Raw genomic sequence first — 57671 nt, 5'->3', positions numbered from 1 at the left:
ACGGATGTAGGATTTCTCAATAAAAGCATACTGGAGCCGCTGGGGAAAGCTCCAGTTTCCTGGTATAACGAGGCCAAATACTGGCCTGCGATTCTCCCGGTGGTGAATACCTGGAAATCTTTCGGTTTTCAGGCTATCATTTTCTATGCCAGTGTGATTTCCATCGATCAGTCCTATTATGAGGCGGCACAGCTGGACGGCGCGGGAAAGCTGCAGCAGATATTTTATATCACGCTGTCCTTTTTAAAACCGGTGGTTATTATGATGACATTGTTGGCGGTAGGAAAGATCTTTTATTCGGACTTCGGACTGTTTTACCAGGTCACCCAGAATTCCGGTGCGATTTTCAGTACTACCAATACGATTGATACCTATGTATACCGGGCTCTCACCCAGATGGGAGACGTCGGGATGGCAGCAGCGGCCGGCGTATACCAGTCAGCGGTCGGCTTTCTCCTGGTCCTTGCCGTAAACATGGCTGTGAGAAAGATAAGTCCGGAAAATGCATTATTCTGAAGGCGGTGAGATATGAAAAAAAGAAAAGGTAATATGCCCGCAGTGACGGCGCATGTATTGCTGATGATACTGGCTTTATTCTGTGTGCTGCCGATTGCGTTGCTGATGATATCGTCTCTGTCCGACAATGACACTGTGTTTCGCAGCGGATATTCCTTCCTGCCCGGAAAATGGAGTCTTGATGCATATAAATACCTGATTACCCAAGGGGAGACTATTTTCAGGGCCTATGGGATATCCATCTTTGTGACGGTAACCGGAACTGCGGCAGGACTTTTGTTTACAGCACTGTTCGGCTATGCCCTGTCACGGCGGGAGCTGCCCGGACGCCGGGTAATGAACTTTTTCGTGTTTTTTACCCTGCTCTTTAACGGCGGCATGGTTCCGACCTATTTGATGTATGTCAATACATTTCATATTAAAAACACGCTGTGGGCGCTGCTTATACCGACCAATATTCTGATCAATGGATTTAATATACTGCTGGCCAGGACATTCTTTGAAGCCAATGTGCCCAGGGAGTTGATTGAATCCGGTAAAATTGACGGCGCGGGGGAATTCCCGGTGTTTTTTCGGATTGTGATGCCGATCTCCAAACCGATTCTGGCAACGGTGGGGCTCCTGATCGGGATCGGTTACTGGAATGACTGGTACAACGGCCTGCTATACATCACACAGCCGAAACTGTTCAGCTTGCAGAATTATCTGAACCGGATACTGTTGGATATACAGTTTATGACACAGAGCATGTCGGGCAACGTGGACGCAGCCAGCGCCCTGGCCAAGATGCCGACTATCACCGTACGGATGGCTATAGCGGTGACGGGCATTGTGCCACTGATCGTTATTTTTCCGTTTTTTCAAAAATACTTTGCAAGAGGAATCACAGTGGGCGCGATAAAGGGTTAGGAGGAAAAGAACATGGATATGACACGATTGGAAGGCACAAATCTTAGGGTTACGGATATTGCTTTGGGAACCGGTGCCCTGGGCAGCCGCTTTGACGATAAGACGTCTCTGGATATATTGGACTGTTATATCGGCTGCGGCGGCAATTTTATCGATACGGCAAATGTGTATGGCAGGTGGAACCCGGGTAATAAGCCGCTTTCCGAGCAGCTTTTGGGCAGATGGATGCGTCTTCACCGCCTGCGGGATAAAATTGTGCTGGCTACGAAGGGATCCGCTGATGCCGTGGACGCGCCGGGAGTAAAGCGGCTGGCTCCGGAACAGATCAGAGGCGATCTGGAAGACAGCTTACTAAATCTTAAGACGGACTATATTGATCTTTATTATCTGCATCAGGATGATCCTTTAAGGGATGTGGGGGAGATTATAGAAACACTGAATGAGCTGGAGAGAGAAGGAAAGATCCGTTATTTCGCATGTTCGAACTGGACGGCCTCCAGGATGCGCGAGGCGGATGCCTACGCGAGGAAACATAAGCTTAAGACCTTTGCGGCTCACGAAATCATGTTTAATATGGCCAAGCCAAATGATGATGCGGTGGAAGCGGCTATCCAGAGCCATATGACCGATGATATTTTTACCTATCATGAAGAAACCGGCAGACCGGTGACCGCGTATACCTCCCAGGCGGCCGGATTTTTCGTCCTTTGCCATGAGCCCGGATTCGTAACAGATGAGAAATATGAATTTCCCAGAAGCATGTTTTACAATCAGGAATCTATAGAACGAGCCGGCCGGGTGGAAAAACTGTGCGCGCTATGCAATGCGTCTGCGCTGGAGCTGACACTGGCGTATCTCTATGCTCAGCCATTTCAGGTTATTCCCATTATAGGACCCTGGAATGTCGGAGAGCTCAAGGAGAGCCTGCATGCTTCACAAAAGAGGATCAACGCCCGTGAACTTAAGTTTTTACTGAATGCGGAGAGATATTAGATATGGTTGGATTACAGCAGGTACCTGTTACGAATGAGACGCTTCGGCAAAAGGATCTGGCACTGGTCCCGGCGGCCGTCAGAACTGCTGATCTTGGGAAATACCGGAGGAAGAACCGAAAATGGCAGGGAATTCCGTCAATTGCCATCACAGAATGTAAAATCTTCTATTGCGCCTTTTACAGCGGCGGGGAGGGAGAGGGTCCGGATAACTATGTGGTGGTGGAGAGGTCTGCAGACGGACAGCACTGGTCGGAACCGATTGCCGCTGTGGATCCGGAAGGGTATGTCCGGGCCTTTGACATGTGTCTGTGGACTGCGCCTGATGGACGGCTGATCCTGTTCTGGTCACAGAGTTTCGGCGGCTTTGACGGCAGAGCGGGAGTGTTTATGAGTATCTGCCATAATCCTGAAGAGGAACGGTTAAGATGGAGCCGGAGCGTACGGATAACGGACGGCGTCATGCTGAATAAGCCAATGATCGGGAAACAAGGTGAATGGCTGCTGGCCCTGTCTTTGTGGAACAATGTTCCATATGCATTTGACCAGGGTGATCTTGACAGACGGATCAAATTGTGTGAAGCCGACGGTTCAGGTAAACACGTAAAGGACATATCCTTCCATTTGCGGGGAGGATTCGATATCGAAGGCAGATACTATGATGAACCTATGGTGGTACAAAAAATTGATGGGAGTCTTTGGATGCTGCTGCGGCTGCCCGACGGGATTGGAGAGGCCTTTTCCTGCGATGAGGGTAGAAGCTGGAATAATATCAGGAGAGCCGGGATATGGGGACCGGATTCCAGATTTTATATCGGGAGGTTGAAATCAGGCCGGTTGCTGATGGTGAATCATCTGCCGGAAGATGGGAAGGCAAAGCGCAGCAATCTGACGGCCTGGCTTTCCCAGGACGATGGGATGAGCTGGAGCGGCAATCTAATACTGGATGAACGGGAAGATGTTTCCTACCCTGATGCCGCCGAAGACAAGGAAGGAAATATTTACATCATATACGACTATTCCCGATTTAATTGTAAGGAGATCCTGCTGTGCAGAATCTCCGAGGAGGAGATACTGGCAGGTAAAATATACCGTGATACCAGTTTTACAAAACAGGTGATAGACAAGGCGGGTGAATGATGGAATATCTATACTGCAGTACCTTTGGAGAGACGCCGGAGGACGGAATCAATCTGATAAAACTGGTCAATGCGTCAGAAACGGCATTGATTGAGGTAAAACAGGCTGCCATGCTGAAAAATCTGGAATACATGACAGGGACTAAGGACGGATATCTTTATGCCGCAGGAAGGTACGGACCGGACAGATCTTATATTCAATCCTTCCGAATTGACCGCGAAAACGGTTTGCTCGATTCAGTGGACTGCCGGACGTTCGACTGGAAGGGCATCAGCTATATGAGTGTCGACAGCAAAGAGGAACATCTGTTGGCCGCGGCCTATGGATCGGGCAGGATAACCGCTGTGGGCATATCCGGGGGTAAAATCGGATCACAGACTGCAGACATTGCGTTTGACGGCTGCGGTCCGGTAGAAACCCGGCAGGAACACTCGCATCCGCATTTCATTGAATGCACAGGCGGTATTTGTTATATGGCGGATCTGGGGGGAGATGCCTGGTATTACATTGAGGAGAATGGTCTTGCGGCAGATTCTGCCTGGCACAGGATGGAGGAAAGACCCGGATCCGGTCCGCGCAATATGGCCTTTCATCCGTCTAAGGAGATTCTCTATCTGCTGGCGGAACTGTCCAATGAACTCGTAGTATACGGGAAATCCGAGAACAATAGATGGAAAGCGATGCAGAGAATATGCCTGGATTGCGCAGGGGTTAAGGACAGCCTTGCCTCAGTCCTTCAAATTACACCGGATGGCGACAGGCTTTATGCAGGCGTGCGCGGGCTAAACCAGATAAAGGAATTTATTGTGGAGCCGGAAGGAACGCTTAGGGAAGCGCGCCTCTTCACTTCCTGCGGCTGGCCCCGCAGTTTTCTGTATCGGGAAGAGAATGCGCTGCTCATCGTCAATGAGGAATATGGAGATTCAAAGGGAGCACTGGAATTATGGGATTTAAAGACCGGTCATCGGTCAGGGTACAGGGCGTTATCCGGTGCAATGCAGATTTATCGAATTGTACTCCCATAGTCTCTTTGCACATGACTTTGCTGGATACCGGGCGTACATTGGAAGAATGGAGGAAATATAGGTGGATCAAGGTTTTTATTTTGACTGTTCACTGATACTGGACAGCGCAGACGGGTGGGGATACGCCAGAGAGCCGGTTCTGGCCGTGATGCCGGACGGATCACTCTTATGTACATTGTTAAGCGGCGGCCCTCTGGAGCCGGACAACCGTAATGTGACGCTGGCGGTGCGCAGTTTTGATGCGGGCAGAACTTGGACAGAGCCCGAGGTACTGTTCTACCACAGGAGCCGGGCCGCTTATACGACAGAAATATTTACAGGAGGAACGCTTCCGTTGTTATTTGTGCAGACGTACGCTGCGGAGTCCCGGTACCGGGAAATCTGCACGTTTATGTCCGTCACAAGAGACTGCGGACGCACCTGGAGCGAGCCTGTATCGGTTCCCGGTCCCTCTGCCCATGTAAATACCAGACACGGCATTATACTGTCCAACGGAGACTGGCTGTTTCCCGTTTACTGGCAGCAGACCGACCGGAAATGGGATTGGGAACAGATTCCCGTGGGTAATGATATCCATATGGATTGGCCGTCCTGCTGCGGGGCAATGATATCGTCGGATGGGGGAAGTTCTTTTCATACATACGGAGATTTAAAGGCACAGTATCCACTGATGGAGAATGCATGTGTGGAAGTGGAAGCGGGGCATGTGGTTATGCTGATGCGTGCGGAGAAAAGTGAATTTCTTTACCGTTCCGACAGCTATGATTATGGCCGCACGTGGTCGGAAGCGGCGGTGTGCGCCATTCCCAGTGCCAGCTCTAAAATTGTGCTGGAAAAGTACGAGGATAAAATACTGCTGGTCCATAATGATGTGAAAGGAAATCAAATGACGCAGCGAAAGAATTTAAGCATCTGGGTCAGCCGGGACGGAATGAAGACATGGGTGAGGAAGATACCTCTGACCGGAGAAGATACGGTGATGTTTTATCCTCATTTCGCGGCGGATAAAGCCGGCATGATCTATCTGGCCTGTGAGAATTCCAGGCAGAGCTACTGCCTGCGCATACATTTGGACCGGCTTTTGGAGGATGGACAGGATGGACGGATGGCTTAGATGCTATGTGGGGACGAATTCTCTTAGAGGATCAAAGGGAATCTATGTGGTAGACGTGGATCCGGCACAGGGAGATATGCAGATAATTTCTGTCTGTGAGGCAGAAAATTCTGCATATCTGTGCCTGTCACATGACGGCCGGTATCTGTATGCGGTGATGGAATCGTTGGAGTATGAAGGTACGCCGGGAGGAGGAATAGCGTCCTATAAAATCAACTGCGGCGTGCCGGAGCCAATCAACAGAAGATACGCTTATGGTGGATGGCCCTGCCACGTGGCAATGGATGAGATACGCCGCATGCTTTATGTTTCCGTATTCCGCAACGGCCTTTGGGCAGTCTATCCGCTGGAGAAAAATGGGGCCATCAGAGAGCCGGCTGCGGTAAAGCAGCATTCGGAACCCAATGGAACACCGTCTCATATCCATGCATCGGTGTTGACGCCGGACGGGAATTATGCTGTGGTGGCGGACTGCGGCCTGGACTGTATCTATCTCTATGACGCTGTGCGTTACCGGCGGATATATACCTGGCATGGACCGAAGGGAAGCGGACCGCGGCAGCTGGCTTTCAGTAAAGACGGAAAATATCTGTACATGGTTTCAGAATTAAGTTGCGAGGTTTTTGTCTTTGCGTACAGACCGGAAGATGCCTGTATGCTGCAGGAAATCCAAAGGCTTTCCACGAGAAGGCTGGACGGCTATGAAGGTCCTAATTATGCGTCTGCAATCCATATACACCCTTCCGGTAACTATGTGCTTGCAGGTAATCGGGGCCATAACTCTATTGCAGTCTATTCCCGGGATCCGATCACAGGTATGCTGAAACCGCCGTCACATGCGATGCTGGCAGGAGACCATTGCCGGGAATTCTGCTTTACTCCGGACGGAAAGCTGCTGGTGGTGGGAATCCAGCACACAGATGTTGTTCAGACGTTTTTCTTTAATGAAAAGACCGGCAGACTGTCATGGACGGGGCATGAATTGGAGATTCCATCCCCGTCCTGTGTAATTATGGGACTGCCGTGTTAATGTTATAAAAGGGGCTTTTGATGAGATGGCGGCGCATGCTATATCAACGCGGAGAGCAGGTTCGGAGCGGAGAATAAGGCACTTGCCAATTCAGAGAAAAAATGATAAGATAACCCACAAAAAAAGGCGGGCAGAAAGATGAATCCAAATCTGGCGGAGGCCAAGCGCCTCATGGAAAACGGCGGCTATACATGTGTATTATATAAAGACGGAATCACCCACACCAGCACGAAGCGGGGCGTTCTTCCCCTCAAAGAATGGCTGGAGAAAAAGACAGAGCTGAAGGGTTTTTCGGCGGCGGATAAAGTGGTGGGAAAGGCGGCAGCCTTCCTGTATGTCCTCATGGGTGTCCGGGAGGTATATGCCCGCGTGATGAGCGAGGGCGCGGTCCGGGTTTTAGAGGCTCACGGTATAGAAGCCTGCTGTGACAGCACGGCCGGCGGAATCATCAACCGTGCGGGAACAGGGCCGTGCCCGATGGAGCAGGCGGTAGCCGGCATCGAAGATCCGCAGGAGGCATATCAGGCTGTCTGTATCAGGCTTAGAGAGCTGGCCGGGGAGCGTTCGTAACCAGTCCCTATCCTCTTTGAGGCATGACAAAACCTGCCAGCGCCCTGTTTATAAAGGCGTTGAAAGGCTGCATGGCCTGAAACACCGCTTCGGCAAGTTTTATGAACTGACCGGAATCACACACCATCTGATCGCTTACCGGATATTCCAGATACCAGCTTTTATATTTCAGATACTCCGCCTGAGGGCTTTTTGGATCAAAGCCCTCAGGCACTTTTTTTAACGCCGTGCCCCGGACGGTAAAATACTTTTGAAATTGCGGATCGGAAAGGATGCGTTTCCATTCACCGGTATTGGCGGCAATATGGGATCGGACCATCGCCGTGGCGTCTTTAAACATGTCGGCAAACAAACCACCGCCCAGGAAGGATCGGCCGTCCGGCGCGAGCATAATGTAATAGCCTGCCGGTATGGGGAGCTTGCCGCACGGACCTATATGGGCGCGGAATGAGGGATTGTAAGGGGATTTGTCATGGCTGAAACGGGTGTCTCTCATCAGCTTAAAGGTGAGATCCTTCGGATCGTTGTGAAGTACGCTGCTGTCTGTCCTTCCGATTTGCAGAATCAGTTCCTTTAACAGTTTCTTAAATTCTTCGTTGGCATATTTAAATTCCTCTTTATGCGCATGATAGAACTCCCGGCTGTTATTGTTTTTTAATTCGGTGAGATATTGCAGTATGAGTTTAGTATCCATCAGTTCTCCTGTATAATATGAATTTGTGTAGATTTGAGAAAATCTTTTAAAAATTCCCGGGCAGTCTTTGGAGACCGGTAAGCTTTGCAGAACTGAAAACTGCCGGAGAGACCGTCAATCTCCTCCATAGCCTGTTTGACATCAAAAAGGGCTTGTGACGGGATTTCCGATGACGATGAGTAATCGAGCCTTTCCGGATTAAGGCGCCGGGTCTGTATGGCATAATTGATTCTGCGCTCACACCGGCATTTACCGCTTCCGTATTCGCCGCAGTAGTTTTCCAGAAAGTCAGCCATTTTTTTTCGTACCCTTGAAAGGCGCTTGCGGTAAGTTTCTGCTGAGATGCCCAGAATGTCACCGGCTATACGGCTGTCTGCTTTAAACATCGTTCCCAGGATGAAGATACAGCGGCTTTTTGCATCCAGGCACTGCAGCATGACATTGGTGCAGGACATCTTCAGCTCTTCCGCCAGAACGGCCTTTTCAACATCCTGAGTCAGATCCGGTATATCCTGTGCTTTTCCGTTCTCGATATCATATCCGTAGTACTCAAAACTTAACGGTTGATGAGCAAACATGCTTCTCCTGTAATTTTTCAGATGGTTTACCGCGATGCGAAACACCCATGTAGAAAAAGCGCTTTCCTTTTTAAAAGCCGATAAGTGTGTTATGACCTTCAGTAATATCTCCTGGGATGCATCCTCCGCATCGGGAAATGTACCCAACATCCGCAGAGAAAGGTTAAACACCAGATCCTGTACACTGCTAAGGAGTGTTTCAAGTGCTTTTTCATCCCCTGCGGTTGCCTGGTCAATGAGAATTGACAGGTCTTCAGTTATTTTATAATCCATAATTTTGTCCCTCCTGATTTATTAGACACGCCCCGACACCTTTTGTGACACTTTGCGGCATAATAATGCAAATTCTGTAACAGTTTTATTGCGTCGCCACCCCGTCCATTGGGATTGAAAAGGATATGCAGGTTCCCATCCCCCGATGGCTCTGGATATGCAGCGCGCTTTTCTCCCCATAACGCAGGATCAGCCGTCGGTTGACATTGGTCAGACCGATGTTTCTGCTGTTGCTGTCAAAGATCCGTTCATAAAGGGTGCGCACCTCTTCCCTGGACATGCCCACGCCGGTATCGATGACCACAAAGCAGATCTGTCCGTCCTTGCTGTATATTTTCAATTTGATGAAGCCAAGCCTCCGAAGCGGCCGTATACCGTGATCGATGCTGTTTTCAATCATGGGCTGTAGGATCAGGCGCATCACCTGCATCTGCTCCAATCCGGGTTCGATCTCATAGTATATGACAAACAGTTCGCCGAACCGGTAATTCTGGATGGAGATATATTTTTTCAGATAGGCGATCTCATCCTCCAGATTCACCATCTTTTTTGAATCGGCCAGAGAATATTTTAGGATGTCTGAAAGCTGTTCGATGATGCGGTTCACAGAGGTGGGTGATCCGCAGGAGAGCTTCAGTGATTCCATATTCAGCGTCTGCAGCGTGTTGAATAGAAAATGAGGATTGATCTGCAGCTGCAGCGCAGCCAGCTCTGCGGCTTCTTTTTTATATTTCTGTTCCTGCAGCTGGCTGTTTAAAAATGTGGTATTTAAAAACAGCGAGATCACGTTGTTCATGATGACCCCGAATTCATCGTTAAAAGGGACCTCGTGAGGACCGGGGTAGATGCCGTTTTCCGCGTTCTGCAGGGACTCGATGACATAGTTTATCTGAACAAAGCTCCTCTTGGTGGTCTCATAGGCCAGAAAGAAGATCAGAAGGCAGTTGAAAAAAAGCACTAGGATCAGCAGATAGGACAGCTCCAGCAGCTTGTCCAGCATTGCGCCGATGCCGATGGCGGAGATCAGATAGATGTTAAAATCGTCAAAGTGGCGCACCGTGATCATACATACGCCGTTTTCGGTGTTCATCCACTGATGATTGGGCAGTCCGTCCGGACCGGAATAGGCCTGAAAGACCGAGGAAAAGTCGATGGACAGGTCGCCCTCTCCCTGATGGCTGACCAGAACTTCCTGATTGCAGTTGAGCAGGTAAAAATTCTCATCCTGCTGCGTGATCATGGATGCCAGGATCTGTTTGAATTCTGCCGCGTCAATATTGACCACAATTACGCCCTTGTAATAAGTCATGCGCTGATAGACTGTAATGATATCCCTTGGAGGCGAGTAAGAAGATTCGATCAGCTGCCTGGCCTCGATCCACATATTCTCATCGTCAGACAGATTCTTATAGGTGCTGTACCAGGATGTGTCATAGTAATCCTCCAGATAGCAGACCCCCTTGCTGGAAGAGAAAAAATCCGTATAATGGTCCAGATAGAGATAAATGGAGGAAATATAGGGATGGGAGTTGGCGATGCTGGCCAATATCGCCTTCATGCTGTTTAAAAAGATATAATCGGAATAATCCATGGCAGAGAAAAGAAGGACCTTCTGCAGCGCCAGATTCAGCTGGGGGTTGTTGGTCATGAGGTCGTGTTGATACAGAGCGTTGTTGATGACAAGATTGATATTTTCCTGTACGCTGGAAAGGTTGTTGTCAGCGGTGGCACAGAGCGCCTGATTGCCCTGACGGATCGTGATCCCCATGGAGATACAGAACAGAATGACAGTGGGGATCAGCATCAGCAGAAAATAGTATTTCAAACGTTTGAGAAAGAATTTTTTCATCATCATACGGACTTACTCCTTCTTACGGCCGTTCAATATGCCCGGGTTATTGCGGTATTCCTGCGGCGTCACGCCGTAATAAGCCTTGAAGGCCCGGGAAAAATTCTTGGGATTGTCATATCCGATCCGGTACGCTATCTCATACTGCCGGTAGGAGATATCCTTCATCATCGCGAGAGCCTTCTCCATGCGGATCTGCAGCAGATGATCCGTGAAATGCCGGCCGGTTTTCTCCGTAAAAAGCCGGGAAAGATACGAAGGGCTTAGGGATACCAGCGCGGCCGCCTCCTCCAATGCCGCCTCCCTGTAGTTTTCCTTCAGATAGTCGGTGACGGTCCGAATGATGGCCTGATAGTAGGTTTCATCCGCCGCATTGTCCGGCGCCGGCTGTTCGGAAACAGAAGAGAAACGGCGCTCCCCGTCCAGCATTTTCTTGACCCTCTCGAAGCAGGAGACCAGCTCGTCATATTTGATTGGCTTGACCAGATAGTCCACCACCTGATTGCGCAGGGCGCTCTGGGCGTATTCGAAATTCTGATAGCTGCTGAAATAAACCACTTTGATGTTTTTCTCCATCAGAATGGAGGACAGGCAGATCCCATCCATGACCGGCATGCAGATATCGGTGAAGACCACATCCACAGGATGGGCAGCTATGTATTCCAGCGCATCCTCTCCGTTGGAATACTCCCCGGCTATTTCGAAACCGATGTTGTTCCAAGGGAACAGGTTGGCGATTCCTTCACGGATTTTTTCCTCATCATCAATAATAAGAAGCCTGTACATATGAATTCCCCCGTTTTCTGAATCGTAGAGATGCTGATAAAATCATATCATTTTTATTCCGAAAATAAAAGCGCACAAAGCGCCCGGAAACCGTTTGAAGGCAAAGAACACAAATAAAGAAGAAAAATGACAAAACCTGATACCCTCCGTTTGCGCAAACTGACAAAAATGGTATAGAAACCGTAACACAAATGCCTTTTGGAAAAGAATAATTTCCGGTAGAATGAAATCAGAAGAAACCGGAACAAAACCGGGAAAGGACAGGAGAGCGGAATATGGGAACGAATGAAGAGCTGTGGTATTGTACACCCGCAGGGGGATGGGATGAAGCTCTGCCCGTAGGCAACGGAAGGATCGGAGCGATGATCTACGGAGATCCGGAGCATGAGATCATGCAGTTAAATGAGGACAGCATCTGGTATGGCGGCCCCATGGATCGAATCAATCCGGACGCGCTGCCCAATCTTGAGAAGGTGCGCCGGCTGATCCTGGATCAGCGCATTCCGGAGGCGGAGGAACTGCTGAAATATGCTTTTTCCGGCACTCCTCAAAGTATGAGACCCTATCAGCCGCTGGGAAGGCTTCATCTTGATATGAGGACTCCGGGGGTGCTGTCTGCCGACCGATACCGACCTGACCGGTACCGCGTTCAGGAAAAGGCCTGTGAAGACAAGGGGGCGGAGACGGCAGTAACATCCTACCGGCGCTGGCTTTCCCTGGCGGAAGGCGTGCACAGTCTGACTTATACGCAATGCGGAATCACCTACCGGAGGGAGACGCTGGCCTCTTATCCGGATCAGGTTATCGCAGTTCATCTTACCGCTGACCGTGAGGGCGCGCTGTTTTTTTCCTGCTTGCTGGAGCGCGACCGCTTTCTGGACTGGTCGGGGAAGGCGGGCGAATCCTGTGTGATGCTGAAGGGATCAGGAGGTCTTGACGGAGTGCGCTTCTGCGGCGCGGTCAGCGTGCAGGCGGAAGGCGGCAGGGTTTCGGTGATTGGAGAGCATATAGTGGTGGACGGAGCGGATGCTGCGACGGTCTTGATCGGCGCCGGGACCAGCTATTACTGTGGGGAGGATTACGAGAAAACGGCGCTGCTGCAGCTTGAAAATGCCGCAAAGGCCGGTTTTGAAAACATCCGAAGGAACCATCTGAAGGATTATCGGGAGCTGTATAACCGGGTCTTTTTAAGCCTGGGCGAGGACATGCATGCAGGGGAATCCACCGGAGAGAGACTTAAACTGCTGAAAGAGCGCGGCAGGGACAACGGGCTCTTGGTCACCTATTTTAATTTCGGGCGCTATCTGCTGATCTCTTCCAGCAGGCCGGGAACGCTGCCTGCCAATCTCCAGGGCATATGGAACGATAAGATGAACCCGAAATGGGATTCCAAGTTCACGATCAATATCAATACGGAGATGAACTACTGGCCCGCCGAATGCTGCAATCTGCCGGAATGCCATATGCCTCTGTTTGATCTGCTGAAAAGGATGCAGAAAAGCGGGCATGAGGTTGCCATGAGGATGTATGGCTGCAGGGGATTTGCGGCCCACCACAACACCGATTTATGGGGGGACTGTGCCCCGCAGGACTTCTGGATTCCGGCCACCTACTGGGTGATGGGCGGCGCATGGCTGTGCCTGCATATCTGGAATCATTATCTGTATTGCCAGGATAAGGAGTGGCTCTCTTCCATGTATGGCATCCTGCGGGAGGCAGTGTTGTTTTATGAGGATTTTCTTGTGGAAGAGGCTGGAATGCTTTTAACCTGTCCCTCCTGTTCTCCGGAGAATACATATATCATGGCCGATGGCACGCAGGGCAGGGTGACGGCCGGCCCTGCTATGGACAATGAACTGCTTAGAGAGCTGATCGGTGACTATCTGAAGGCCTCAGAAATCCTGGGTATCCGGGATGAGGTTGTGGAGGCGGCTGAGAAGATTCCGGAAAAGCTTCCTCCTCTAAGGATCGGAAAACACGGACAGATCATGGAGTGGAGGGAGGACTATGATGAGATTGAGCCGGGCCACCGGCACATCTCCCAGCTCTATGCGCTGTATCCGGGGCATGAGATCACTGTGGACGGTACGCCGGAGCTGGCAGAGGCCGCTAAGCGTACGCTGAACAGACGGCTTCTGTGGGGCGGCGGCCATACGGGCTGGAGCTGCGCATGGGTGATTGGATTTTTTTCCGCCCTTCATATGGGTAACGAAGCCCATGAGCATCTGGTAAAGATGCTGAACAATTCCACCAACTGCAATCTGATGGACACGCATCCCTTAAATCCCACAGGCACCATATTCCAGATCGACGGAAATCTGGGCGCAGCTGCGGATATCATTCATATGCTGGTACAGGCGGATGAGAACCGGATCCGGCTGCTGCCGGCTTTGCCGGACACCTGGCCGGAGGGAAAGCTGGAGGGGGTGTGCGTACCCGGCAAAGCGGCGCTGTTTCTGGAGTGGAAGGAAGGACGGCTCATAAAGGCCGGCATCCGCGCAAAACAGGGCGGACACTTTTCTATCTGCTGGCAGGACCGGGAATGGATAATGGAACTCTCGTCCGGCGAGGAGCGGATGCTGGATCTTAAGGCCGGCGCAAAAAAAGAAGAAAAATAACAAAATCGGATACCTGCCGTCTAGGGAAGTCAGCAAAAAGAGGGGAGAAAACGCAATTCAAATATCTGTTTCGGAGACGGAATTTTCGCTATAATTTATCTATCAAAAGACGGCGGACAACGCTTTTAAGAAGAGGAGGAATATTGATATGAGAAAAATTTCACGGGTTTTGGCGCTTGTGATGTGTGTCATCCTGATGGCAGGCCTCTGTGCCTGCGGCTCCGATACAACCGGAACCACCACAGCTGCGGAGGCGGGAGGAACGGCGGCGGGAGAGACTTCTGCGGCATTGGATGAAAAGCATGATCCGGTCACGCTGCGCTTTATGTGGTGGGGCGGTGATGAGAGGGCGGAGGCAACCCTAAAGGCCATCGAGGCGTTTGAGGCCAAGTACGACTGGATCACGATTGAGCCAGAGTACGGCTCTTCCGACGGTTATCAGGAAAAGCTGACGACACAGTTGAGCTCGGGCAATGCGGCGGATATCATACAGATGGGTCCCGGTTGGCTGCCCGGCTATGTGAAATCCAATGACAACTATTTCATCGATTTCAACGACTATGCGGACAGGATTGATTTGACCACCTTTGAGAGCAGCTTCCTGGAACAGAACGGCAACATCGGTGGAAAGCAGTACGGGCTGCCCACCGGAATCTCCGGCTACTCCTTTATCTACAACAAGACTCTGGCGGATAAAGCCGGCATCCTGTTCCCCGACAGCAAGGAAGAGATGAACTGGGATACATTAATCGAGCTGGGCAAACAGCTTCAGGCGTACGATTCCTCCGCGTATCTGGTCGACATCGGGGACAGCGAGCTGGCTGCCTGTATCATGAGACCCTATCTGCTGCAGCTGACAGGCAGCACCATGGTGGTGGATGCCACCGCAGAGCTGGGATTTACTGAGGAAGAGCTGGTGCAGTGTCTGACCTATATCAAAGATCTGTACGATAACAAGGTGATTCCTCCGCTGGCGGATATCGCGGCATACAGCTCCGGCGATTCACTGCAGACAGATCCCAAATGGATATCCGGCGAGACCTATGTGGGCATGTTCCTTTCCTCTTCCACAGCGGAAGTCGCCACGGCGGCCTGCCCAGACTGTGAATTTGCAGCCGGCTATATGCCGGTGATGAGCAGCGCCAAAAATGACGGTTTCTACGCGAACTGCCCTCAGTATATGTGCGTATCCAAGTCATCGGAACACATTGAGGAGGCCGTAATGTTCCTGGACTATTTTTATAACAGTGAAGAGGCCGCAGAGATCCTGACCACAGTCCGTTCCGTGCCGCCAACATCCGTAGGCCAGAGCGTCTGCGCTAAGCTGGGCAAGCTGGAAGGCATCGCAAAGGATACGGTCGACATCCTTCAGGCCAGCTATCATGGCACCAATGAGATGGGCATGACCACGGAAGAGGAGTACGGACAGATATTAAGAGATATGATCAGCCAGATCGCCTATGGACAGGGAACTCCGGAAGAGGTCGCCAAAAACGGCATAACGCTGATGCAGAATTTCCTGGACTCCAAAAACTGACCGATTCAGGTTACAGGATCTGCCGCTTGCACCCACTGATGGCGGGTACAGGCGGCAGTATTTTTAAGAAGGGAGAATCCGACTGTGGAAAAAGTTAAGGTGAAGAGATGGAGAAAAAGGGACTGCATGGGATTAGTCTATGTGGCGCCATGGCTGGCCGGCTTTCTGCTGCTGCAGCTGTATCCTTTTCTGGCATCCCTGTATTATTCATTTTGTCAGTATAATGTGATGGCCTCTCCGGAATGGGTCGGCCTGAAAAATTACATCACCCTGTTTACCGTGGACACGGATTTTAAGAAATCCTTTATGGTGACGCTGGTCTATACGCTCTACACCGTTCCGGGCAAACTGATCATGTCCCTGCTGGTCGCCCTGCTCCTGAACAAAAATATGAAAGGCATCAATCTGATCCGGACCGTGTTCTATATACCCTCCCTGTTCGGAGGCAGTGTGGCCGTGGCGCTTTTATGGAAGCTGATGTTTATGGACGACGGAGTCATCAATGCCGTTTTAGGCTTCCTGCATCTTCCCGCAATCCAGTGGCTGGGAAACCCGGGGGTGGCGCTCAAAACCATCTGTATGCTTGAAATCTGGCAGTTTGGTTCCTCCATGGTGATGTTTCTGGCCGCGTTGAAACAGGTGCCTGCCTCTTTATATGAAGCCGCGCAGATCGACGGCGCGGACAAATGGAAATGTTTTTTCCGGATCACGCTTCCGCAGATCACCCCAATCATCTTTTTCAACATGATCATGCAGACGATTAATGCGCTGCAGGCATATACTTCAGCGGCTGTGATCACCAACGGCGGCCCGGTGAAGGCCACCTATCTGCTGGGGATCAAGCTGTATAAAGAGGCGTTCCAGAATTATAAAATGGGATATGCCAGCACGATCTCCTGGGTGATTTTTGCAGTGATTATGGCGGTAACGCTCTTGCTGTTTAAATCCTCCTCCGGATGGGTGTATTACGAAGACGGCGGAGAGTTTTAGGAGGATGGGCTCATGAAGAAAAAAACGAAAAAGAGAATAAATCTGATTATTACTTATGTGATTATTACCTTCATAGGGGTGCTGATGCTCTATCCGATCCTCTGGATGTTTTTTGCCGCGTTTAAGACCAATGAAGAGATATTCGGATCGCTGAAGCTGCTGCCGGAGTCTTTCTCTCTGGACAGCTTCATAGAAGGTTGGAGAAGCACGGGAAGGACTACCTATACGGATTATTTCATTAATACATTTAAAATGACCGTGCCCACCACGCTTCTGACCGTGATGACCTGCTCCCTGGTGGCTTACGGATTTGCGAGGTTTCGGTTTCCGGGGAAGAAGCTTCTATTCATGCTGCTGATTGCGACACTGATGCTGCCCAATGCTGTGATCATCATCCCGCGCTACAGCTTGTACAACTCACTGGGGTGGCTGGATACCTATCTGCCGTTTTATATACCGGCCCTGCTGGGTACCTATCCCTTTTTTATCTTCATGCTGATCCAGTTCATGAGAGGGCTCCCCAGGGATCTGGATGAGTCAGCATATATGGATGGCTGCGGAACCTTCCGCGTATACTGGAACATACTGCTGCCGCTGCAGAAGCCGGCCCTGTTCTCCGCAGGTCTGTTCCAGTTTCTGTGGACCTATAACGATTATATGAACCCTCTGATCTTCATCAGCTCCGTGAAGAAATACGTGATCTCTCTGGCGCTGCGGTTATCGCTGGATGCCGAGTCGGTGGTGGTCTGGAGCCGCGTGATGGCGATGGCCTTTGTAGCGGTGCTTCCCTTGATTATACTGTTCTTTGCGGCCCAGAAGTATTTTGTGGAAGGGATTGCGACTACCGGAATGAAAGGCTAGGGCAATCTCTCTAAACAGTCTTTTGCCTCGGGAGTTTTTCCCGCCTCTGTTTTGCCTTGACGATGGCATCACAATCAAGTATCATGTTTATTAGAATTGTTTACCTAGAAAAGGCGGATACAAAGGTGGAGAATAAACGCGAAGAGATACATAACCGGCGTCTTAAAGAGGCAGAAGCCCTCGCGAGCCGTTTGATGCATATGCATTACTGTGAAGGCAATGCGGCGGGCGTGGCCGAATATTTTGCACCGCAGTTTACCTGGGTGGGTGCGGGTGAAGAGCAGTATATTGCGGGATATGATGCGGCAAAGGAGATGTTCGGAAGGTTTAAAGATGCCATTCCCAAGTGCGAGATCCTGGATGAGGAGTATGATGCCATAGAGCCCGTGCCGGGCCTTTATGTGGTTTCAGGACGGATGTGGATCGCTACTGCGCCCGAGGTGAAAATGTATCTCAAGGTGCATCAGCGCGTGACATTTGTATTTCAGGAGGCGGAAAAAGGGCTGCTCTGTTCGCATATACACTGTTCAAATCCGTACCAGGAGATGGTCGGAGGAGAATTTTTTCCTGAAAAGGTCGGAAGGCAGTCCTATGAATTTGTGCAGGAACGGCTGGCAAAACTGGAGGAGCAGACACTGCAGCAGAACCGGCAGATGGATGTGATCATGTCCTCCATCGCCGGAGGGCTTAAGATCAGCAATGACGATGACAGCTATTCCTTTGCTTTTGTCAGCAGGGAAGCGGCGGCGCTGTTCGGATATACGGTGGAGGAGTTCCTGGAGGTGACGGGCGGCAGTGCGGTAGGAGCGGTTTATCCGCCCGATCTTCATAAGGCTCTTGCGGACTGCGCCGAAGCGTTCAGCGGCGGCGGACTGTCTTATTCCACCAGATACCGTGTGCGCTGTAAGGACGGCAGCCTCAAATGGATCATTGACAGCGGTAAGAAATCCCTGGATGCGGAAGGCCGGTGGATGGTGAACAGCCTGTATCTGGATATCACCCGCGAAGAGGAGGATGCCCAGAGACTGCGCGAGCAGACGCAGCTGCTCACCAGCATATATGATACGGTACCCTGCGGCATCCTGCGTTTTGTTTACCATGAGGACGGGGAATCTGAGCTGATTTCTCTGAACCGGGCGGCGCTGTCTCTTTTAGGATATGACAGCATGGAAGAGGGGCTGTATGACTGGCACAGAGGCGTGCTTGGGACTGTGCTTGAAGAAGATCAGGATATGCTAAGGCAGACCTACCGGCAGCTTGTTGAGGTGGGAGACCGGCAGGACCGCGTGTACCGCGCACTGTGGCACGACGGCTCGCTTCACTGGCTGGATGGGAGCAATATGGTGGTAGGCCGGACGGAAAAAGGCGAGGCCATCATCCAGAGGACTCTTATTGATATTACCGAACAGAAGAAACTTCAGCAGCAGCTCGATGAAGAACAGGAAATGTACCGTGTGGCCATGGAGGCCGGCAACGATACGATGTTTGAATACCTGATGGATTCCGATGTATTTATAAGCTATGAACCCCGGCCGGGCCAGGGCGTGATACGCAGGGAGCTTTTGCACTATTCACAGGTGCTCCTGGACGAGAATTTCATCCATCCGGAGGACGCGCCCAGAGCTATTGATAATATCTGCAACGGAAGAGGGGAGATGTTTGAGGTGCGCGTGGTTACGCCGGATTCGGCCCCCGGAGATTACCGGTGGCATCTGGTGAGCAGCCGTCTGATCATGAAAGACGGCCGGCCATTCCGTGTGGTGGGCACAATCCGAAACATTCACAGCATGAAGGAAACCCTTTCGGAAAACAGCCAGCGCCTGCATATGAATCAGTCCGCTCTGAATGCGATCAGCGGGGTGTATGTGAGCATATTTTATGTAAATCTCACGGAAGACCGGTATTATGCTGTACGTCTTCCCAAGAGAGAGGATTTAATGAGTTTTAACCGCAGCGGCAGCTTTTCCGGATATCTGTGCCGGTCCGTCCTGGATTATGTAAGACAGGAGGACTGGCCCCAGGTGGCGCAGGTATGTGACAGGGACAGGCTTTTGCAGTGGTTTCCGCCGATCAGCGGCCACGCAGAGGTGGAATTCAGGCGGAACACGTCGGACGGACAGCCTTCTTCCTGGCTGCGTCTTGAGATCCATCCGGTTTCTATCCGGAATGCGGAGGCCAGGACGGCTATACTGACACTGCGCAATGTAAGTGACGAAAAACGGAAGGAGCTTGAGCGCAGGGAAGAAGAAAAGGCCGCTAAACAGGCACTGGAAGAGGCATATGAAGGCGCACGGCAGGCCAATCAGGCTAAATCGGAGTTCCTTTCCAGGATGAGCCATGACATACGGACTCCGATGAATGCCATATTGGGCATGGCATCCATTGCGGAGCGATTTTTGGATAATAAGGAAAAGGTCGCGGACTGTCTGACAAAGATTAGGACGTCAGGCGATCATCTGCTGGGGCTGATAGGCGAAGTGCTGGATATGTCCAAGATCGAGTCCGGAGATGTGGGATTAAACGAGACGGTGTTTTCAGTAAAGGATATGCTGATTACGGTGCTGGATATCATACGTACGGATGCGCAGAAGAAGGAACAGCTGCTGGACTGGAGCTGCTGTGCGGACAATGATCTGGTCAGCGGCGATTCCATGCGGGTGCAGCAGATACTTCTCAATCTGCTGTCCAATGCGGTGAAATATACGCAGAATGGAGGACACATCAGCCTGCGGGCCGAGGAGAAAATCTCCAGCCGCCGTGGAGTAGGATGTTTTGTATTCACAGTGGAAGACAATGGGATCGGCATTGCGGAGGAATTTCTGGATAAGATGTTTCTGCCATTTGAACGGGCCGGGGATGCGCGGGTGGCGGCGGTTCAGGGAACGGGCCTGGGCCTGGCAATCACAAATAATCTGGTGCAGATGATGAATGGGACGATTCGTGTTCGGAGCCGGATCAATGAGGGAACCTGCTTTACGGTGACCGTCTTTTTGAAGCTGGCGCAGGAGGAGAAACCGGTCAAAGAGCCTGTTTTAAAATCGCAGAAGGCAAACAGCACCGGTTTTGCGCCGGGCACCCGTATCCTGCTGGTGGAGGACAACGACCTGAACCGGGAAATAGCTGGGGAACTCCTGAACATGGCCGGGCTGGAAACGGCCTGTGCCTGTGACGGCAGGCAGGCCGTGGATCTGTTTGCTTCCAATCCTCCCGGTACCTACTCTCTGATCCTGATGGACATACAGATGCCGGTGATGGACGGATATGAAGCTGCCAAAGCTATACGCCTGATGGGTGCAGGCGAAAGGCCGGATGCAGCGGATATTCCGATCATCGCCCTTACAGCCAACGCGTTTGCCGATGACGCCTACCGGGCGGCGGAGGCCGGGATGAATGAACATGTGGCCAAACCGATTGACCCTGATCAGCTCTTGGAAACGCTGCACCGATGGCTGGATGCCGCTGCCGGCGGGAAGCAGTGAAACTGTTTATAAAGCTGATGACTTCTGCGATTATTATGCGCGGAAGCATCGGCTTTTTCTGCGCTTAGAAGAGGAAGCACACCAAAGTGTGGATAAATATGGAAGAGAATTATACACGAGAAGTACAAAACGCGGTTGTTCGATTGATTGACATTTGATACTATATATGCTATCATTCATAAGGCCGGCTACACAATATAGTGGATAGCAGGGCGCATTTGAAGGAAGGACGCAGAGTGTATGAAGATTATTAAACGCAACGGCTCGGAGGCCGTATTCGACATTGACAAGATTGTTCTCGCTATTACTAAGGCAAATGAGGCAGTGGCAGAAACAGCCCGCATGACCTCCATGCAGATTCAGAGAATCGCGGAGAGCGTTGTGCTGTCCTGCGAACAACTGGGACGTTCGCCCAGCGTGGAAGAGGTTCAGGATATGGTGGAGCACCAGATCATGGCCCATGGAGCATTCGAGGCGGCTAAGGCGTATATCACCTACCGTTATACCCGCACTCTGGTTCGTCAGTCCAACACGACCGATGACAAGATTTTAAGCCTGATTGAATGCAACAACGAAGAAGCCAAGCAGGAAAATTCCAATAAAAATCCGGTGGTCAACTCGACACAGAGAGACTATATGGCGGGAGAGGTGTCCAAGGACATCAGCAGCCGCCTGTTGCTGCCGCAGGAGATTGTGGATGCTCATAATGAAGGGATCATCCATTTTCACGATACCGATTATTTCGCACAGCACATGCATAACTGCGATCTGGTAAATCTGGAGGACATGCTGCAAAACGGCACGGTGATTACCGGGACGCTCATCGAACGGCCTCACAGCTTTTCCACCGCCTGCAATATCGCTACGCAGATCATCGCGCAGGTGGCATCCAACCAGTATGGCGGGCAGTCCATATCATTGGCGCATCTGGCTCCGTTCGTGCAGGTCAGCAGGGAAAAGATCCGTCAGCAGGTGCTGCATGAAATCAAGTATATCGGCGCGGACATTTCTGTGGAGAAAATCAACCACATGGTGGAGGAACGGCTGCGGGAGGAGATCCGACGCGGCGTACAGACTATCCAGTACCAGGTGGTGACGCTGCTCACCACGAACGGACAGGCTCCGTTTGTAACGGTATTCATGTACCTGAATGAAGCAAAGAGTGAGGGAGAAAAGCACGATCTGGCCATGATCATAGAGGAAGTCCTGGAACAGCGCTATCAGGGTGTTAAGAATGAAAAGGGCGTGTGGGTGACGCCGGCATTCCCGAAACTGATCTATGTACTGGAGGAGGATAACATCCATGAGGATGCCCCTTACTATTATCTGACGGAACTCGCCGCAAAATGTACGTCCAAACGTCTGGTGCCGGATTATATTTCCGAAAAGAAGATGAAGGAATTAAAAGAGGGCAACTGCTTCCCCGTCATGGGCTGCCGCAGCGCTCTGTCTCCGTGGAAGGATGAGAACGGAAACTATAAATTCTACGGGCGTTTCAATCAGGGTGTGGTGACGCTGAACCTGGTGGATGTGGCGCTCTCTTCCGGCGGGAGCATGGAGAAATTTTGGAAGATTTTCGATGAACGGCTGGATCTGTGCTACCGCGCGCTGATGTGCCGTCATGAGAGGCTCAAAGGGACTCTGTCGGATGCAGCGCCGATCCTGTGGCAGTACGGCGCATGTGCCCGCCTTAAGAAAGGCGAGCCCATCGACAAGCTGCTGGTGGGCGGTTACTCCACGATTTCCCTGGGCTATGCGGGACTGTGTGAGTGCGTGCGCTATATGACCGGCAAGTCCCATACGGATCCGTCCGCCACACCGTTCGCTCTGGATATCATGAAATATATGAACGCCGCATGTGAACGCTGGAAAGACGAGACGTCGATTGGGTTTGGCATTTACGGCACGCCGCTGGAATCCACGACCTATAAATTCGCCAAATGCCTGCAGCGCCGGTTCGGTATCATCGAAGGCGTGACGGATAAGGGCTATATCACCAACAGCTATCATGTCCACGTGACAGAGGAAATGGATGCTTTTGAAAAGCTGAAATTTGAATCACAGTTCCAGGCTCTTTCCACCGGCGGAGCCATCAGCTATGTGGAGGTGCCCAACATGCAGCACAACCTGGAGGCTGTTCTGCAGCTGATCAAATTTATCTATGACAACATCATGTATGCGGAGCTCAACACCAAGAGCGATTACTGCCAGGTGTGCGGCTGGGACGGTGAGATTGAGATCCGCGAGCAGGACGGCAAGCTGGTGTGGACCTGCCCGCAGTGCGGCAACCAGGATCAGGACAAGATGAATGTGGCGCGCAGGACCTGCGGCTATATCGGGACTCAGTTCTGGAATCAGGGGCGCACCCAGGAGATCAAGGAACGCGTGATGCATTTATAATGCACCGTCTGAATAGGTACTGCAGGGACAGGGGCATCCATGCCGGATGTCCCTGTCCGTATCTAAATTGGAAGCACACTGAGGTGTGCGCAGGTCATCAACCTCCGGTTGGTGACAAGGGAGGGCATGACCGTGAATTACGGAGAAATTAAAAACTGCGACATTGCCAACGGAATCGGGGTGCGGGTAACACTGTTCGTTTCAGGCTGTACGAACCACTGTGAATACTGTTTTCAGCCCCAGACATGGGATTTCGCTTATGGACAGCCTTTTACGGCAGAGACGGAGGAGTCCATATTGGAGATGTTAAAACCCTCACACATCAACGGGCTTACGCTGTTGGGAGGCGAACCCTTTGAACCGGCCAACCAGCGGGAACTGCTGCCGTTTCTGCGGCGGGTGAGAGAGCGGTTCCCGGACAAAACCGTCTGGGCTTATTCGGGTTTTACGCTGGAGGAACTGACGGCGGAGGGAAACTATGCCAACTGTGAGGCGACCGTTCCCATGCTGGAGCTGGTCGATGTGCTGGTGGACGGCCGGTTTGTGGAGGCGCTAAAGGACATATCCCTGCAGTTTCGCGGCTCCGCGAATCAGAGGCTGATCGATCTGGTAAAAACCAGGGAGAGCGGTGAAATCGTGCTGTGGAGGGACGGCCGTTCTTAGCTGCTGATTTATGGCATATGTCAGAAAAACTTGTTGATATATGTCACAAACCGCGTATAATAAGATTTGTATGAGTATCGGACAATGATACAGGATCTTAGGAGGTTAGTATTATGAGTGAAAACTGTTCACACAACTGTGAGAGCTGCGGCGAGAGCTGCAGTGAGCGTGAGAGAGAGAGCCTTCTCGCAAAACCCCATGACGGGAGCCATATTAAAAAGGTAATCGGCGTTGTCAGCGGAAAGGGAGGCGTGGGCAAAAGCCTTGTCACCTCCATGCTGGCGGTGATGGCACGCCGTGAGGGATACAGCACTGCGATTCTGGACGCGGATATCACCGGCCCGTCCATCCCCACCGCTTTTGGGCTTCACTGCCATGCAGACGGCAGCGAGTCGGGTCTGTATCCGGTGGAATCCCAGACAGGCATCCGCATTATGTCCCTGAATTTTCTGACGGAGAACGAGACCGACCCTGTGGTATGGCGCGGCCCGTTGATCGCCGGAGCTGTGAAACAGTTCTGGACGGACGTCATCTGGGGCGATGTGGACTATATGTTTATCGACATGCCGCCGGGAACCGGGGACGTGCCGCTGACCGTATTTCAGTCCATACCGGTGGACGGCGTGGTGATCGTGGCTTCCCCGCAGGAGCTGGTGGGCATGATCGTGGAGAAGGCGGTCAACATGGCCGGTATGATGAATATCCCCGTGCTGGCGCTGGTGGAAAACATGAGCTATGTAGCCTGTCCCAAGTGCGGCGAGCAGATCCCGGTATTCGGAGAAAGCCATATTGACAGCATCGCACAGAAACACGGCATCTCGGCCATTGCGAAGCTGCCCATCGATCCGAAGCTGGCTGCGGCCTGCGACAGGGGCGTGATCGAACTGTTTGAAGGAAACTGGCTGGACGAACTGTTAAAGGAAATTACAAAATAACAGGGAGCTTTATTTTCCCAGCATAGCCCGGATGCCGCGGAGGATGTGTCCGTTGGCAATTTCCAGCATGCCTTTTGCGACAGGATATTTTAAGCCGCCGGCGGAAGAGTAGCAGAGGGAACGCAGGGAGTTGGACGGCATCATTTTTGAGATAAAGAGCCCTGCCTTCTTTTCCCTCTCTTTTTCCGGTCCGTCCGGCATTTTACAGGCTTTTTTGTACTGTTTGACGCCTACGTTTACTATGGCCTTTTTTATGACAGCGCCGAATAGGGTATCAAATTCCCCCAGTGTTGTTTCCATGGTATACGGCCGTTTTCCCATTTCATAAACCGGGATGGAGCGGCCGATCAGCGAGGAGAAAACATGGTCGGAGATCTCCGGCAGCCCGGCGGCATTGCCGTATGCGGCCAGCACGGCTTCGGAATAGGGGGAAGGAACCGTTTCTCCGGTAATCTTTAATTCTGTCTCCAGCCGGATATCCTCGCAGCTTGCGCCGATCTGTATCCGGTACGTTCCAGGTTCCAGCACCCATTTTTTAAGTCCCGGATGATAATAGCGCAGATCGTCCTGCGAAAAGCGGACGGTCACATGTTCTGTCCGGCCAGCAGCTACAAACACTTTGGAAAAACCTCTTAGTTCCCGCAGAGGCTTAAAAACCCCGCTTTCAGGTGCGGACACATAGAGCTGCACAACCTCTGCGCCGTCAAATCTGCCGGTATTGCTTACATTCAGACCTGCCGTGTATTCTCCGTCTTGTGTATCCAGTTTCAGATCACTGTATGTAAATTCGGTATAGCTTAGGCCGAAGCCGAACGGATAACGCACTCTTTTCCCAGCGCTTAAGTAGTAGCGGTAGCCCACATATACGGATTCTCTGTAAGCTTCCACCGGATTTTTACTGAAGAGGCTGCCAAAGGGCACATCTTCGTAACGTTCTGCCCAGGTCTCGGCCAGTTTGCCGGAAGGGTTCTTTTCTCCGAACAGGAGCTGATACGCGGCTGTTCCGCCGCATTCGCCGGGAAGAAAGAGATTTAAAACTGCGTTAAATCCATCGGCGAAGGGCAGTTCAATGCTGCTTCCGCCGAAGAGTACCAGCACGGCCTTCCGGCCCAATTTTGCCAGCTCTGTCAGAAGAACAAGCTGATTTTCGGGCAGCGACATACTTTCCCGGTCAAAGCCCTCGGATTCCACATAATCTGTCTGTCCGGCAAATACCAGGATATAATCAGCATGTTCTGCCTCTCTAAGCGCCTGCGCCAGGTACTCGGGTTCCAGCCCGGTTTCGCTCTCCCGATAGCCGCGGACATAGGAATAGTCCACGCCCCGGGCTGTGAATTCGGCTTCGGGTGTTTGAAGGATCTGCGGATTGATGAGGGAGGAACCGGAGCCCTGATAGCGCATATAATGGAAGAGATCGCCGATGATCAGGTATTTTTGATCCCTGCTTAACGGGAGGATGCCGTCATTTTTCAGCAGCACAGCGCTGTCCGCGGCAATTTCTGCTGCGAGGCCGGCGTGGGCTTGAAAATCACAGGAGGCGTTCTTCTGTCGGGAAACCCGGCGGATGAGGGCGAGCATATTGGAAACCGCCGTATCCACCGCTTCTTCGGACAGGCTGCCGGACTGTACGGCACGGATGACCGACCGGACATTGTGCGGTTCCATGCCCGGCATTTCCAGATCCAGACCGGCTTTTACACCTTTAACCCGCTCTTTGACGGCGCCCCAATCGGTCATGACCACACCGTCAAATCCCCATTCCTGCCTTAAAACATCCGTTAAGAGCCATTTGTTCTGGGCGCAGAATTCCCCGTTGATCTGATTATAAGCGCACATCATGGAAAATGGGTGAGCCTTTTTGACGATGCGCTCGAACCCTTTCAGATAGATTTCCCGCAGCGCCCGTTCGTCAACGACGGAGTTGCCGGTAAATCGGAAATTCTCTGAGTTATTGGCGGCAAAATGTTTGACCGCAGCCCCTACACCGGTACTCTGTACTCCTTCTGTAAAAGCCGCGCCCAGCTCACCGGCGATCAGGGGATCTTCAGAGAAATACTCAAAATTCCGTCCCGCCAGCGGATTGCGCTTGATATTTACCGCTGGCCCAAGGAGCACATGGATGCCGTAGTTTAGGCATTCCTCCCCGAGGGCCTGGCCCATGCGCCGAAGATTATCCGGGTTCCAGCTGTTGGCAGCAGTGGCGGCCGTGGGAAAGCTGGTGGAGGGCAGGCTGTTGGAAATACCGCTCATGCTGTCACCGCCCTCTTTCAAAGCCCGGACGCCGTGAGGGCCGTCAGAGAATTTCAAAGCCGGGATGCTAAGCCGGGGGATCGGCATGGTACCCATGTTGGTGCAGCCGCAGAGGTACCATGCTTTTTCTTCCAGTGTCATATTTTGGATTAGTTCCCGAATGTTCATACCGATTCCTCCGTATCCGTCCGGCCGTGGACGTCAATTTCTTCAAATGTATGGTTTCCGGCAAAAAGCGTCTTTTTCCGGCCTCCGGGCAGCATGAGATCCGCAGTGCAGTTACAGGGAACGGAAACCGTATAGATGATTTTGCCATTTTCCCGTTTCCAGCCGCACTTGACTGTTCCGTATACGCTTAGATATTCTGCTTCTGCATGGGTGAAATGTCCGCCCGGGCGGGGCGCAACGGTAAAGCGGTTCTCTGTCTTTATCTGAATGCCGCACATGGTATCAAACAGCCACTGGCACACTGCACCTTTGGAGTAGTGGTCCAGGGAAGCAATGCCGCCCTGTGCCACCATGCCTTCCCAGCTTTCCCAGACGGTGTTTGCACCCGACTTTGACATGAAGAGCCAGCCGGGCATTGCTTCATTTTCCAGCAGCTTATAAGCGGCCTCTATATCGATTTCAGCCAGCACATACAGTATGAGCGGCGTGGATAAAAACCCTGTGCCAATCCGCCAGCCGTAATGCTCCAGCGCCTTAATAAGCCGTTTTTTCGCATACACAGTCTGCTGCTCATCCAGCAGTTTCATATACAGCGGACGTACCAGAGACGCCTGCCGGTCTGTATCGAGAGAAAAACGGCTCTGCCGCCGCAAAGCCTGATAGCCTTTCCGCGTTCGTGCCGCGCAGGCGCGGTACTCTGCGGCATCCTCAGGCTTGCTAAGCGTCTCGGCAATCTGCGCCATGGCTTCCATCACAAAGCTGGTATAGGCGGTTGACTCCTCCGGGTGAGGCACCGACATTTCCTTAAACCAGTTGAGCGGATACACGTCGGCCGGTTCTGCCCATTCACCGAAAGACTGGCCGCTGTTTACGATGTTCTTTTTGTCCGCTTTCTGAAGGCCTGTGGAGCGGGCAGTGGGATACCATCTGCCGACACGGTTCATCATAAAATGGGCATAGCTGCGCATTTTATTGTAGTGTTCACTAAGTATTGCAGCATCTGCGTACTGTTTCCAGAAAAAGTACGGAATCAGCACCCCTGCATCCGCCCAGCCCACCGAACCGTCCATGGGCGCCATATAGAAATCCACACCGCCATAGGGGGCGATCTGAGGCAGTTTCCCGTTTTTCTTCTGCCAGTCGTACAGATCCCGCAGATATTTCCGGGAGAACGCAGCATAATCGAAAAGATAGGCGGCCGAGCGGAAAAAGATCTGTGCGTCTCCGGTCCAGCCATGGCGTTCACGGGTTGGACAGTCGGTCGGTATGTCCAGATGATTGTTTTTGGCCGACCATACGGTATTTTCGACAAAACGGTTCAAAAGAGGGCTTGAACTGTTAAATCTGCCGGTACGTTCCAGATCGGAGTAAACCGCAATGGCGGTGAAATCCTCCGGTTCCCAGCAGACATCGGTATCCAGCAGGGCATACTGAAAGCCAAACACAGCAAATGCTGTCTTATATTCGTTGACCCCTTCCCTGCAGGTATAATCCACCGTCTGCTGCGGGGTGACCCGGCCTTTGCGCGCACATTGGATATTTTTCTGGGTGAATTCCCCGTCCCCATCCAGCAGCTCTCCGAATCGCAGAACCACACGCTGCCCGGCCTCTGCCATAAGTGAGAAGGAGATATATCCGGCAATATTCTGCCCAAAATCCAGTACTGTTTTCCCGGATGGAGTAATAATTGCATTTGGGATAAAGCGCTCATGTTCGGTGACTGGCACGTTATTGGAGGCGGTGGGGATCACTGCATGCCTGGTGACCCTGGCGGCCCCTGAATAGCTGGGAACCATCCGTGCATCCAATATTTCCCCGTCCTTGTTGTCGGCGAACCGGACGGGGCCGTCGTTGGACCAGCGCCAGCTGCCGTCCGTACATATGGCGGTTATCCTGCCGCTTGCGTCCGTCAGCTCCAGCCGGGCCAGGAGCTTGGTTTCATATCCGTACTGGCACAGCAGGCCCCATGCTCCCACACTGCCCCGGTACCAGCCGTCGGCCAGCCGGACGGTCAGCGTATTTTCCCCTGATTTTAGCAGGGGCAGTACGTCATAAGTCTGGTACTGAACCCGTCTCCGGTAATCCGTATAGCCGGGGGCCATAATGAAATCTCCGGCGCGGCGGCCATTGAGCCGGGCTTCGTAGACCCCGCAGGCGGTTATATACAGCCTGGCCTTTACTGCGCAGCCGGCAGAAAAGGTCCTGCAGAAGCAGTCCACCGGATAGCGCCTGGCTGTTTTGCCCATATATGCACGCAGAAGGCTCTTTTTAGTCCGGGGCGTGTAATCGCCTGTGATCCACTGGGCTTGCCAGTCTTCCGCCCGCAGAAGGCCGATCTCGAAAGATGCTTCTTCTGACCATTCGCCGGCCTCATCGCGTTCATCCCATAGCCGCGCTTTCCAGATCACGGTATCACGGCTTTGAAGCGCTCTGCCGCTGTAGACGGCATGCATGGAGGAAGACGCCGTCTTTTGGCTGTCCCAAACGGTCTGCCCGTTTACCTGGGCCATGATCTGCCAGGCTGTCTGGGTGATGCCGCCCTCACAGTTCCAGAACAGCCGGGGAGCAACGGTATCGATGCCCATAGGGTTAGTCAAATATTCTGTTTTTAAACGGATTGCTTTCATTGCGGCGTTCCCTCCTGACGGGCTTTGATCTCGGCCTGTTCCTTATGGATGACTTTCTCTACCGAAAGCCCGGAGAGGAGAATCACCAGGATGACGGCGGTAACGATTTCGACCCCTAAAAAGCACGCAGTGATCGCATTTTGGGTGGCGGGATTCTGTACGGCGGCTACCGTCCGGCCGTTGATCAGCTCCGGAGCCGCATAGCCGCTTAAGGCCAGCAGAAGGTTGAACAGCCCGCTGGAGAGCCCCACGCAGACGGTGGTGATGACGCTGTTCATAGATGCGGTAAGGCCGTCAATACGGAAACCGCCTTTCCACTCCATGTGGTCCAGCACATCAGCCAGCAGGGCGGAGAATACATAGGCACAGGGGAGACCTCCCGTGTTTTTAATGAACTGGCCGATCAGCACCACCGCCATATTCTTCGGTGCCATGAGGCATATGGCGCCGCCGGCGGCATAGAGGATAAATCCTGCCAGCGTGACATTGCGTTTGCCGAATTTCTTTGCCAGGGGCCACACGGCGAATATGCCGATTCCCATCGGGATTCCGCCGATGACCGACACCATCGTCTGTGTAAAGCCGTCGTTGTATGTACCCAATACATAATTGCAGTAGTAGAGCAGGGAAATGTTCTTGATATTGTTTCCGAAAAAGTAGGTGAAGGAATAGAGCAGCAGGATAATCCAGTATTTGTCTGAAAAGGCCAGCTTCAGCTGTCTGCCGATTGAGACAGTTTTTCCGGACTGTCCGGACTGCTCCTCTGTAACCCTTTCCCTGGTAAAGAAATATTCAATCAGAGTCAGCGGCAAAGCGATTACGGCGATGAGGCTCATTACCAGGATCCATTTGCTCTTATCAACTCCCAGAGCGGGAAGAACCACCATAGGAAATATGAGAGCCACTATGATTCCGGATATCATCACGGAAGCGATGTTGTTGAATACGGAAAGCCCGCCCCGTTTTGTGGTGTCCCGGGTGGAGAGCGGGACCATCAGGCTGTGGCTCATATTATAGATAGTAAACGCAAAGGAATAAAACAGGTTGTACGACAGCATGACCCAGATGGCCTGAACGGTTTCGGAGGCGTTCGGGACCGTAAACAGCAGAATGCCTGTAACTGCCATCAGGGGCGCGGACAGCAGCAGCCAGGGCCTTGCTTTTCCCTGCTTAGTCCTGGTATGCTCGATGATCTGCCCCATAACAACGTTTGTTATGGCATCGATGATCTTGGACATAACAGGGAACAGCGCCAAAAAAAGACCTCCCCATATATGAGTCAGTTTCAATACATCCGTGTAGTAAGCGTTCAGGTAGGAGCCGAGAACCGCATTTAAAAGCAGGGCGCCGGCCGGCCCCGCCAGGTATCCCAGCCATTTTTCCTTCCCTGTCACCTGATCGGATAGAATTCGGCTTTGAAGCCCTTTTTTGTCAAACAGTTGTTTTCCTGCCATCGGATTCTCTCCTTTTCACAAATAATCCAATTATCGGTTTGATTTATTTGTAAATATTGTAGCAAAACAGCCCCTGTATGTCTTGCAAATTTGTCTGGTTCATACTATAATCTGCAGTATATTTTATTGTGCAGGAGAGCTGGATCTATGAAATAAATTGTCTTGTGAGCGTGATCCGTTTTTATTAGAGGAGGAGCTGAATGGAAGTGGACTATGAGTATATGGCGAACGCACTGGCGAGCCTGTCCGGGGTTCCGGTGCGTATTTATCGGGAGGGCCGTCTGGCAGGACTGTATCATCACAGCGATTTTACACCGGATCCGGCGGTTCTGGAGGAAAAGCGCATCTTTGAAAATCCGGGAAATGTAAGTTATCATATGACGGATACATTTCTGTTTTATGGCCTGTTCCGCATGAAACATGCGCCTGTGAGCCTTGTGATGGGGCCTGTGGCCCAGGTGAATCCTGACCGGGCCGCAGCGTGCGAGATTCTCCGCTCCATGGGTGAAGCGCCCGGCCGGGCCAGGGAATTGATGGAGTATATGCAGTCCATTCCAACCTATCCCTTACGGAATTTTCTGCAGATCCTTTGTACATTAAATTACTTTATAAATGATGAGAAGTTAAACGTCAAGGATCTTCTGACAGATGAGGCGCTGCCCTTAATTCCCGGCGGGGAAACGTCATCTCCGGCAAAGCAGCAGTACGGATTTGTACATAATACTTACGAACTGGAGCAGTTATTGCTTTCTATTGTAGAACACGGACGAGTGGAGGATCTGTCAGCCATGATAGCATCGCCGCCGGTGGGGCGGGCAGGGATCATGGCTAACGATGCCATCAGGCAGCAGAAAAACCTGTTTATATGCACTGCAGCCCTGGTTACAAGAGCAGCCATACGGGGAGGCCTGGATCGGGAATCCGCCTTTTCATTAAGCGATGTCTACATTCAGAAGGTGGAACTGCTGAAGACCTGTCAGGAGGTGATGGGGCTGCAGGTCGCAATGGTTCGGGATTTTACCCGGCGGGTGGCAGATGCTACCTGCGGAGAAAAGAATGATCCCCGCATCCGCCGGGCGAGGGATTATATTTTTCAGCATATTGACAGGCGGGTAACCACAGAAGAGCTCTCCCATGAGCTTGGACTCAACCGCACCTATCTGTGCTCTCTGTTTCAGGAGCGGACCGGGATGAGCGTCGGAAGTTATGTGACGGCTCTCAAGCTTAATGAGGCAAAGCGCCTGCTGGAGATAAGCGATAAATCACTGGAGCAGATTGCGGCTTATCTTGGATTTTCATCCCAAAGCCACTTCCAAAATGCTTTTAGAAAGCACACGGGAATCACACCGGGCGCATACCGGAGTCAGAGAAAGATGCATTAACGATTTTGCCGTATTGCGGTTATATCCGGTTTACAGTATGATAGTAGATAATAAAATAAAAACGGCAGACTATGGCAAAGGAGAAGGATATGTTTGATTACGATGAGATTATGAAACACATTCAACAGGTGAACGAACAGACACAGAGTGCTATGGATGATATGTTTAAAAGGAGCGAAGAGATCGCAAAAAAAGCTGATGCTGAAGCGAAAGAGAAGGAAGAGCGGGAGAAGGCTAAGGAGGAAAAACAGCGGGAAGCAGAGCAGCAGACAGCAGAGCAGCAGGCCGCAGGCGGGCAGCGTCAGGTGGAAATCCTGGGGCAGATGCTTGGGCCGGACGGCCTTGCGCAGATGGCGTACTCAGAAGAGCAGATGCGTCAGGAAGTGGAGAGGCAGGTATCCCAATACGCTTCCATGAGCGTGGACGGCATGATGGAAAAACTCTTCGGCGAAGATATGGGGGTCATTTCGGCGGCGTTGGAAACGCTTGCAATGGAGGAGGATGAGGACGAAGACGAAGAAGAGGAAGAACTGGATCTGGAGGACGAACAGGAACTTTATCGGATTGCAGAGGTGAAAATGGCACAGATTGGCGCGATGCCGGAACCGGAACCTGTTCCGTATTCCGGAGATGACCCGAGGTGGGCGCAGTTCGGCATCCTGCTGTCCGGCATTGTATCCTTTCTAAATGGGCATGACTTGGACTCCATGGATGTGGAAGAACACATTCCCGTTCTGGAGCAGCAGGTGGCTTCAGTGGTGCGCCGGTCCTGGGGCATCGACGGCCGCGGGGGCCTGCTGGACACCATCCGCTATCTGACCGAAGAGGGGTATGTGATGCGGTACAGGATGTACTGTGAGGCATCTTCGCCGGAAGAACTGCTGGCTGGGGAAACGGATGAAGAGGAGTGCGCTTCCGTCTGCCGGGGATGGCGGTTCGCGCAGCATTTTAAGGACAGGTATGCGCCGGAATTCATGCTGGGATGGGATATCGGCCGGGCCGCCATGCTTGCCCGCTGGGGCTGCTATCTGGGCTGGCTTACCAGAGGCGAGGCGGAAGGCATCCTGTGGGATCTGACCCGGCGCGTAAAAGACGAGATGCACAGCTGGAGGGAGTTCGCCCAATCTTATCTGTTCGGAGGGCTGATGTGGAAACTGCTGTGCGGCGACAGCGATGCTGAAACCTATTTAAGTTATATCGCGGATGCGGCTGTGGATCTGCTGACCGGCGGCGAGGAGCAGGACGGCGGGCAGTGGAAAGCGTGCCCCTGGCCGGAAAGGCGCAGAATCGGATTTTAAAAAGGAATTATTTCAGTAAGCGGGATCAGAGAGGCGGGATTCAAAGAAATGAGAAAAATTATACTGTTTATTGCGATGAGTCTTGATGGATATATTGCGGATGTAAATGGCGGCGTAGGGTGGCTTGGGGGTGAAAAATCCGGAGAAAATGACATGGCATCCTATGCAGAGTTTATCAGGGATATTGATACGGTCATTATGGGGGCGAACACCTATGAACAGCTTGTGACAGAATTATCCCCCGATGAGTGGATGTATCCCGATCTTACCAGTTATATCATCACGCATCATCCGAAGCAGCCAACGGAACGTATCAAGTTTACCCGGGAGAATCCCGTTCAATTGATTACCAGGTTAAAAGCCCAGGCAGGCAAAAATATCTGGATCTGCGGGGGCGCATCCATCGTAAACCAGCTCATCCAAAATGACCTGATCGATAAATACTATATAAATGTCATCCCGACTATTTTAGGAGACGGTATCCGTCTGTTTGATACATCCGGGAAAGAAATAAAGCTTAGATTGCTTCAGACTAAAAGTTATAACGGAATTACGGATTTAGTATATGAGCGGAGGCAAATTCCTGGCTGTTGAAAGGGGACGCTGACAACAGCAGCTTATGAAATATTTTACTTTAAATAATTCGATCATGAGGTATTAATACGATGTTAAAGCGTTCAATAAGGCCAATAGAAAAAAACGATTTTTACAAAGAGCTGCTATCCTTTGCCGTGCCAATCGGGTTACAGAACCTTCTGGTCGCCCTGATTGGCGCATCGGATGCGCTGATGCTGGGCCGTCTGACGCAGGATGCGGTTTCTGCGGTTTCGCTGGCGAATCAAATCGCGTTTATCATGAACCTGTTCAGCGGTGCTGTGGTTGGCGGCGGCGGTGCGCTGCTCGCTCAATATTGGGGAAAAGGCGACCGGATCATGGTGAAAAACCTGTTCTGTATGCTCATGAAATGGGCATTTGGAATCTCCTTTGTTTTTTCAATGCTGGCACTGTTTACGCCGGAGATTTTGATGCGCATTTATACGCCGGACGCTGCCTTAATTGAAATCGGAGCCTCCTATCTTCGTGCGGTAGGCATTTCCTATCTGTTTAGCGGCATCACGCAGTGTTATTATCTTATGATGAAACTGGAAGGGAAAGCAACAAGGAGTGTTTTGATTTCCGTTGTCACCCTCATTACGGACGTCGTACTTGATTTTTTCCTGATATACGGTATTGCGGGCGTGCCGAAACTCGGGGCAAACGGCTCAGCCTATTCTACGGTTGCTGTGGAATTGGTTGCGCTCATCTGGTGTATCGCACAATCCCACCGTGGGGAAAGCATCCGCCCCGACATGCAGGGATTCCGGTGGTTTTCGGCCGATGTAACTAAAGATTTATTTAAAATCGCGCTGCCCATGCTCGGCAGTTCGCTTGCATGGGGATTCGGATTTTCCATGCACTCGCTGATTATGGGGCACCTGGGTTCTGACGCCACAGCAGCCGCGTCCATTGCTTCTGTAGCGCAGGAGCTCATAACCTGTATCTGCAAGGGGATTTCCGCAGGTGCGGGAATCATGCTTGGGAAGCTTCTCGGTCAGAGACTCTTTGACAAAGCCAGAGAATATGGAAGGAAATTCTGCCATATCTCCTTTTGGACCGGCGGTATCCATATGGCGCTTCTCTGTATCCTCGGCCCTGTTGTGACGGAGTTCTTTACACTGTCGGAAACTGCAAAGCACTATCTGGTTATCATGCTGATCTTCAGCGCGTTTTATGTTTTTGCCTATTCGGTCAATACGGTCATCGTCTGTGGGATTTTCCCGGCTGGAGGCGATGCCAGATACGATGCGGTCAGCGTATTTTTCGCGACCTGGTGCTTTGCGCTGCCGCTGGCATTGCTTGGTACTTTCGTGTTTAACTGGCCGGTGATTGTAGTATATATCCTGATGTGTGCGGACGAAATCGTGAAACTGCCCTGGCTGTATCCCCGGTATAAGAAATACCTGTGGCTGAAAAATCTTACACGGGAGGAACACTCCGGTATAGCGGAGGCGGAATGAAGTACGGATCGGATTCTAAATCAGATATATTTTGCAAGGGGAGAGAAAAATGCTTAAAAAGATTAACAACTTTATAAACATACTTATGGGTACATTCACCTGTGTATTTATCGGAGGGGCTGTGTATAAATATTTTGATTATAAAAATCATCCTGATTTGTATGCTATGCAGTCTGCTCCATGGTATACCGGGATCCAGATTGCCGGTATGGCCTTGATGATTGTATTAATAATCTGTGTGATCATAAAAATTATAATTCGCTGGAAGATGGACTGATAAACCAAAGTTTTGAATGGAATAGCTGGCATTACCTACTATTATGGCGGGTGAATATTATCTGATCAGTAACATCGTATTTGGCGGACAAGGCGAATGAAAGGGATTATCGTCATGGAATATCTAAAAGTGTTGCAAGACAACTTTGAAGCAAAGGACAATAGCTTTCTATATTATTTACATGAGGAAAACTTTTTTCATGAAAAGGCATTTGCCGAATTGTGCAGCTGTATATCGTCTTTATGCCATGTTCATTTACATGATGAAGAGGTTTCCGCCCAAATTTGTTTTATCTATGGGCAGGTTTTAAGACATATCATTTACCATTTCGATCCCAGTGATTTGAGCCGGATTTCAAACTTGCCCAGTAACTATCAGGAAAAACTGGATGTTTTGGAGCGTATCGTTACAAGCTGTTTTTATTTGTAATAGAGCTTATTTATATAGGAGGAATTACCAATGAAAGATTTTTTCGAAGCATTAACAAGTGAGAGGAAAAACACAGCATTACCTGACGAGTTTAATTATTTTGGAAAACTTATCGGTAGTTGGGCAATAAACTATATTGAGAGTAACAATTCCCTTGCAATGAAAGGTGAATGGCATTTCTCATGGGTCCTTGAAGGAATGGCTATTCAAGATGTTATTATTCTGCCTGATTATGAATATGGGACATCGTTGCGTATCTATAATCCCGACACACACGCATGGGATGTAGCTTATGGTTATACTGGAAAAATAATACGACTTGAGGCAAAAAAACAAGATGACATGATAATGCTCACTTTCGTCAATGATGAAAGAAGAAAGTGGGTTTTTACTAATATAGAGGATAATCGTTTTCATTGGGAAAATATTACTGTAAAAGATGATGGCGAATGGTATATAAATGCAGAAATTTATGCTGAACGTATCATATAACCACAGTTCACAGTGTTACAAATCCCAGTTAATCAGGTTGGGAAATTTGAAGTTTGCAGGAGTAGTATAAAAGATGAAAAATATATTAGTAATACAAGGCGGCGGACGAGTTAATGGTAATACAAGTCAATTAGTAGATGCGTTTATCCGGGGTGCAAAAGAGACTGGAAATTTTGTGGAAAATATTTCACTCAATAAAACGGAGGTAAAAGGGTGTATAGGCTGTAATGCCTGTCGTTATGGAAAACCTTGTGTGCAAAAGGATGGGTTCAATGAACTTATTCCTAAAATTAAATCAGCAGATTTGATTGTGTTTGCTTCGCCGCTATTGTTTTGGACACTGTCTTCTAAAATTAAAGCATTTATTGAGAGATTCTACTGTATTGCAGAAGAAGATGCTGATCCTCCTTTAGGACGATATGAAAAATATCCAATAAAAGATGCTGCTTTACTGATGACATCAGCTGATAATTACTTTTGGACATATGAACAAGCGGTATCATATTACAAATTTGCAATTATAAATTATATTGGATTCAATGATAAAGGAATGTTGCTTGCTGGGGGGTGTGGAGATACAAATGGAAAACCACAAATTGATAAAACGAATCATCTTAATGAAGCTTATAATTTTGGGAAGAATATTTATAGAGAATAGCTCAGATTCCAGCTTGTCGGGGAGACGAATTTGAAGGCGCAGGGGTGAAAATGATAGAATATAAGATTTAATAATTCGAAAAGAATACCAACGATGGATAATGCGTTTTACAGAAAGATGGGAATGAAGACACTTGAAGAGAGGTATATGATAGTTATAGAGGTGAAAGGAAATGGTGGTAGGAATTATTTGTTTTGTTATAGCAATAATCGCATTTGTGATTGCTGTTTTACAATTTATGGAGAAAGGATTTCTGTTTAACAATGCGTATCTATGGGCATCAAAGGAAGAACGTAAAAGAATGAACAAAAAACCACATTATAAGCAGTCAGGCGTTATTTTTTTGTCAATTGGAATAATCTTTTCGCTAAATGCCCTTGACGCACTATTTAAACAGGATTGGATTTTTCCTGTTGTTATTGTCATTGCTATTGGAACAATTATTTATGCGATTGTAAGTTCAGTGGTGATAGAAAAAAGGAAATAAATAAATTCCAGTTGTTGGGGCTGGAAAAATGGAATTTAAGGAGAAAAGATCATGGCAAATGAAAAAGTTTCATTCAGAGAGTTTCTATCGGCAGTTGAACCAGAACACCGTGCGTTTGTCGAGGAGCTTAATAATAAACTGATAGAACGAGTAGCATATTGCCAGGCTGGTCTGTGCGGAGATTGCTGCCCGCAAGTCGGCTGCATAGAGACAGAATATTAAGTCTCAGTTTGGAAGTTGTGGAGGAGAAAGACTATGAATAAAGATAATAAATCAATCATTATATATATGTTTACAGGAATGATATTGGGGCTGGCAACTGGTTGTGTTTTAGGGATTTTTCAAGGGAAAATAGGAATATTTATGTGTTACGGCTTAGTATTTGGACTTATATTAGGTGTAATCGTGGGAACTGTTATTAACAAGTTTAAGAGCAAGAAATACGGTATGCAGTAAATTACCAATATGGCAAGTGCTGATTATTTCATTTGTTTTCCTTGAAGTCTTTTCCAAGGTTGGGTCACGCCAATATTGATAACAATATTGTTTTAACATAAGCTACTAACATAAATCGAAAAAGAGAGTGATTATCTATTTGCTATTAGTATTGTCTGTTTTGGGCGACAGAGAGGCTTGCCGGGATCGAAAGGAGAAATCATGGAAATATTTGAGTCACCAATTCACAAGGATGATATAGGCAGAAGAACCTTTCTTGAAATCCCGTTCGATGCAAGGGTACGATTTTGTAAACCGAAGGGCACGATCTATGTAAGCGGAACAATCAACGGCACCTCATACCGCGGTAAATTATTATCCCGCGGCGGCGGAAAGTTTCTAATGGTTTTAGATAAGACGTTACAAATGTCCATTGGATTTGACGGACGGACCATGAACGCGCATGTCACCATGTCCTCCGAAGAGCTGGAACCTGCCGGCAGGAAACAGGAAGAGCCCGTTGCTGTCAGCAGCGGAATGGATGTACTGGCGGCAATAAAAACGCGGCAAAGCATACGTAAGTTTACCTCAAGGCCCGTCGGGGACGATATGGTCACGGCAATGCTTTGCTGTGGAATGTATGCGCCTACGGCAAAAAATAAGCGGCCCTGGCATTTCATCGTTATAAGGAACAGACAGCTTCTGGCAGAACTTGCCTCACAAAACTCACAGGCGACTATGCTTGGATCCGCTGCTGGTGCCATCGTCATCTGTGGCGATAAGAATATAGAGGGAATGAAAGAGTTTTTGTACGCGGACTGTGCTGCTGCCACACAGAACATCCTGCTCGGTATTCATGGCCTTGGGCTGGGAGGCGTTTGGTGCGGAGTGGCATCAAACTCTGATTGGCGGAAGTGGATGATTGCTGCGTTAGAGCTGCCCTCTAAACTGGAACCCGTCGCGGTGATCGCATTCGGCTGGCCTGATGAGGAAAAGGAATTACGGGGCCGCTGGGAACCGGGAAAGATCCATTATGATAAGTGGTAACGATTTGCAGGAAATGGGCGTATTTGGCGTGTAATGCGTGAATGTGAACGTAAATTAGGAGAATTGTATGTATGAGAGAATGTTAAATAAACAAGAGGAACCGACCATAGCGCAGATGACAGCGTATTGTGGAGCCTGCGCGAATCTGTTTACACAGCTGAATGAGTGGTTGTCTGGCACATTTGGAACCGGGCAGGCAATCACGTTTCCCTATGGGAATCAATACGGCTGGGGAATCGCCCATCGAAAAAATAAGAAGCTGATCTGTCACGTTTTTGCCGAGGAGAACGCATTTACCGTGATGATGAGATTATCAAACAAGCAGTTTGAATCCATATACAGCCAGGTGCAAACGGGTACGCGGGAACAGATCGACCATAAGTATCCCTGTGGTGACGGCGGATGGATTCACTACCGCGTCACATGCAGGGAGCGGTTTGATGATATTAAAACGCTTTTATCGGTCAAATGTATATAAACGGATAAGTTATATGGAAAACCTTGTGTGCAAAAGGATGGGTTCAATGAACTTATTCCTAAAATTAAATCGTCAGATTTGATTGTGTTTGCTTCGCCGCTATTGTTTTGGACACTGTCTTCTAAAATAAAAGCATTTGTTGAGAGATTTTACTGTATTGCAGAAGAGGATGCTGATCCTCCTTTAGGTCGATATGAAAAATATCCAATAAAAGATGCTGCTTTACTGATGACATCAGCTGATAATTTCTTTTGGACATATGAACAAGCGGTATCATATTACAAATTTGCAATCATAAATTATATTGGATTCAATGATAAAGGAATGTTGCTTGCTGGGGGTTGTGGAGATACAAATGGAAAACCACAAATTGATAAAACGAACCATCTTAATGAAGCTTATAATTTTGGGAAAAATATTTATAGAGAATAGCTCAGATTCCAGCTTGTCAGGTAGTTACTGTATGTGGGATTGGTGTGATTTTAATTCTGCTTATTCAGATGGTTTTACATTCCATTTTATAAGCAAGAGATTAATTTGAATTGTTGGAGAAAACACATGGAATACAAAGAAAATATGTTATGCTACGAAGATTATTATAGACTAAGAGAAAGTGTCAATTGGCTAAATTTTTCAGAGCAACAGACTCAAAAGGCACTTAACAGCAGTTTATATACAGTAATAGCAGTTGAAAATAACCAAACTATTGGCATGGGAAGATTGATAGGAGATGGTCTGTATTATATGATTGTTGATATTATAGTACATCCTGCTTATCAAAAAAATGGTGTTGGAAGTCAAATAATCAATATGATAATCAAATATGTTGATGACGAAACGCCAATCAACGGACGTTCCAGTATACAGCTAATTGCGGAAAAGGGGAAAGAAACATTCTATCAAAAAATGGGGTTTAAGTTAATTCCTCATGATTTTTGTGGCTCTGGTATGAGAAAAGTAATTCATAAATAAGATTCCAGTTTGTCGGGCTGATTGAATTTGTAATAGAGTTTATTTATATAGGAGGAATTACCAATGCAAGATTTTTTCGAGGCATTAACAAGTGAGAGTAAAAACACAGCATTACCTGACGAGTTTAATTATTTTGGAAAACTTATCGGTAGTTGGGCAATAAACTATATTGAGGGTAACAATTCCCTTGCAATTAAAGGTGAATGGCATTTCTCATGGGTTCTTGAAGGAATGGCTGTTCAAGATGTTATCATTTTGCCTGATTATGAATATGGGACATCGTTGCGTATCTATAATCCCGACACATACGCATGGGATGTAGCTTACGGTTATACTGGAAAAATAATACGACTTGAGGCAAAAAAAACAAGATGACATGATAATACTCACTTTCGTCAATGATGTAAGAAGAAAGTGGGTTTTTACTAGTATAGAGGATAATCGCTTTCATTGGGAGAACATTACTGTAAAAGATGATGGCGAATGGTATATAAATGCAGAAATATATGCTGAACGTATCATATAACCACAGTTCACGATGTTACAACTTCCAGTTTACCAAACTGAAAACAATAATTTACAGGAGCTTTAGATAAACATTTTGAATAAAATACATACGTATCAGAAAACGGATTCTATGAAAAAGAATATTTTAACTTCCATTATTGTTACAGACAATTGATAACGCCAATATGGCATTTGCATATGGAATGTGTTACATTGATATTCGCTCATGGTTACATTTTTTGATGCTGGTAGTCGGAATTGTTATTCTCCCTGAGAAACATTTTGGATGGTAGGGGTGGGTGCTATATTAGTCAAAATATTTATCCCAATCTATATTTGGTAGCAGAAGGGAAAAAGGAGGGAAATACAGGAATGGATATCAGGCAGGCCACCTTGGAGGATTTGCTTTTGGTGAAAAAGATTACGGAGACTACAATTTTGGAAATATATCCTCATTACTATCCAAAAGGGGCAGTAAAATTTTTTCTTGCACATCACAGCGAAACCAATATAGCCAATGATATTATGCAAAATCGGGTCTTTCTTTGTTACGATACAAAGCATACATTTATTGGTACTGTTACAATAAAGAAAAATGAGATAAGACGACTGTTTGTCCTGCCTGCCGCGCAGGGAAAAGGCTATGGTACAAAATTGCTTGATTATGCAGAGAAAACTATTTCAAATAAATAAAGGGAAGAGGAAGAAAATGCTTATAGAACATATCACGGATACCACCGCTCTTTTAAATAAAACTGTGGTTATCACTGGCGGCGGCGGTGGGATTGCTCTGGAAGCGGGGAAAGCTCTTGCATATATGGGAGCCAATATCATAATTGGTGAAGTGAATGAACAGAGAGGGAGAGCGGCCGAGTCCTGCATTTTGGAAATAGCCCCGGGACGGGCGCATTTCCTGCCTCTGGATCTTACAGACACGGATTATATCTACCAGTTTTGCAGCCAGGTTTTCAGTCAATTTGGCTGTCCCTATGCGATTATTCATAATGCAACCATAACACCTTTTGATTCTGTAAAGCAGCTATCCCTGAAAAAGTGGGATGAAAGTTATCTGGTACATCTTCGTGGACCGCTTCAACTTATGCAATATTTTCTTCCCCATATGCAAGAGCAGAATCAAGGAGCTGTTGTTTTCATGTCTTCCTCAGGTGCTGTGGCATACATGGGAGGATACGAGGTCTTTAAAACCGCGCAGGTGGAATTGGCGAATACGCTGTCAGCAGAGCTGGAAGATACAGGGGTGTCAGTTTTTAGTTTTGGACCGGGGCTTGTAAAGACAAAAACGGCTATGGAAGGCATACAGAGTGTTGCGCCGCTGATGGGACTGACTACAGAGGAGTTTTATGAGCTGAACCAAGAGGCTATCGTGTCACCGGAAGAAGCTGGAACTGCGCTTGCTGTCTCCCTGCTTTCTGCATCCAGATATGACGGACAGGAAATTGGCGGGGTTCAGGTACTGATGGATGCAGGGATAGGGGGCGGTGAAGAAGAAAGCAAATGTGTATCGTTTCCGAAAGAAGCAGAGGAATTTTTATCCCGTATTGTCAACACTTATGACGAACAATATGATGGCTGGCAAAAGAGGAATATATTTGAGAGACAGTGGACACTTCGCGATTTCAAAAAGTGTGCGGGGACTTCCGCAGATGAAATTTCAGTTTCCCTTCATCAATATCTCAAGGCTGTCCGCGCAGGTCAAATGGAGAATATAGCTGGTCTGCCTGCGCTTCTTACCAGGTTGAAATTCTACTATCAGCATCAGTTGGAAATGATGAGAGGATATATTAAAGACCCTGAAAAAAGACAAGAATATGACGCTGCCATTCAAAGCTGGATCAGAGATATTGAGGATATAGGTGCTGTGCTGTAAATAAGGAGGAGCTTGTATAAAATTTCATTTATGTATGTTATGCTGGCAAATTTAATTTGTTGGAACGAGTAATTCACAAAATGTTCAGATAGAAAAGCGTGATGTAGATTATGGAAATGGTATCACACTATCACAGCCGGAGATTCAAACAAGTATGTTGATTGGCAGTAATCCTGGGATCAGTATAACTGAGATTGCTAAAATTCCGCTGGGAACCGGAAAAGATTCATTATGACAAGTGGTAACAAATTGCAGAAAAATAGTCTTGTTGAGAGCATGCGTCTTATGGGGATAAGAGGTGTATCAATAAATATGAATTTGCAAGGGAGAAAATATGATTAGAATAAGACCATATAAAGCTGCGGACGCAAATACGATTTTATCGTGGTGTCAAGATGAAATAGCATTTTATAAGTGGACGGCAGGTGTACTTGGAAATTATCCTATAACACAAAATGAATTTCGTTCCGTTGAATCTTTAATGCCGTTTACTGCATTTGATGAAACAGGAATCGTTGGTTTTTTTACGTTAAGAAATCCTAATGAATCATTGGACGAATTGCGTTTTGGGTTTGTTATTATAAATCCCGAAAAACGTGGGAAAAGCTATGGGAAAACGATGCTTCGATTGGGACTAAAGTTTGTGTTTGAGATATATGGAGCTAAAAGAGCAACGTTAGGAGTTTTTGAAAACAATTTTCCTGCTTATTATTGCTATAAAGCAGTTGGTTTTGATGATGTGATTCTTGATACAACTGAAACATATTGCGTTTTGGGCGAAGAATGGAAGTGCAAGGAATTGATGGTGGAAAATGTATAAATCCCAGTTTATAGGGCAGGAAATTTGAATTAACCGAGCCAGTATCGAAGTTGATAGAAGCCTGTCCGAGTGGACACAGGTCTGCGATTTTAAATGCATTAGCTTCAAAAGTAGAACAGATCTTCAAACTTTTTATCCAATGCAATACAGAGAACCAGTGCCAATTTCGCTGTAGGATTGAACTGGCCTGTTTCGATGGAGCTGATCGTGTTCCGAGACACGCCAACCATATCCGCCAGTTGATTCTGGGATAATTTCAATTCTGCCCGTGTTTCTTTAAGGCGGTTTTTTAATATCAGCTTATCATCCATATTTTCCACCGCCTTACAGGATCATGGAAGATACAATCAGATTATAGATGTGGTATCCGGACATTACGGATACAAATATCGTATAGACGATTGCCATCACAAGCTCATGCTTACGGCGAAGTTTAATATATTTCACCCAGAAGATCGTCATATTCGCGCTAAAAACAAGCGCCCAAAGTCCCCAGTTTATGCCTTTGCCGACAAATATCTGTGTCACGAAAAAGATAGCCGCCAAAACCAACTGAACTATGACTGCGCTTTTACTTGCCTGCGTTAAGACTTCTTGCTCGTATACATCCTTGTTCTTATTTTCCGCTCTGCTTTTTGCTAAAATTTCGTCCTTGTTCATAATGGAAACCTCCAAATGAATTTGCCAAGTTTTCTTGTCGTGCATTTATTATAACGCTGCCAAGTACACTTATCAACGCCTTTTTAAGCATTACCTTACATATGAAATGAGGGATAAAAAATGGAGCAGATTTTGAATTATCGAGATATGTCTGAGGAGCAGCGAGCTTTGGCTCTAAATTCATTAAGTTCTATTGGCTTCTACCCCGCCTATGGAAAAATCAAAACAATGCAACGGGTTATGGATAAATCCATAGATGGAGAAAGACCGCAATTCTATTTTGCATTTAGAGACAGCAAACTAATTGGTTATATGTTTTTGATTGGGGATGCTCAAAGGTTTCGTTCCTTCCCGTGGATAGCAATAAGTAATTGGGATGAATTACCAATGAATTTGACTGAACAGATGATGAAAATTGCTATTGAGACATACAAAAGTGCTGGTGATATCATGCAAGCAATATATCACGAAACATTATTAGAAGATTATAGAAATGGAATAGGACATCGTAAAGAAAGTGATTGTCGATAGCAAATTACAGTTAATTAGGTTGGAAAATTTGAAATTGTGGGGATAAAGAAAATGAGAACTATTACAATTTGTGGCAGTATGAGATTTGAACATGAAATGCAGAGGATAGCATTTGAATTGGAAACACAACATAGGTTTAATGTATTGCAGTGTATTTATGGATTGAAAAAAGATGAATTAACATCTGCTGATAGGGCTATCTTAGAGGAAGCACAGCTTAAAAGAATAGAACTTTCAGATGCGATTTATGTTGTGGATATTGAAGGATACATAGGTGAAATGACAAAAAAAGAAATAAGATTTGCCAGAGAAAATGGAAAAGAAATTATATTTCATTCTGAGTATGCTTTATAATGATGAAGTCATAGAGGATGATTTCATCCTGCATGAATACGGGCTTGAACTGGCTCTTTAACATGAAAAAATCCTATCCCGCTTCCGGCAGATACATAATACACTGAACACAAATGCCTTCCCCTGTATATCCTATTAATAAGCAAATAAAAGGGAAACACATCCATATGAGGGAAACAGGCTATCGGCGGGAAGCGGCATTGCAATATGCCGAAAGGTGGGCGCTGGGCAGAAATCCGCGGTATCTGGATTTTGAAAAGCTAGGGGGCGACTGCACCAATTTTGCATCCCAGTGTATCTATACGGGAAGCGGGGGCATGAACTATACCCCGGTGATGGGATGGTATTATAACAGCAGCTCTGACCGGTCACCGAGCTGGACAGGAGTGTCATATCTATACAATTTTCTCGTGGGCAATAAATCAGTGGGTCCGTATGCTGCGGAAACGGATCAGGCCGGCGTCCAGCCGGGGGACATCGTGCAGCTGGGAAATGCTAACGGATTTTATCACAGCCCTGTCATTGTCGCGGTGGAAGGCAGCCGGATCTATGTGGCCGCACACAGCTTTGATGCCTATATGCGCCCGCTGGATTCTTATATATATGAGAGAGTCCGCTTTCTGCATATTCGGGGAGTGCGCAGCTGGTAGAAGCGGCCGGATCACAGTCCACAAAATATCAACTTCATTATGGAAACGCAGCAGGTATAATGAATGAAGACCGTTGCAGCGGAAAGAAGCGCATGAAAGTGCGCGCAGGTTATCAGCCTGCGGTCGGTGACAATACAGGGGGTATGATATGGATTGGTTAGTCGGATATATGGCCAGCCCCTGCGGGGAACCTGAGGAGCTGGTCCCGGCGCAGGTGCCGGGCGCGGTGCAGCTGGACTGGGCGAGAGCAAAGGGGTGGCCGGATTACCGGTATGATCTGAATTTCCTGGATTACCGCTGGATGGAGGACTGCTGCTGGATGTACCGCTGCAGGACAAAGCTTCAGGAGGTTCTGCCGGGTGAGCGGCTGGAGCTGTTATGCGGCGGGATCGACTATGAATTTGATATTATGGTGGACCGAGCCCTGCTGCTGCATCAGGAAGGGATGTTCCGGCCGATCCGGCTGGATCTGACGCAGTATGCCGGGCGGGACTGCACCGTCGAGGTGGTGATCTATCCTGTCCCCAAGGACAGATCAGGACAGCCGGGCACGAGAGAAGAGGCCAGGCAAAGCGTCAAACCGGCTGCGGCTTATGGCTGGGACTGGCATCCGAGGCTGATCCCTCTGGGAATCTATGAAGATTTACGCATTGTAAAAAGGCCGGCAGGCCATCTTACGACTGCGGGAGTCCGGTATACCCTGACCGGAGAGCTGGACCGGGCGGATATCGTCTGCTCAAGCTCTGTGTGTGGACCCGGAGAGCCGGAGTGGACGGTGGAAGATCCTGATGGAACAGTGATTTACACCGGCCGCGGGAAGAAAGTGACCTTAAGCATATTAAACCCGCAGCTGTGGTGGTGCAATGGCTGCGGAAAACCGGCGCTCTACCGGTGGAGAGCGGTTCTTCCCAATGGCGATATGAAATGCGGACGTGTAGGTTTCAGGACAGTCCGGCTCTGTATGAATGAAGGAGCGTGGGAGGAGCCTTCCGACTTCCCTAAGACGAGAAGCGTTCCGCCGGTCACGCTGGTTCTGAACAACCGACCGGTGTTCGCGAAGGGGTCCAATTTTGTAAATCCGGATGTATTTCCCGGCGAGGTGACGAGGCAGACTTACGAACCGCTCATCGCCCGTGCCCGGGAAGCGCATATGAATATGCTGCGCTGCTGGGGAGGCGCCTACATAAATAAGGACAGCTTTTTCGAACTGTGTGATGAGCAGGGGATCATGGTCTGGCAGGATTTCCCGCTGGCATGCAACGATTACTATGACAGCCGTCATTATCTGAAGATACTGAAAAGCGAGGCGGAGGCGATCATCGGGCGGGTGAAGGATCATCCGAGCCTGGTATTATGGTGCGGCGGAAATGAACTGTTCAATAACTGGTCCGGCATGGACGATCAGAAACTGGCGCTGCGCCTGCTGAATAAGCTTTGCCTTGAAATGGACCCCAAACGTCCCTTTATCATGACATCGCCCCTGATGGGGATGGGGCATGGGGGCTATCTTTTCCGGTACCATAACGGCGATGAGGTTTTTGCGGCGATGCAGAAGGCTCACTGCAGCGCATATACGGAATTTGGCATCCCATCCATATCCGGCAGGGAGTATTTAAAAAAATATATACCGGAAGAAAAGCTGGAACCGTTTGCGGATAATGCTTCCCTGCGGGCGCATCATGCGTTCGGCGCATGGTTTCCCGGAGATACGACATGGTCCTGCATAGATCTGATTGAAGATTATTTTGGAAAACAGACGGAGCTTGCTAAGCTGGCCGATAAAAGCCAGTGGCTTCAGGGCGAAGGATTAAAAGCGGTTTTTGAGGAAGCCCGCCGGCAGCAGCCATACTGTTCCATGGCGCTTAGCTGGTGCCTGAACGAACCCTGGCCGACTGCGGCAAACAATTCCCTGATCAATTATCCGGCCGAACCCAAACCTTCATACGAAGCGGTAAAACAGGCGCTAAGGCCCATCCTCGCGTCCGCACGCATTCAGAAATTCGTATATGCGGGCGGAGAAATGTTTGAAGCGCAGATCTGGGTTCTGAATGACAGTAAGGAGGAGGCCGCCTCCGGTACCGTAGAGATCTGTCTGGAAATCGGAGGAATGCGCAGAAATATCCTGCGCTGGGATTACCCGCCGGTGGAGGCCGGAAAAAATCTGCTCGGGCCAACGGTCCATCATATTTTACCGGAATGCGATGACGGCGAACTCATCCTGCATCTTGCGGCCGGGGAAATGAGCAGTTCCTACCGTCTGCTGTATAAGGGGAAACGAACGAAAGGGCGGAGCGTGAAAGTATTAAATGCTTAGCCGGCACAGACGAAACGATAACGAAAATAGGGAGTGGAAGGCATGATTTATCCGAATATATGGGGAAACGGCGCGCTGTTTGCCTTTTCCGGCATAGAAGGAACCAATACATTAAAGGACAGCATGTGCGGGCAGCTGATGTCAGAGCACATCGGCATTGCATTTGATTCCCACCGCGTAGAGATGTATCTCCGGCTGAAGGAGGTATCCGATTTTAGTTTTGAAGCGGTGGCATCCGATGTGATCACCGGAAAATTCAATCAAACGGAGCCCTTCGGTTTTCTGTTCCTGAAACAGAATGCGGTGCTTGGTTACTGTCCGGAAAATCTGGCAAAACCCTGCTGCCATGCCGACCTGCTGCAGAAAAAAGAAATGGGAGATACCGCAGTGTTCAGCGATGGGGAGCATGTCTATGCTTTCTTAAGCCAAAGAAGACAGGGGCGGATTTTCTTTGCGCTCTGCCGGACGGAGGAGGAGCAGTCCGCCTGTGAGGAGGCGGCAAAAGCTTTGCAGGCCGATCCGCAGGAGGCGGCAATGAAAAAGCTGGATTATTTTAAGCGCGTGCCTGTGGACCGTTTGACCGATGACGAGGCAAAGACACTCTGCAAATGCTTCTCAGTCATGAAGACACAGATCTATACGCCGGAGGGCAGATTCCGGCAGCGCTGGAGCACTCCGGACCGCCTGCCCCATAAATATTTCTGGCTGTGGGATTCGGTGTTCCATTCCTTCGGCAATGTCCATATAGATCCTATGCTCGCATATGAGACAGTCCGCTCTCTGTTTGCTGTACAGCGGCCGGACGGATTCATCCCCCATATGTCCGCCCCGGACTGGAGCAGCGAAGTTACCCAGCCCCCGGTGATTGCATGGGGAATATATAAGCTCTATGAAAAGACCGGCCGCACGGACTGGCTGTCAGACTCCTATGACAGCCTCAAGCGGTACCTGGAATGGAATTTTAAGAACCGTGATACGAATCACAATTACCTTTTCGAATGGGATGTAAATCCGGATTCCCCAAACTGCCGGTGCGATGAATGCGGAATGGACAACTCCCCGCGCTTCGATGCGGCGAAACCCATGGACTGTATCGATTTTTCCTGCTATATGGCACACGAGCTGCGCTGTATGGAGAAAATCGCCGCCCTTCTAGGAAAGACAGAGGATGCGGCTCACTGCAAACAGCTTTTTGGGAGAATCCGTGATGCGGTCAACACGGTGCTGTATGACCGGGAGGACGGGCGGTATTATGACCGGGAGACCGAGAGCAAAACACTTAAAAAGGTCAGCGCCGTATCCTCATTTTTACCTCTGTTCGCAGGGATCTGTACAAAAGAGAAGGCGGCCCTGCTGGTAAAGGATCTGTTTGATCCGGCGACGTTTGGCACGAGAATCGGGATACCGAGCATATCAAAGAAGGACAGGACATTCGGAACCGATATGTGGAGAGGGCCCGTCTGGATTAATTTTAACTATATGATTGCCTGCGGCCTGCGCGACTACGGCTACCGGGAGGAAGCCGCCCGGCTGACGGAGGGTTCACTGTCAGTCATGACGGAGTGGTATCTCAAAGAAGGCGTACTCTTTGAATTTTATGACAGCAATGATGCGGTCTGCCCGTCTGACTTATCACGCAAGGGCATTTCCCTGAAGCCGAGAGAAATGGGAGTCCGCATGTCGGCGATCCGCGACTACGGCTGGTCAGCGGCCCTGTATGCGGCCATGATGCTGGAACGGGAGTCAGAAGGAGGAGTCAGCAAATGAAATTTGCAAAAGTGAAGTCAATATTAGATGAGGGAGAACGCTATGGCGCCGGACCGGGCCGCGGATGCGTGGTATACTATAAGCACAGGCAGGTCTTTTGCCATATTGCGGGCTTTCAGGATAAGGAGCGGGGAATCACGCTCAAGGGAGATGAACTGTATCATCTCTTTTCCTGCACCAAGGTGATGACCTGTACGGCGGCCATGATACTGCTGGAACGTGGCAAGTATCAGCTGGATGAGCCGGTGGGAAAATATATCCCCGAATTTTTTGATGTGACGGTGGGAGAAACGGCGCCGCAAAGCCCGATACTCATCCGTCACCTTTTCACCATGTCCGCAGGGCTCGATTATACCCTGGATGACGGAGTGATAAAGGCTGCCGGGGCGGCTACGGACAATCATTTCCCCACCCTTGAAACCGTCCGCTATTTAAGCAGACGTCCGCTCTCATTCCAGCCCGGGACCTGTTTTCAGTACAGCCTCTGCCATGATGTGCTGGGGGCTTTGATCGAGGTCATATCCGGGATGAGCTTTTATGAATTTATCAAACGTGAGATATTAGATCCGCTGGAAATGAATTCGACCTTTTTCCATGTGCCTGAAGCGCTTCAGGGCCGGATGGCCGTGCTGTACCGCTATAACGAACAGGACCGATGCGGCAGGCCCTGTGATCAGAGGAATCCTTATGTGCTGGGAGACGCCTATGAAAGCGGCGGAGCGGGAATCGTTTCCTGCCTGGATGATTACGGAAAGTTTGTGGAAATGCTCTGCAACAACGGCCTCACCCCGGATGGGAGAAGAATTATCGGACGTGAGAGCATAGACCGGATGGCAATGCCGGCCTTTGATGCGGCATGGCAGGAGACCTATGTAAAAAGAGTGTCCTGGGGAGCCGGATATCATTACGGCCTCGGCGTATATATCGTGGATGATGCCCAAAGGGCGAATTCCCTCGCTTCGCGGGGCACCTTCGGCTGGGACGGCGCAGCCGGTTCCTATGTATCTGTGGACAGGGAAAATGAGATCGCGGTATTCTATGTACAGCACATGTTCGGTTCCGCCAGCCACGCCTACCAGGACAGGCTTAGAAATGCGGTATACGAAGAAATCAGCCAGGGTTAGAGTCCCTGGCTGTCTAAATATTCAAATACCTTGAGTTTGCTTAAAGCCTTGACCAGATTTTTCATGCTGTCGTACTCAAATTTTTTAATGATTCTCGAAGCGAGAGTGCGTATGGTGCTGACATCCACAAAGCGTTCCTCGGCGATCTGTTTGTAGGATTCTCCGTAGTAGCACTGCCGCAGCACCTCAAACTCGCTGGTGGAGAGCTTCGTGAGCATATTGATGGAGTAGACCAGAGACAGGTTTTGCTTCTGGATTTCACTGCTTTTTTGAACCAGCTTCTTGGCGATTTCCGGGCGCAGAGAAGTCTTATTTTCGCTGACATTGCGCAGCGCCTGCAGGATTTCCCCGTTGGGGAGCGTCTTCAGCACATAATCGGTGGCGCCGTTTACAAACGCGGAAAAGACGTAATTGTCATCGTCGTAATTGGTGAGCATGATGATTTTTAAATCCGGCACAATCTCTTTCAGCTTTGGGATGATCTCGATCCCTGTGGTCGGCTCTTCCATCTGGATATCCTGCAGAAGAATCTCCGGCCGTTTCTCTTTAACCAGTTCCAGGCATGATTGCTCGTCTGTGGCGAAGCCGTCAAATACCAGATCCGGTTCCTTTTCAAAAGCCCACTCGAAGCTTTTGCACAGATATTCCGCATCATCGCATATCGCCCAATGTATCATTTTTATTCCCCCCTGAATTAATTTTATTGCGCGGCAGCACGATCTGAAAAGAAGTGTACTGTCCTACTTCACTCTGTACGGTGATGTTGCCGTGGTGCTGCTTGACAACTGTCTCCACATAGTTTAGTCCGATGCCGAAATTGCTGGAGGACGACTTGGTGGAGTAATATGTTTTAAAAATATTTTTGATCTGGCTGCGTTCGATCCCGCACCCGTTATCCCATATTTCAATCGAACAGATATCCGATTCTGAGAGAATGTTGATTTTAATCATCGGATCGGGGCCGTTCTTTTTCTTAAGGGCGTACTCCGCGTTGGACAGCAGATTGAGAAAGACTTCCTGGAGATAATCGAAGTCGCCGTAGAGCTTTAATGTATGCTCTGCTTTGGGGTCATAATTTCTTTCCACGGTTATTTTAGGGGAAAGGGAGCTGTTATAAACAGCGGTCTCAATGCATGCGGTGATATCCACGATGCTGTATTTTAGAGTTACGCTTTTTAACATCTCAATTGTCTGCGTGATGCTGTCTAAATTGGAGGCGGCGATCTGGTTTAGCTGCTGGGTACAGTACAGCAGCTTTTCCTGATTTTGGGCCTGGGCATACTCATCGGCCAGGTTGGTCAGGCGCTGGATGCCCAGAAAGGCATTCTTATAGGAATGCAGTATGATTTTCATGTTCTGGTTCATGAGCTGTGCGTTCTGGGCCATTTCCCGCCGGTTGAACACCTTCCATTCCAGAAACGGATGGAAGAGAGAGGTGAGGACAAAGACAGCCAGCGTAATGTAGACGATGCTGTAGGGCAGAAACGCATCGATGGTGCTTGTGCTGGGCATTTCGTGAGGAAATTTCAGCAGATTCACCTGATTGAACAGGATATATCTGAAGATGCCTCCGAAAAATGTCAGATACACAAATATGTCAAACAGCGCCAGGCAGACTGCAAAGGTGATGCAGTCCTTCCGATAGCTCCGGATCCGCGTGTGAGTGATGGAATAGGCCAGTATAAAAAAGGGCAGCAGGGTATAAAAGAAAAACAGCGCTGTGGAAAAGTAACGGTTAAAGGTTACAAAAAACGACAGAAAGGCGTTGCTGTTGGGCTCGCCGGTGCGCAGGAAGATGCTCCAGGTGATGCCGGGATCGTTCGTAATTACAAAATACAGGATGGGCAGACATAAAAGCAGCAGAGACCGCTTTGAGCTGCGGAATAAAAATACAAACAGAAACGAAGAAAACATGAGCAGGGCGATACAGATATTATGCAGGCGGGAGATGTCGGAAATATTGGGGCCGAGCCTGTTAAACAGCTGATACAGCTTGAAATCCAGAGAAGAGGAGAATGAATAGCTGCTAAGCTTAAAGATGTAAATGGTGGAGACGATCATCAGCAGCGAGATGGACGCGATATGCAAAAGTATTACATATCTGAAGTTGTTTTTCAGGCCGATAAAAAAATAGATAACGGCAATGATCAAAATAAAAATGGCGGATGTAATCATATTCAAATCCTCATCTGATGAAAAGTAACGGATAAAGAAAGTATACACGATATACAAAAAATTGCAAGTGTTCCCACAAATGCGCGTCCCGCCCCGCCCAGTCTACAAAATATCAACTTCTTGAAAGGAACCGTTATTGCTATAATCGGAAACATGGGTCAGGAGAAAAATTGATTATTCATAAGCGATCAGAATCGGCCGGTGGATTCTGAAAACTTATAATAATATAAAATTAACGGGCGGCTTAAAAACAGCCGCCGGCTAAAAAGTTAAGGAGGAGAAGATGTTGTTTAAACGTGCAGAAAAAGCTATGAAAAGGTTCGGCGCTTTTTTTCTGGCTGCAGCGATGATATTAAATCTCTGCGGACCTGCGATGCCGCATGTCCGGGCGGCAGGAGAAGGCGCAAATATTATCCACGAGATCCTTCTGGATAATATTTCGATGGAACGCGGCAATATTCTTAAGTCGGCGCACGGAGACGTGACGAGAGATACGGCGGCCGAAAAAGTGAAAGAAGGCACGCATTCCTACCGCTGGAAAATAAACAGCGGAGCTGACGCTTATGAGTGGGTGAAGGTGGTTAAAAATGAGGCTGTCACAGATGTCGACGCAGATAAAGCATCCCTAAGATTCTGGTTTATGGAAGATGATTTTAATATTAAACCGGAAGATATGCAGGTGGGGCTTGTATGCCGGAAGGACAGCGAGATATATACGCTGCGGGTATCGATGTCGGACTACATAACCGCGGATGAATATGGAGCGTACAAGCAGATCAACATACCGTTCAAAGATCTGAAGGAAAAGGGGGTCTGCTATAACGAAGCCGAAGAAGTGATAGACACGGCATTGTTTGCCTGGGACGTCCTTTTAGGGGTGACATTCGGAACTGCTACAACCGGTATAAATCCGCAGTTCGGTTCGAACTGGTGCAATGTGGATGAAATTGTATTTGTGGAAGCGGCGGGAGATACGGATCCAACAGATCCAACAAACCCGACGGATCCGACGGATCCCACAGATCCAACAAACCCGACGGATCCAACGGATCCCACGGACCCGACAAACCCAACAGACCCGACGGACCCAACAGACCCGACGGATCCCACAGACCCGACAAACCCGGCAGACCCCGATCCGGACGAGCCGGAGCATTTGAAAGATTTATATGTGGACGCCAATGCCTGGGTGGCTACTTCCAGCCCGGTTCGGGTGTCCATCGCCTATGATGAAAATGCGGCATCCTACGAGGGAAGGTCCATGAGGTTAAAGCTTATGGGCAATGCGTCAGGCACAGGGCAGTATGAATGGACAAAGCTGCTCTGCGACCCGCTGGAAATAGATCCGGAAACGGCTGCTCTTCAGTTTATGTTCAACCCGCTTATAGAGCGGGACAGCATACAGGTGGGCATTGCGTGCGAAAAGAGCGGCAAGCATCCGACTCTGCGTCTATCCCTGGAGGACTATCTGGATTTCAATACGGTGAACTATGGGGACGGAAACTGGTATCAAGTCACCGTTCCGTTAAAAGACCTGCTGGATAAGGGCAGGTGTTACGACGAAGAGTATAATCCGGCTACGACAGAGGTGGATACGGCCGAGCTGCCCAAAGAAGAGTTCGAACTGACCAGAGTGGCCGGCATGACCATCGGTGCAACGACAGAAGGGCTGGCATCGGACCAGCAGGCGCATTGGTGCAGGCTGGATAATGTTTCCCTGGTAAAGCTGGCGGGCGATTCTGAAGTTCCCGCGGACCCGGAGAATCCTGCGGACCCGGAATACACACACATTCAGGATCTGTTCCTGGACAGCTTCGGTGAATGCGGAGCGTGGTATGTGACCTCATCGGCAGCGGACGTGAGCACGCCGCCGGCTGATCTTGCGAATGAGAATGCCAAGCAGGGCGCTTATGTCCAGCGTTTTAAACTGGACAGCCGTGCGGAAGGCGTTAAATATCAGTGGGTGAAAGTGCTCCACAACCCGATCACAGGTCTGGATCCGGAGAAGGATGCGCTGCAGTTCTGGTTTAATCCGCTTGTCGCCGCACAGGACCTGCAGGTGGGAATTACCTGCGAGGCGGCCGGCAAACATCCGACCCTGCGCATCTCCCTCAATGAGTATCTGAATCTGCAGCCTGAGGATTACGGCGACTGGAAATGGAAAAAGGTTGTAATACCGCTGTCCGAATTTGAGATGAACGGAACCATGTATTATGAGGAGAAGGGTGAACCCACAGCCGAGTACGACAGTTCAAAATTTAGCTGGAACAGAATCGACGGCATGACGATCGGTGCAACGACGGAAGCGTTTCCCACGCAGGCCAGCTGGTGCAGACTGGATGAAATCTGTTTTGTAAGGACCACGGAGCAGGATGATAAACCGGTTACGGAGCCGACAGTGGTACAGGACCTTTTCCTGGATGCTTACCCAAGCGGCATCTGGACATTGAGTTCCGGGGTGGAAGGCGTAAGCACGCCGGTTGATTCAGGCGCAAACGCGCCGGATGCACCACAAGGAAATGCATGGCAGCGGCTGAAAGTAAAGCAGGGCTATGGCAATGGCTATGAATGGCTGAAGATGGTCATGGGATCTCCCCTCGATATGCGCGGCAAAGAGGATACTGCTGCACTGGAGTTCTGGTATAACCCGGAGTCCGTTCCCGCGGATGTACAGGTGGGCCTCCTCTGCGAAGCGGGCGGAAAATATCCGGCTCTCAGACTGTCTTTCAGTGATGAACTGGTAGTAAAAGAGGCTGTTTTTGGCGCACGGACCTGGAAGAAAGTATCCATTCCATTCTCCGCCCTGCTGGAAAACGGCAAATGTTTTGACGAAGAGTATGATAAAGCAACCAACACGGTTACAAGGAATGAAATTTCGGCGGATCAGTTCAACTGGGGCAGAATTGCCGGAATGACCATCGGCGCGACAACGGAAAGCTTTACGGACTGGAATGTATTCTGCCGGCTGGATGAGGTGCGCATCGTGGATTATCCTGCCGCAGAGGACGACAAGCAGCCGGAGAAGAAGCCGGAGGTCCATTACAACGCTGAGGTTTTGGATCCGCTTTATCAGACCATCACCGGCTGGGGTGTATACCCGTCCAACCAGGAGATTGCTGTCTTTGGGGATAAGACAGCGGTGCATAAAGCTCTGTTTGAAGAGATGGGGATCACCCGTTTCCGCCAGGAGCTTAGGGGAAGCGTTGTGGATGACAGCGGTAATTTCACCGATCTCATGGATTCCCTGGCGGCGAAGCTGAAAATTGGCGTATTCGACTACGGAGTGACCGAGTACACATTAAACATCTGGTCCCCGCCTTCCTCCATGAAGACCAACCAGGACTACAGCACCGGGCACAATGCTCATGTACGGTAAGGAAGCAAGCAACCGAAAACAAGAGATAGACCGCC

General features: G+C 49.4%; 51 protein-coding genes and 2 pseudogenes (1 of these 53 running past the window's edge). 42 read left to right on the top strand and 11 right to left on the bottom strand.

Going from position 1 to position 57671, the window contains the following annotated elements; translation table 11 throughout:
* The 8 genes from DWZ56_RS04945 to DWZ56_RS04910 form a co-directional block, all read left to right on the top strand.
* A protein-coding gene (locus DWZ56_RS04945; RefSeq protein WP_118555284.1) for an ABC transporter permease crosses the window boundary here: on the top strand, positions 1–516 show its 3' portion. The gene continues 402 nt to the left of window position 1, outside the view; only the last 516 of its 918 coding nucleotides appear in the window; the start codon falls outside the window, past its left edge; it ends in the stop codon at positions 514–516.
* A gap of 12 nt (positions 517–528) precedes the next feature.
* On the top strand, positions 529–1425 hold the full coding sequence (locus tag DWZ56_RS04940; protein WP_199679550.1) for a carbohydrate ABC transporter permease: 897 nt from the start codon (positions 529–531) through the stop codon (positions 1423–1425).
* A gap of 12 nt (positions 1426–1437) precedes the next feature.
* A complete protein-coding gene (locus DWZ56_RS04935) occupies positions 1438–2418 on the top strand; it encodes an aldo/keto reductase (protein WP_118555283.1) in 981 nt (326 codons plus the stop codon).
* A gap of 2 nt (positions 2419–2420) precedes the next feature.
* Positions 2421–3557: a sialidase family protein gene (locus tag DWZ56_RS04930; protein WP_118555282.1), complete on the top strand. Its 1137-nt coding sequence runs from the start codon at positions 2421–2423 to the stop codon at positions 3555–3557.
* A complete protein-coding gene (locus DWZ56_RS04925; RefSeq protein WP_118555281.1) occupies positions 3554–4582 on the top strand; it encodes a lactonase family protein in 1029 nt (342 codons plus the stop codon). The genes DWZ56_RS04930 and DWZ56_RS04925 overlap by 4 nt, the downstream gene beginning before the upstream one ends.
* Before the next feature lie 61 nt (positions 4583–4643).
* Positions 4644–5696 (top strand): sialidase family protein, encoded by a 1053-nt coding sequence (locus DWZ56_RS04920; RefSeq protein WP_118555280.1) that lies wholly within the window; start codon positions 4644–4646, stop codon positions 5694–5696.
* Complete coding sequence (locus DWZ56_RS04915; RefSeq protein WP_158584450.1) at positions 5680–6726, top strand: lactonase family protein; 1047 nt, start codon at positions 5680–5682, stop codon at positions 6724–6726. The genes DWZ56_RS04920 and DWZ56_RS04915 overlap by 17 nt, the downstream gene beginning before the upstream one ends.
* 138 nt (positions 6727–6864) lie before the next feature.
* Positions 6865–7296, top strand: coding sequence for a DUF1893 domain-containing protein (locus tag DWZ56_RS04910; RefSeq protein WP_118555278.1), 432 nt, complete (start codon positions 6865–6867; stop codon positions 7294–7296).
* A 7-nt stretch (positions 7297–7303) separates the two neighbouring features.
* Here the strand turns inward: DWZ56_RS04910 and DWZ56_RS04905 are convergent, their stop codons facing one another.
* From DWZ56_RS04905 to DWZ56_RS04890, 4 genes are all read right to left on the bottom strand, one after another.
* Positions 7304–7990: a DUF2461 domain-containing protein gene (locus DWZ56_RS04905; RefSeq protein WP_118555277.1), complete on the bottom strand. Its 687-nt coding sequence runs from the start codon at positions 7988–7990 to the stop codon at positions 7304–7306.
* On the bottom strand, positions 7990–8841 hold the full coding sequence (locus DWZ56_RS04900) for an RNA polymerase sigma factor (RefSeq protein WP_118555276.1): 852 nt from the start codon (positions 8839–8841) through the stop codon (positions 7990–7992). Before DWZ56_RS04900 ends, DWZ56_RS04905 begins: the two co-directional genes overlap by 1 nt.
* An 85-nt stretch (positions 8842–8926) precedes the next feature.
* Positions 8927–10696: a sensor histidine kinase gene (locus tag DWZ56_RS04895; RefSeq protein ID WP_118555275.1), complete on the bottom strand. Its 1770-nt coding sequence runs from the start codon at positions 10694–10696 to the stop codon at positions 8927–8929.
* A 6-nt stretch (positions 10697–10702) separates the two neighbouring features.
* Positions 10703–11476, bottom strand: a complete 774-nt coding sequence (locus DWZ56_RS04890; protein ID WP_118555274.1) for a response regulator transcription factor — start codon at positions 11474–11476, stop codon at positions 10703–10705.
* 275 nt (positions 11477–11751) lie between these two features.
* Between DWZ56_RS04890 and DWZ56_RS04885 the strand changes: the two genes are divergently transcribed.
* The 8 genes from DWZ56_RS04885 (at position 11752) to DWZ56_RS04850 (ending at position 24959) form a co-directional block, all read left to right on the top strand.
* The gene (locus DWZ56_RS04885; protein WP_118555273.1) at positions 11752–14094 is read left to right on the top strand and encodes a glycoside hydrolase family 95 protein; all 2343 of its coding nucleotides are present in this window, start codon (positions 11752–11754) and stop codon (positions 14092–14094) included.
* Positions 14095–14242: 148 nt separating this feature from the next.
* Complete coding sequence (locus tag DWZ56_RS04880) at positions 14243–15631, top strand: ABC transporter substrate-binding protein (protein WP_118555272.1); 1389 nt, start codon at positions 14243–14245, stop codon at positions 15629–15631.
* Between the two features lie 84 nt (positions 15632–15715).
* A complete protein-coding gene (locus tag DWZ56_RS04875; RefSeq protein ID WP_243095079.1) occupies positions 15716–16621 on the top strand; it encodes a carbohydrate ABC transporter permease in 906 nt (301 codons plus the stop codon).
* A 12-nt stretch (positions 16622–16633) separates the two neighbouring features.
* Entirely contained in the window at positions 16634–17482 is an 849-nt protein-coding gene (locus DWZ56_RS04870; protein ID WP_118555271.1) for a carbohydrate ABC transporter permease, read from the top strand.
* Between the two features lie 125 nt (positions 17483–17607).
* Positions 17608–20961: an ATP-binding protein gene (locus tag DWZ56_RS04865; protein ID WP_330424833.1), complete on the top strand. Its 3354-nt coding sequence runs from the start codon at positions 17608–17610 to the stop codon at positions 20959–20961.
* A gap of 240 nt (positions 20962–21201) precedes the next feature.
* Positions 21202–23361: an anaerobic ribonucleoside-triphosphate reductase gene (gene nrdD / locus DWZ56_RS04860; protein WP_118555269.1), complete on the top strand. Its 2160-nt coding sequence runs from the start codon at positions 21202–21204 to the stop codon at positions 23359–23361.
* A 132-nt stretch (positions 23362–23493) separates the two neighbouring features.
* Entirely contained in the window at positions 23494–24024 is a 531-nt protein-coding gene (gene nrdG / locus DWZ56_RS04855) for an anaerobic ribonucleoside-triphosphate reductase activating protein (protein WP_118555581.1), read from the top strand.
* 113 nt (positions 24025–24137) lie between these two features.
* Positions 24138–24959 carry an Mrp/NBP35 family ATP-binding protein gene (locus DWZ56_RS04850; RefSeq protein WP_118555268.1) on the top strand — a complete coding sequence of 274 codons (822 nt, stop codon included), beginning with the start codon at positions 24138–24140 and terminating at the stop codon, positions 24957–24959.
* A gap of 9 nt (positions 24960–24968) precedes the next feature.
* Here the strand turns inward: DWZ56_RS04850 and DWZ56_RS04845 are convergent, their stop codons facing one another.
* Genes DWZ56_RS04845 through DWZ56_RS04835 form a run of 3 tightly spaced genes read right to left on the bottom strand, consistent with a single transcriptional unit; the run spans position 24969 to position 31458 of the window.
* Positions 24969–27377, bottom strand: coding sequence for a glycoside hydrolase family 3 N-terminal domain-containing protein (locus DWZ56_RS04845; protein ID WP_118555267.1), 2409 nt, complete (start codon positions 27375–27377; stop codon positions 24969–24971).
* Positions 27374–30004, bottom strand: coding sequence for a family 78 glycoside hydrolase catalytic domain (locus DWZ56_RS04840; RefSeq protein WP_118555266.1), 2631 nt, complete (start codon positions 30002–30004; stop codon positions 27374–27376). Before DWZ56_RS04840 ends, DWZ56_RS04845 begins: the two co-directional genes overlap by 4 nt.
* Complete coding sequence (locus DWZ56_RS04835) at positions 30001–31458, bottom strand: MFS transporter (RefSeq protein WP_118555265.1); 1458 nt, start codon at positions 31456–31458, stop codon at positions 30001–30003. Before DWZ56_RS04835 ends, DWZ56_RS04840 begins: the two co-directional genes overlap by 4 nt.
* A 200-nt stretch (positions 31459–31658) precedes the next feature.
* Between DWZ56_RS04835 and DWZ56_RS04830 the strand changes: the two genes are divergently transcribed.
* The 19 genes and pseudogenes from DWZ56_RS04830 (at position 31659) to DWZ56_RS04745 (ending at position 44685) form a co-directional block, all read left to right on the top strand.
* Positions 31659–32840, top strand: a complete 1182-nt coding sequence (locus DWZ56_RS04830; RefSeq protein ID WP_118555264.1) for a helix-turn-helix domain-containing protein — start codon at positions 31659–31661, stop codon at positions 32838–32840.
* A gap of 89 nt (positions 32841–32929) precedes the next feature.
* Positions 32930–34138 (top strand): DUF1266 domain-containing protein, encoded by a 1209-nt coding sequence (locus DWZ56_RS04825; protein WP_118555263.1) that lies wholly within the window; start codon positions 32930–32932, stop codon positions 34136–34138.
* Positions 34139–34186: 48 nt separating this feature from the next.
* The gene (locus DWZ56_RS04820) at positions 34187–34732 is read left to right on the top strand and encodes a dihydrofolate reductase family protein (protein ID WP_118555262.1); all 546 of its coding nucleotides are present in this window, start codon (positions 34187–34189) and stop codon (positions 34730–34732) included.
* A 71-nt stretch (positions 34733–34803) separates the two neighbouring features.
* A complete protein-coding gene (locus tag DWZ56_RS04815) occupies positions 34804–36195 on the top strand; it encodes an MATE family efflux transporter (protein ID WP_118555261.1) in 1392 nt (463 codons plus the stop codon).
* 49 nt (positions 36196–36244) lie between these two features.
* Positions 36245–36472, top strand: coding sequence for a hypothetical protein (locus DWZ56_RS04810; RefSeq protein WP_118555260.1), 228 nt, complete (start codon positions 36245–36247; stop codon positions 36470–36472).
* A gap of 96 nt (positions 36473–36568) precedes the next feature.
* Entirely contained in the window at positions 36569–36901 is a 333-nt protein-coding gene (locus DWZ56_RS04805; RefSeq protein WP_118555259.1) for an Imm41 family immunity protein, read from the top strand.
* Between the two features lie 30 nt (positions 36902–36931).
* Entirely contained in the window at positions 36932–37393 is a 462-nt protein-coding gene (locus DWZ56_RS04800; RefSeq protein ID WP_118555258.1) for a hypothetical protein, read from the top strand.
* Positions 37394–37466: 73 nt separating this feature from the next.
* Entirely contained in the window at positions 37467–38051 is a 585-nt protein-coding gene (locus tag DWZ56_RS04795; RefSeq protein ID WP_118555257.1) for a flavodoxin family protein, read from the top strand.
* A 172-nt stretch (positions 38052–38223) separates the two neighbouring features.
* Positions 38224–38538: a DUF3784 domain-containing protein gene (locus tag DWZ56_RS04790; RefSeq protein WP_118555256.1), complete on the top strand. Its 315-nt coding sequence runs from the start codon at positions 38224–38226 to the stop codon at positions 38536–38538.
* A 51-nt stretch (positions 38539–38589) separates the two neighbouring features.
* A complete protein-coding gene (locus DWZ56_RS22680; RefSeq protein WP_158584449.1) occupies positions 38590–38760 on the top strand; it encodes a hypothetical protein in 171 nt (56 codons plus the stop codon).
* 33 nt (positions 38761–38793) lie between these two features.
* Positions 38794–38994 carry a hypothetical protein gene (locus tag DWZ56_RS04785; protein WP_118555255.1) on the top strand — a complete coding sequence of 67 codons (201 nt, stop codon included), beginning with the start codon at positions 38794–38796 and terminating at the stop codon, positions 38992–38994.
* A gap of 201 nt (positions 38995–39195) precedes the next feature.
* Positions 39196–40020 (top strand): nitroreductase family protein, encoded by an 825-nt coding sequence (locus tag DWZ56_RS04780; RefSeq protein ID WP_118555254.1) that lies wholly within the window; start codon positions 39196–39198, stop codon positions 40018–40020.
* Positions 40021–40087: 67 nt separating this feature from the next.
* Complete coding sequence (locus tag DWZ56_RS04775; protein WP_118555253.1) at positions 40088–40498, top strand: DUF3788 domain-containing protein; 411 nt, start codon at positions 40088–40090, stop codon at positions 40496–40498.
* A 12-nt stretch (positions 40499–40510) separates the two neighbouring features.
* Positions 40511–40930: pseudogene (locus DWZ56_RS04770) on the top strand (flavodoxin family protein); the annotation flags it as partial.
* Positions 40931–41056: 126 nt separating this feature from the next.
* Positions 41057–41470 (top strand): GNAT family N-acetyltransferase, encoded by a 414-nt coding sequence (locus DWZ56_RS04765; protein WP_118555252.1) that lies wholly within the window; start codon positions 41057–41059, stop codon positions 41468–41470.
* A 63-nt stretch (positions 41471–41533) separates the two neighbouring features.
* Positions 41534–41996: pseudogene (locus DWZ56_RS04760) on the top strand (hypothetical protein).
* Between the two features lie 353 nt (positions 41997–42349).
* Positions 42350–42670, top strand: coding sequence for a GNAT family N-acetyltransferase (locus DWZ56_RS04755; protein WP_118555251.1), 321 nt, complete (start codon positions 42350–42352; stop codon positions 42668–42670).
* Entirely contained in the window at positions 42642–43865 is a 1224-nt protein-coding gene (locus DWZ56_RS04750; RefSeq protein WP_243095108.1) for an SDR family NAD(P)-dependent oxidoreductase, read from the top strand. The genes DWZ56_RS04755 and DWZ56_RS04750 overlap by 29 nt, the downstream gene beginning before the upstream one ends.
* A 334-nt stretch (positions 43866–44199) precedes the next feature.
* Positions 44200–44685 (top strand): GNAT family N-acetyltransferase, encoded by a 486-nt coding sequence (locus DWZ56_RS04745; RefSeq protein ID WP_118555249.1) that lies wholly within the window; start codon positions 44200–44202, stop codon positions 44683–44685.
* Positions 44686–44789: 104 nt separating this feature from the next.
* Here DWZ56_RS04745 and DWZ56_RS04740 read toward each other — a convergent pair whose 3' ends face one another.
* Together DWZ56_RS04740 and DWZ56_RS04735 are read right to left on the bottom strand one after the other, a co-directional pair.
* Positions 44790–44996: a helix-turn-helix transcriptional regulator gene (locus DWZ56_RS04740; RefSeq protein WP_118555248.1), complete on the bottom strand. Its 207-nt coding sequence runs from the start codon at positions 44994–44996 to the stop codon at positions 44790–44792.
* 13 nt (positions 44997–45009) lie between these two features.
* The gene (locus tag DWZ56_RS04735; protein WP_118555247.1) at positions 45010–45345 is read right to left on the bottom strand and encodes a DUF6442 family protein; all 336 of its coding nucleotides are present in this window, start codon (positions 45343–45345) and stop codon (positions 45010–45012) included.
* A 120-nt stretch (positions 45346–45465) separates the two neighbouring features.
* On the opposite strand from DWZ56_RS04735, the gene DWZ56_RS04730 reads away from it, so the two are divergent.
* The 6 genes from DWZ56_RS04730 to DWZ56_RS04705 all read left to right on the top strand — a co-directional run bounded on the left by DWZ56_RS04730 (position 45466) and on the right by DWZ56_RS04705 (position 52085).
* Complete coding sequence (locus DWZ56_RS04730; protein WP_118555246.1) at positions 45466–45876, top strand: hypothetical protein; 411 nt, start codon at positions 45466–45468, stop codon at positions 45874–45876.
* Between the two features lie 51 nt (positions 45877–45927).
* Positions 45928–46230, top strand: coding sequence for a hypothetical protein (locus DWZ56_RS04725; protein WP_147369383.1), 303 nt, complete (start codon positions 45928–45930; stop codon positions 46228–46230).
* Positions 46231–46397: 167 nt separating this feature from the next.
* A complete protein-coding gene (locus DWZ56_RS04720; RefSeq protein WP_118555244.1) occupies positions 46398–46880 on the top strand; it encodes an amidase domain-containing protein in 483 nt (160 codons plus the stop codon).
* Positions 46881–47028: 148 nt separating this feature from the next.
* Complete coding sequence (locus DWZ56_RS04715; protein WP_118555243.1) at positions 47029–49194, top strand: glycoside hydrolase family 2 protein; 2166 nt, start codon at positions 47029–47031, stop codon at positions 49192–49194.
* Positions 49195–49236: 42 nt separating this feature from the next.
* Positions 49237–50961 carry an amylo-alpha-1,6-glucosidase gene (locus DWZ56_RS04710; protein ID WP_118555242.1) on the top strand — a complete coding sequence of 575 codons (1725 nt, stop codon included), beginning with the start codon at positions 49237–49239 and terminating at the stop codon, positions 50959–50961.
* A complete protein-coding gene (locus DWZ56_RS04705) occupies positions 50958–52085 on the top strand; it encodes a serine hydrolase domain-containing protein (RefSeq protein WP_118555241.1) in 1128 nt (375 codons plus the stop codon). The genes DWZ56_RS04710 and DWZ56_RS04705 overlap by 4 nt, the downstream gene beginning before the upstream one ends.
* Here the strand turns inward: DWZ56_RS04705 and DWZ56_RS04700 are convergent.
* Positions 52082–52762: a response regulator transcription factor gene (locus DWZ56_RS04700; protein WP_118555240.1), complete on the bottom strand. Its 681-nt coding sequence runs from the start codon at positions 52760–52762 to the stop codon at positions 52082–52084. The two genes, DWZ56_RS04705 and DWZ56_RS04700, sit on opposite strands and share 4 nt — an antisense overlap.
* The gene (locus DWZ56_RS04695) at positions 52737–54260 is read right to left on the bottom strand and encodes a sensor histidine kinase (protein ID WP_118555239.1); all 1524 of its coding nucleotides are present in this window, start codon (positions 54258–54260) and stop codon (positions 52737–52739) included. Before DWZ56_RS04695 ends, DWZ56_RS04700 begins: the two co-directional genes overlap by 26 nt.
* A 283-nt stretch (positions 54261–54543) precedes the next feature.
* Between DWZ56_RS04695 and DWZ56_RS22870 the strand changes: the two genes are divergently transcribed.
* Positions 54544–57636 (top strand): hypothetical protein, encoded by a 3093-nt coding sequence (locus DWZ56_RS22870; RefSeq protein WP_118555238.1) that lies wholly within the window; start codon positions 54544–54546, stop codon positions 57634–57636.
* Positions 57637–57671 lie beyond the last annotated feature (35 nt).

It is taken from the genome of Lachnotalea sp. AF33-28 (assembly GCF_003477885.1).
GTDB lineage: Bacteria > Bacillota > Clostridia > Lachnospirales > Lachnospiraceae > AF33-28.
Note: the sequence above shows the minus strand (reverse complement) of the source record. Positions and strands in the feature narration are given on the sequence as shown.

What these genes read in the sequence shown, in the direction of transcription:
- DWZ56_RS04940 (WP_199679550.1), top strand. Translation starts at nt 529, where the DNA reads ATGAAAAAAAGAAAAGGTAATATGCCCGCAGTGACGGCGCATGTATTG.
- DWZ56_RS04935 (WP_118555283.1), top strand. Translation starts at nt 1,438, where the DNA reads ATGGATATGACACGATTGGAAGGCACAAATCTTAGGGTTACGGATATT.
- DWZ56_RS04930 (WP_118555282.1), top strand. Translation starts at nt 2,421, where the DNA reads ATGGTTGGATTACAGCAGGTACCTGTTACGAATGAGACGCTTCGGCAA.
- DWZ56_RS04925 (WP_118555281.1), top strand. Translation starts at nt 3,554, where the DNA reads ATGATGGAATATCTATACTGCAGTACCTTTGGAGAGACGCCGGAGGAC.
- DWZ56_RS04915 (WP_158584450.1), top strand. Translation starts at nt 5,680, where the DNA reads ATGGACGGATGGCTTAGATGCTATGTGGGGACGAATTCTCTTAGAGGA.
- DWZ56_RS04910 (WP_118555278.1), top strand. Translation starts at nt 6,865, where the DNA reads ATGAATCCAAATCTGGCGGAGGCCAAGCGCCTCATGGAAAACGGCGGC.
- DWZ56_RS04905 (WP_118555277.1), bottom strand. Translation starts at nt 7,990, where the DNA reads ATGGATACTAAACTCATACTGCAATATCTCACCGAATTAAAAAACAAT.
- DWZ56_RS04900 (WP_118555276.1), bottom strand. Translation starts at nt 8,841, where the DNA reads ATGGATTATAAAATAACTGAAGACCTGTCAATTCTCATTGACCAGGCA.
- DWZ56_RS04895 (WP_118555275.1), bottom strand. Translation starts at nt 10,696, where the DNA reads ATGATGATGAAAAAATTCTTTCTCAAACGTTTGAAATACTATTTTCTG.
- DWZ56_RS04890 (WP_118555274.1), bottom strand. Translation starts at nt 11,476, where the DNA reads ATGTACAGGCTTCTTATTATTGATGATGAGGAAAAAATCCGTGAAGGA.
- DWZ56_RS04885 (WP_118555273.1), top strand. Translation starts at nt 11,752, where the DNA reads ATGGGAACGAATGAAGAGCTGTGGTATTGTACACCCGCAGGGGGATGG.
- DWZ56_RS04880 (WP_118555272.1), top strand. Translation starts at nt 14,243, where the DNA reads ATGAGAAAAATTTCACGGGTTTTGGCGCTTGTGATGTGTGTCATCCTG.
- DWZ56_RS04870 (WP_118555271.1), top strand. Translation starts at nt 16,634, where the DNA reads ATGAAGAAAAAAACGAAAAAGAGAATAAATCTGATTATTACTTATGTG.
- nrdD (WP_118555269.1), top strand. Translation starts at nt 21,202, where the DNA reads ATGAAGATTATTAAACGCAACGGCTCGGAGGCCGTATTCGACATTGAC.
- DWZ56_RS04850 (WP_118555268.1), top strand. Translation starts at nt 24,138, where the DNA reads ATGAGTGAAAACTGTTCACACAACTGTGAGAGCTGCGGCGAGAGCTGC.
- DWZ56_RS04845 (WP_118555267.1), bottom strand. Translation starts at nt 27,377, where the DNA reads ATGAACATTCGGGAACTAATCCAAAATATGACACTGGAAGAAAAAGCA.
- DWZ56_RS04840 (WP_118555266.1), bottom strand. Translation starts at nt 30,004, where the DNA reads ATGAAAGCAATCCGTTTAAAAACAGAATATTTGACTAACCCTATGGGC.
- DWZ56_RS04835 (WP_118555265.1), bottom strand. Translation starts at nt 31,458, where the DNA reads ATGGCAGGAAAACAACTGTTTGACAAAAAAGGGCTTCAAAGCCGAATT.
- DWZ56_RS04830 (WP_118555264.1), top strand. Translation starts at nt 31,659, where the DNA reads ATGGAAGTGGACTATGAGTATATGGCGAACGCACTGGCGAGCCTGTCC.
- DWZ56_RS04825 (WP_118555263.1), top strand. Translation starts at nt 32,930, where the DNA reads ATGTTTGATTACGATGAGATTATGAAACACATTCAACAGGTGAACGAA.
- DWZ56_RS04820 (WP_118555262.1), top strand. Translation starts at nt 34,187, where the DNA reads ATGAGAAAAATTATACTGTTTATTGCGATGAGTCTTGATGGATATATT.
- DWZ56_RS04815 (WP_118555261.1), top strand. Translation starts at nt 34,804, where the DNA reads ATGTTAAAGCGTTCAATAAGGCCAATAGAAAAAAACGATTTTTACAAA.
- DWZ56_RS04810 (WP_118555260.1), top strand. Translation starts at nt 36,245, where the DNA reads ATGCTTAAAAAGATTAACAACTTTATAAACATACTTATGGGTACATTC.
- DWZ56_RS04805 (WP_118555259.1), top strand. Translation starts at nt 36,569, where the DNA reads ATGAAAGGGATTATCGTCATGGAATATCTAAAAGTGTTGCAAGACAAC.
- DWZ56_RS04800 (WP_118555258.1), top strand. Translation starts at nt 36,932, where the DNA reads ATGAAAGATTTTTTCGAAGCATTAACAAGTGAGAGGAAAAACACAGCA.
- DWZ56_RS04795 (WP_118555257.1), top strand. Translation starts at nt 37,467, where the DNA reads ATGAAAAATATATTAGTAATACAAGGCGGCGGACGAGTTAATGGTAAT.
- DWZ56_RS04790 (WP_118555256.1), top strand. Translation starts at nt 38,224, where the DNA reads ATGGTGGTAGGAATTATTTGTTTTGTTATAGCAATAATCGCATTTGTG.
- DWZ56_RS22680 (WP_158584449.1), top strand. Translation starts at nt 38,590, where the DNA reads ATGGCAAATGAAAAAGTTTCATTCAGAGAGTTTCTATCGGCAGTTGAA.
- DWZ56_RS04785 (WP_118555255.1), top strand. Translation starts at nt 38,794, where the DNA reads ATGAATAAAGATAATAAATCAATCATTATATATATGTTTACAGGAATG.
- DWZ56_RS04780 (WP_118555254.1), top strand. Translation starts at nt 39,196, where the DNA reads ATGGAAATATTTGAGTCACCAATTCACAAGGATGATATAGGCAGAAGA.
- DWZ56_RS04775 (WP_118555253.1), top strand. Translation starts at nt 40,088, where the DNA reads ATGTATGAGAGAATGTTAAATAAACAAGAGGAACCGACCATAGCGCAG.
- DWZ56_RS04765 (WP_118555252.1), top strand. Translation starts at nt 41,057, where the DNA reads ATGGAATACAAAGAAAATATGTTATGCTACGAAGATTATTATAGACTA.
- DWZ56_RS04755 (WP_118555251.1), top strand. Translation starts at nt 42,350, where the DNA reads ATGGATATCAGGCAGGCCACCTTGGAGGATTTGCTTTTGGTGAAAAAG.
- DWZ56_RS04750 (WP_243095108.1), top strand. Translation starts at nt 42,642, where the DNA reads ATGCAGAGAAAACTATTTCAAATAAATAAAGGGAAGAGGAAGAAAATG.
- DWZ56_RS04745 (WP_118555249.1), top strand. Translation starts at nt 44,200, where the DNA reads ATGATTAGAATAAGACCATATAAAGCTGCGGACGCAAATACGATTTTA.
- DWZ56_RS04740 (WP_118555248.1), bottom strand. Translation starts at nt 44,996, where the DNA reads ATGGATGATAAGCTGATATTAAAAAACCGCCTTAAAGAAACACGGGCA.
- DWZ56_RS04735 (WP_118555247.1), bottom strand. Translation starts at nt 45,345, where the DNA reads ATGAACAAGGACGAAATTTTAGCAAAAAGCAGAGCGGAAAATAAGAAC.
- DWZ56_RS04730 (WP_118555246.1), top strand. Translation starts at nt 45,466, where the DNA reads ATGGAGCAGATTTTGAATTATCGAGATATGTCTGAGGAGCAGCGAGCT.
- DWZ56_RS04725 (WP_147369383.1), top strand. Translation starts at nt 45,928, where the DNA reads ATGAGAACTATTACAATTTGTGGCAGTATGAGATTTGAACATGAAATG.
- DWZ56_RS04720 (WP_118555244.1), top strand. Translation starts at nt 46,398, where the DNA reads ATGAGGGAAACAGGCTATCGGCGGGAAGCGGCATTGCAATATGCCGAA.
- DWZ56_RS04715 (WP_118555243.1), top strand. Translation starts at nt 47,029, where the DNA reads ATGGATTGGTTAGTCGGATATATGGCCAGCCCCTGCGGGGAACCTGAG.
- DWZ56_RS04710 (WP_118555242.1), top strand. Translation starts at nt 49,237, where the DNA reads ATGATTTATCCGAATATATGGGGAAACGGCGCGCTGTTTGCCTTTTCC.
- DWZ56_RS04705 (WP_118555241.1), top strand. Translation starts at nt 50,958, where the DNA reads ATGAAATTTGCAAAAGTGAAGTCAATATTAGATGAGGGAGAACGCTAT.
- DWZ56_RS04700 (WP_118555240.1), bottom strand. Translation starts at nt 52,762, where the DNA reads ATGATACATTGGGCGATATGCGATGATGCGGAATATCTGTGCAAAAGC.
- DWZ56_RS04695 (WP_118555239.1), bottom strand. Translation starts at nt 54,260, where the DNA reads ATGATTACATCCGCCATTTTTATTTTGATCATTGCCGTTATCTATTTT.
- DWZ56_RS22870 (WP_118555238.1), top strand. Translation starts at nt 54,544, where the DNA reads ATGTTGTTTAAACGTGCAGAAAAAGCTATGAAAAGGTTCGGCGCTTTT.